The sequence below is a fragment of the Phyllobacterium zundukense genome (genome assembly GCF_025452195.1).
Taxonomy (GTDB): Bacteria; Pseudomonadota; Alphaproteobacteria; order Rhizobiales; family Rhizobiaceae; genus Phyllobacterium; species Phyllobacterium zundukense_A.
Window position 1 is genome coordinate 3,218,822 of sequence record NZ_CP104973.1, and the last position, 55,683, is coordinate 3,274,504.

The following is a 55,683-nucleotide window of genomic DNA, read 5'->3' on the forward strand; positions in this document are numbered from 1 at the left end:
CTGGGCGTGAAGCTCGCGCTTGCCGATCGGTAATGGGCAGTTCGTAAAAATTGAACGGGCTATTAGTCTAAGGACTAATATTTTGATCGCGAAATCTGGCCTACCTTAAGCAAACTGCAGCGGGGGTTCAGATATGGCAATATTGACGTTGGTTCCATATATGATACCATACTCGGGATGATCAAGGTCAGTAAAACCCTTGAACGGATGCGCAATAATCCACGAGATTGGTCCATCAATGATCTTAAGACATTGGCCAAAAGCAAAGGCATCGATTGGCGGCAGCCCGGAACCAGCCACGTTACGTTCAGTTATCCTGGCCTGATGCCATTGACAGTGCCCTCACATAAACCGGTCAAATCAATCTACGTTTTGCGCTTCCTGGATTTGCTGGATCGTATTGAGGAAGAAAATGGCAACTAAGCACGAAACACTACCGCGTTTTGAAATAAGGCCTTTGACAGAAGAAGAAGGCAGCGGCTATCTTGTAGAATTTCCCGACTATCCCGGATGCATCGCCGACGGCGAAACACCTGAAGCTGCCCTCAGAGAAGGGCGGGATGCCCTTAAATCTTATATTGAGACATTGAAGGAACTGGGTCGAGCAGTGCCCGAGGTCGGCGAAGTATACGGTGGCCAATGGCGGCAGCGCGTACCGAGATCGCTGCACGCGGCCCTTGCCCGCCGCGCTGACCGCGAAGGCGTTTCACTCAATATGCTGGCAACAGCACTGCTCGCCGAAGGGCTCGGTAGAAAAGCTACGTCAGACTAGAAGCCTCTTGCTCAAGCAAGCCAATAGAAAAGGGAGCGTGAGCCCCCTTCTCAGTTCTCAATCCCAGGTCGAAGCGTTGCTTACGCTGCTTCGGCTTCGTTCTCGCGTTCGGCTTCAACGCGGGCCAAATCCTTGGAACCCTTGGCGTTGACATCGCGATCGACGAATTCGACAACTGCGAGCGGTGCATTGTCACCGGTGCGGAAGCCTGCCTTCATGATGCGGATGTAGCCGCCATTGCGCTGGCCATAGCGCGGTGCAAGCGTATCGAACAGCTTGGCTACGAGCTTGGCATCGCGGATGGCCGAAATGGCCTGACGACGAGCGTGCAGATCACCGCGCTTGCCGAGTGTGACAAGCTTTTCAACGATGGGACGAATTTCCTTGGCCTTGGGCAGCGTTGTCACGATCTGCTCATGCTCGATCAGTGATGCAGCCATATTGGCAAACATCGCCTTGCGATGGCTGGCAGTCCGGTTAAGCTTGCGGCCTGAATTACCGTGGCGCATGAGCCTTCTCCTTAGTTTCTCTTTTTCGGGCTCATGGCCCGGGCTTTAAATTCGGGCAGAGCCCGGGTGGTTTATCTTGTCGCAATTCCTGACGGAAAACCGGCGTCCACTTTTCCTGGAATTGCTTAGTACTGGTCTTCGTAACGCTTCGCGAGATCTTCGATGTTCTCTGGCGGCCATGAAGGAACTTCCATACCGAGATGGAGACCCATGGAAGCGAGAACTTCCTTGATTTCGTTCAGCGACTTGCGGCCGAAGTTCGGTGTGCGCAGCATTTCTGCTTCTGTCTTCTGAATGAGATCGCCAATGTAGACGATGTTATCATTCTTCAGGCAGTTTGCCGAGCGAACCGAAAGTTCGAGTTCATCGACCTTCTTGAGCAGTGCAGGGTTGAACGCGAGTTCGGTAACCTGTTCCTGCTGAACTTCCTTCTGCGGCTCGTCGAAGTTGACGAAGATCGCGAGCTGGTCCTGGAGAATACGCGCTGCATAGGCAACGGCATCTTCACCGGAGATCGAACCATCGGTCTCGATCGAGAGGATCAGCTTGTCATAATCGAGAACCTGGCCCTCGCGGGTGTTCTCGATCTTGTAGGATACCTTGCGGACCGGCGAATAAAGGCTATCGACCGGGATCAAGCCGATCGGAGCGTCTTCTGCGCGGTTGCGGTCAGCCGGAACGTAGCCCTTGCCGGTGTTGACGGTGAATTCCATGCGGATTTCAGCGCCCTCATCGAGAGTGCAGATAACGTGATCCGGGTTGAGGATCTCGATATCGCCAACAGTCTGGATATCGCCAGCCGTAACGACGCCCGGGCCTTCCTTGCGGACGACCATACGCTTGGGCCCATCGCTCTCCATGTGGATAGCGATTTCCTTGATGTTGAGGACGATGTCCGTCACATCTTCACGCACGCCGGGGATCGACGAGAATTCATGCAGAACGCCGTCGATCTGTACCGCAGTCACGGCAGCGCCGCGAAGCGAGGACAGGAGCACACGGCGCAAGGCGTTGCCGAGCGTCAAGCCATAGCCGCGTTCCAGCGGCTCAGCGACGACCGTTGCCTTGGTCTTCGAGCCGGAGGTCTGGAACTCGACCTTGTTCGGCTTGATCAATTCTTGCCAGTTCTTCTGGATCATCTATTTTTCCTTCATCCTTGCCTTTACCACCATCCAATCGTGGCATTGAGGCGTGGAAACCCCCACTGGGTTTGAAACCGGGGAGCTGAAAGCCAGCTCTTGCGGCCTATGCTTGTCGCAAATAAAACTATACGCGGCGACGCTTGCGCGGACGGCAGCCATTGTGCGGGATCGGCGTCACATCGCGGATCGATGTAATCGTGAAACCGGCAGCCTGCAGTGCGCGCAGAGCCGATTCACGGCCGGAGCCCGGTCCGCAAACCTCGACTTCGAGCGAGCGCATGCCATGTTCCTGTGCCTTCTTGGCACAATCTTCAGCTGCCATCTGGGCAGCGAAAGGCGTGGACTTGCGTGAGCCCTTGAAGCCCTGTGCACCGGCGGAAGACCAGGCAATCGCATTGCCCTGTGCATCCGTGATGGTGATCATCGTATTGTTGAATGTCGAATTGACGTGGGCAACGCCCGACGAAATATTCTTGCGCTCGCGACGGCGAACGCGCGTGGCTTCTTTGGCCATGGTAGTCCTTTCAGTTGATCTCGACGCCTCCGTATTTCCAGAGGCTACACCGCGGTTTCAGTTAAAGTGCGAAACCAGCACTTGCTCGCCCGAAAAGGCGAAACCGGCGCAGCGAACCGCGCCGGAAAATCTTACTTCTTCTTGCCGGCAATTGCCTTGGCAGGACCCTTGCGGGTACGCGCATTGGTATGCGTGCGCTGACCGCGAACCGGCAGCGAGCGGCGATGACGCAGACCGCGGTAGCAGCCCAGATCCATCAGACGCTTGATGTTCATCGAAACTTCACGGCGCAGATCACCTTCAACATGGTAATCGCGATCGATTGTTTCACGAATCTGCAAGACTTCCGCATCGGTCAACTGATTGACGCGACGCTCTGCAGGAATGCCGACTTTCGCGACGATTTCCTGTGCAAACTTTTGACCAATCCCGTGAATGTACTGAAGCGCGATAACAACGCGCTTGTTCGTCGGGATGTTGACGCCAGCAATACGAGCCACGCCTGTTCTCCTTGTTAACCGGCAGAGCTGGATGGCCAATGCGGCAGCCAGATGACGGGATGAAAATTATATTCGGGGACAAACACAAACGATCAGCCCCGAACCTCTCTTACGGGATCGGCGCCGACCGCTTTATATTCCCAAGCGAATTTGCGCCGTACTTGAAGGAATCGCCGTGAAAAGTCAACTCCTTCGATGAAATTATGTCAGACTTATAAATCCGACAGAATTTTTTCGATCGATGCGGTGACATCGTCCATGTCAGCCATGCCATCGACCTTCCTCAACTTGCCCTTGGCATAGTAGTAGCCAATCAGCGGAGAGGTCTGCTTGTAGTAGGCCTCAAGGCGCGTGCGCACCGTTTCGGCATTGTCATCCGGACGGCGCTTGAATTCCGTCGAACCGCATTTGTCGCAGACACCCGCCACATGCGGCTTCTTGTTGGTGTCATGATATCCGGTGCCGCACTTCGCGCAGGAATAGCGGCCGGATATACGCTCGACGAGGACGTTGTCATCGACTTCCAGCTCGATCACGCAATCGAGTTCTAGACCCTTGTCGGCCAGCATTTGCTCGACCGCGTCTGCCTGGATCAACGTCCTCGGATAACCGTCAAGGATGAACCCGTTGACCGCATCCGGCTGATCGATCCGCTCCGAAACGATTGCATTGACGATCTCGTCGGACACCAGCTTGCCGGCATCCATGACAGCCTTGGCACGCAAACCGACATCGGTTCCGGCCCTCACCGCGTCACGCAGCATGTCCCCCGTGGAGAGCTGCGGTACACCAAATTTTTCTACCAAGCGCTGAGACTGAGTTCCCTTACCTGCCCCCGGTGGTCCGAGAAGTATTAATCTCATCTGTTGCGTTTCCCTCCCCGGAGCTTCGACTTCTTGATCAGCCCTTCATACTGGTGCGCAATCAGATGACCCTGGATCTGTGCAACCGTATCGAGTGTAACGCTCACGACAATCAACAGCGATGTACCGCCGAGATAGAATGGAACGCCGGCCCACGAGATGAGGAACTCAGGCAACATGCAGATGACGACCAGGTAGATAGCACCGAGAACTGTGACACGCGTCAGAACGTAGTCGATATACTCGGCCGTACGTTCGCCGGGGCGAATGCCGGGGATGAAACCCGAATGCTTCTTCAACTGGTCGGCCGTGTCCTTCGGATTGAAGACAAGCGCCGTATAGAAGAAGGCGAAGAAAACGATCATCGCTGCATAGAGCGCCATATAGGCAGGCTGACCGTGACCCAGCGACGACAGGATGGTCGTTGCCCAGGCTGGCATCTGATGGCTCTGCGCGAAGCCGGCAATGGTAGCTGGCAGAAGCAGCAGCGAGGAGGCGAAGATCGGCGGAATAACGCCGGCCGTGTTCAGCTTCAGCGGCAGGTGCGAGGTATCGCCCTGGAACATGCGATTGCCGACCTGACGCTTCGGATACTGGATCAGCAGGCGGCGTTGTGCACGCTCGACGAAAACAATGATGCCGATGACGGCGACCGTCAGAACGATGATCGCAAGGATGATGCCGGTCGATAGCGCACCTGTCCGGCCAAGTTCCAAAGTACCGGAGATAGCCTGCGGCAGATTGGCGACGATGCCGGAGAAGATGATCAGCGAGATACCGTTACCAATGCCGCGCGCGGTAATCTGCTCGCCCAGCCACATCAGGAACATCGTGCCGCCGACAAGCGTGATCACCGTCGAGAACATAAAGAACGGTCCGGGATTGGTAACGATACCCTGACTGCCCTGCAGGCCCGCGGCAATCGCGTAGGCCTGAACCGTTGCCAGAAGCACGGTGCCATAGCGCGTATACTGGTTGATGACCTTGCGGCCCTGCTCGCCATCCTTCTTCAGCTGTTCAAGCGCCGGAACGACCGAAGTCATCAGCTGGACGATGATCGAAGCCGAGATATAGGGCATGATGCCGAGCGCAAAGATCGCCATGCGCTCGACTGCGCCCCCAGCGAACATGTTGAACATGCCGAGGATGCCTTGCGCCTGATTGTTGAAGGCCTGCGCATAGGCGGCAAGGTTGATACCCGGTAGCGGGATGTAGGTTCCGAGCCGGTAGACCAGCAATGCGCCAAGCGTAAACCAGATGCGCTTCTTGAGCTCATCGGCCTTCGAGAAAGCAGAGAAATTGAGATTTGACGCGAGCTGTTCAGCGGCTGAAGCCATTATAGTCTCCGGTCTGTGCCCTTTTGGGGCTCCATCTTGCTACCCGCAACGGGAATCGATGGTCCTACCCAGATATGTGCACTACTGCGCCATGCGTCCATTTGGACGCATAAAGGACGCAGTAGCAGTCAAAGCTACGCATCATATCTGACAAAAAAATCGATTAGCTTTTTTTGTTACATATGATACGGGAAGAAAAGGTACAAGCGGCGATCACGAGGAACGCCGCTTGTATCGTCATTTTTACTCGGCAGCTGCAGGAGCAGCTGGAAGCTTGACGGTACCGCCGGCCTTTTCGATCTTTTCGATCGCAGCCTTGGATGCACCGGCGACCTCGAACGTCACAGCAGTCTTGATCTCGCCATCGGACAAGAGACGGACGCCATCCTTGGCGCGGCGGATGATACCGGCAGCCTTGAGGGTGTCGAGCGTGACCGTTGCCTTGGGATCGAGCTTCTTGGCATCGATAGCAATCTGGATGCGGCCAACCGACACAACGTTGAAGTTCTTCGAGAAGATGTTGGTGAAACCGCGCTTCGGCAAGCGGCGGTAGAGTGGCATCTGTCCGCCTTCGAAACCGTTGATGGCAACGCCCGAACGCGACTTCTGTCCCTTCACACCGCGACCGGCAGTCTTGCCGGAACCGGAACCGATACCACGGCCAACACGCTTGCGTGCCTTGGTGGCGCCTGGATTTTCACTCAGATCATTGAGTTTCATTTGTCTAATCTCCGGTATCAAGCCTCGTCCACAACGCGGACGAGATGTTGAACCTTTGCAATCATGCCGCGAATTGAAGGCGTATCTTCAAGCGTACGGCGGCGATGCATCTTATTGAGGCCCAGGCCGATCAGCGTTGCGCGCTGTTCTGCCGGACGGCGGATAGGGCTGCCGATCTGTTCGACCGTAACCGTCTTACCCTTCTTCTTCTCAACCATGACTTTGTCCTTTAGTCTCTACAGTGAGCAGGAGCCAGTGGCCCTGCCCTGCTGCGCCAATTATGGCCTATTCTTCCGAACCGACCACATCGCGGCGGCGAGCCTGCAGTGTCGAATACTTGATACCGCGCTGGGCAGCGATGTCCTTCGGGTGCATCTGATGCTTCAAGGCATCGAATGTCGCGCGAACCATGTTGTAAGGGTTCGACGAACCGAGCGACTTGGCAACAACGTCCTGTACGCCGAGCGTCTCGAAGACGGCGCGCATAGGACCACCGGCGATGATACCTGTACCAGCTGTGGCTGCACGAAGCAGAACCTTGCCGGCGCCATGACGGCCTTCAACATCGTGATGAAGGGTACGGCCCGAACGCAGCGGCACGAAAATCATTTCGCGCTTGGCAGATTCAGTTGCCTTGCGGATAGCTTCCGGCACTTCGCGTGCCTTGCCATGACCAAAACCAACGCGGCCCTTCTGATCGCCGACAACGACGAGAGCAGCAAAGCCAAAACGCCGGCCGCCCTTGACGACCTTGGCGACGCGGTTGATGTGTACGAGCTTGTCAACGAATTCGCTATCGCGCTCTTCGTTGCGGCCGCGATCTTCGCGGCTTCTCTTTTCCTGTGCCATGCTCCTAATTCCTTTTTCTTTTCCGGTAGCACGAATGATTTTACCGTGCCGTGCATCCACTTGGATCCACATAGGCCGCAGTAACGGTCCTTGTTGCGCAGAATTCCCGCAAACCGTCCGGTTCAGGGGGCTTATGCGCTATCGAAGTCCGGCTTGCAAGAGGCGAGCCCCTGCAGTTCCGGACTTCGAAACTTTTACCCTAAAAACCATCTTAGGGTTATGGTAGCGTTCGGGTCAGGGCGAGCCGAAAATGATGGTTTTCGAGAACCGGAGCGCAGCGTACATTTGGTACGTGAGCACCGGATCGCAGAAAAACGCCATTTGCAGGCCGCCTTGGCGCGAACGGACTAGAAACTAAGTCCTGCTTCGCGGGCTGCTTCCGCAAGTGCCTTGACACGGCCGTGGTAAATGTAGGCACCACGATCGAAGACAACTTCCTTGATGCCGGCTTTAACAGCGCGCTCTGCAACGAGCTTGCCGATCAATGCCGCTGCGTCCGAATCGGCACCGGTCTTCAGCTGGCCCTTGAGATCAGCTTCGAGAGTGGATGCGGATGCAATTGTGTGACCACGCGCATCGTCGATGACCTGCGCATAGATATTCTTCGAAGAACGGTGGACGCTGAGCCGCGGACGGTCACCGGCAACCGCCTTGAGCTGGCGGCGAACACGCGAAGCGCGACGCTGAATGATTTCTTTCGGCGATGCCATGACACGAATTCCTTACTTCTTCTTACCTTCTTTACGAACGATCTTCTCGCCCGCATATTTCACACCCTTGCCCTTGTAAGGCTCCGGGCTCCGATATTCGCGAATCTCGGCTGCGACCTGGCCAACCTGCTGCTTGTCGATACCGGTCACGACGATTTCCGTCGGCTTCGGTACGGCAACAGTGATGCCTTCCGGCACCTTGTAGACAACTTCGTGGCTGAAGCCGAGCGACAGCTGCAGGTTCTTGCCCTGCATTGCCGCACGATAGCCGACGCCGCTGATTTCCAGGCGCTTTTCGAAACCGTCCTTAACACCTGTGAAGATGTTGACGACCATGGTGCGGCTCATGCCCCACTTCGAACGAGCAACCTTGGTGTTGTCACGCGGATTGACGCTGACAGCACCGTCTTCGAACTTGACTACAACATCGTCATTGGCGACGAAGCTGAGTTCACCCTTCGGGCCCTTGGCCTTGATGGTCTGGCCGTCTACGCTGGCTGTTACGCCTTGCGGGACTGCCACTGGTTTTTTACCGATACGAGACATTTTTCAAACCTTTTCAAGCCGGTGCTTAGAATATCCGGCAGAGCAGTTCGCCGCCGACATTCTGTTCACGTGCCTCGTGGTCTGCCATGACGCCCTTCGGCGTCGACAGGATCGAAATACCAAGTCCGTTCGCAACCTGCGGGATCGACTTGACCGAAACGTAAACGCGACGGCCAGGCTTCGAAATACGGGTGATCTCGCGGATCACCGGCACGTTCTCAAAATACTTCAATTCGATTTCGATCTCGGACTTGCCGTTGTCGAAATCAACCTGGCTGTATCCGCGGATATAGCCTTCAGCCTGAAGAACATCCAGAACGCGGGCGCGCAGCTTGGAGGCCGGGGTCGAAACCTTGCCCTTCTTGCGCATGGTTGCGTTACGGATACGGGTCAGCATATCGCCGAGAGGATCTGTCATAGACATCTGTCTTCTCCCTTACCAGCTCGACTTCACGATGCCAGGCACCTGGCCGAGCGAACCCAGCTGGCGCAATGCGATACGCGACATTTTGATCTTGCGGTAATAACCGCGTGGACGGCCCGAAACTTCGCAACGGTTGCGAATACGAACCTTGGCGGAATTGCGTGGCAGCTCTGCCAGCTGGATGGTGGCGCGGAAGCGCTCATCCAGAGGAAGCGACTGATTCATCACGACAGCCTTCAGGCGCGAACGCTTTGCAGCGAAACGCTTTACCAGAAGACCGCGGCGCTTGTTCTTTTCGACTGCGCTCGTCTTTGCCATTTCAAATACCTCGCTACGCTTGCCGTTACTGGCGGAAAGGGAAGTTGAAGGCGCGCAGGAGAGCGCGTGCTTCATCATCCGTTTTTGCAGTCGTACAAACGATGATGTCCATGCCCCAGATCTGATCAACCTTGTCGTAGTTGATTTCCGGGAACACAATGTGCTCCTTGATGCCCATGGCGAAGTTGCCACGACCGTCAAAGCTCTTCGGGTTCAGACCGCGGAAATCTCGAACGCGCGGAAGCGCGATGTTGATCAGGCGATCGATGAATTCATACATGCGCTCTTTGCGAAGAGTGACCTTCGTTCCGATCGGCATATTCTCACGAACCTTGAAGGTTGCGATCGAATTGCGCGCACGGGTAATAACCGCCTTCTGGCCGGCAATCAATGCCAGATCTTCAGCTGCGACAGTTGGCTTCTTGGAGTCGGCAGTTGCCTCGCCCACACCCATGTTGAGAACAACTTTGGTGATGCGCGGGATCTGCATCTCGTTGTCGTATTTGAACTCCTCGAGAAGCGCCTTACGTACCACTTCCTGGTACTGCTTCTTCAGACGGGGTTCGATCTTTGCATCAGCCATCGATCAGATCTCCTGAACGCTTTGCTACACGTACCTTCTTGCCATCTTCGAGGATCTTGAAGCCAACGCGGGTCGGCTTTCCATCCTTGTCGGCGATAGCAATGTTCGACAGATGGAGCGGCGCTTCTTTCGAAATGATGCCGGCTTCCTGGGTCTGTGTCTGCTTCTGGTGACGCTTTACAAGATTAACGCCGCGAACGAGCGCCTGCTCGTCCTTCGGCAAAACTTTGATTACTTCGCCGGTACGGCCCTTGTCCTTACCAGCTAGAACGACAACGCGGTCGCCTTTACGGATCTTCTGCATCGTCTGCTCCTTACAATACTTCTGGAGCCAGCGAGATGATCTTCATGTGGCTCTTTGCGCGGAGTTCGCGCGGAACCGGTCCGAAGATACGGGTGCCGATAGGCTCTTTCTTGTTGTCGATCAGGACAGCAGCGTTCTTGTCGAAACGAATAACGCTACCATCTGCGCGACGGATGTCCTTGGCGGTACGAACAACCACCGCCTTCATCACGTCACCCTTTTTCACGCGGCCGCGCGGAATTGCTTCCTTGATCGAAACGACAATAATGTCGCCGACCGAAGCATATTTCCGCTTCGAACCGCCCAGCACCTTGATGCACATGACACGACGTGCGCCGGAATTATCCGCGACGTCGAGGTTTGTTTGCATCTGAATCATGACTAGCCGCCTTCTTCTTGTTCAACCGGACTGGGCTTTCCTTGCCCCTCGCGATTGCTGCGTCTTACATACAGATCGTTAGTATTAACTTGCGGGGGCGTCGGTTACGACAACCCAGCATTTGTCTTTCGAAATCGGCTTGGATTCCTCGATGGAAACCATATCGCCGACCTTGAACTGGTTGCTCTCATCGTGCGCCTTGTACTTCTTGGACTGGCGCACAGTCTTCTGGAGGAGCGGGTGCGAATAGCGCCGCTCGACCTTGACCACAACGGTCTTGTCGTTTTTGTCGCTCACGACAACGCCCTGCAGAATGCGTTTAGGCATGGTTTTCTTCCTTAAGCCTTGCTCTCGACCGCTTTTTGGCGGGCGACAGTCTTGATGCGCGCAATATCACGGCGGATCTGCCGGACGCGAGCGGTTTTTTCCAACTGGCCGGTTGCCTTCTGGAAGCGCAGGTTGAACTGCTCTTTCTTCAGGGAACCCAACTCTTCATTCAACTGATCGAGGCTCAAGGCCCGAACTTCTGCGGATTTCATGACATCCACCCCTTATTCTGCGATGCGCTGAATAAAGCGCGTCTTGACCGAAAGCTTGGCCGCTCCGAGACGGAGGGCTTCACGAGCAGTTTCTTCCGAAACGCCGTCGAGCTCGAACATGACACGGCCTGGTGCGACACGGGATGCCCAATAGTCAACCGAACCCTTACCTTTACCCATGCGGACTTCAGTAGGCTTCGATGTGACCGGCACATCCGGGAAAATCCGGATCCACACACGACCGGCACGTTTCATGTGACGGGTAATTGCACGGCGAGCGGCTTCGATCTCACGCGCGGTAACGCGGTTCGGCTCGAGGGCCTTCAGGCCGAAAGCACCAAAATTAAGGTCCGTGCCGCCTTTCGATGCGCCGTGGATACGGCCCTTGAACTGCTTGCGGAACTTTGTGCGCTTAGGCTGCAGCATTGTTCTCTACTCCAAAATTCTCGTTTCCGAAAGACGCTATTTAAGCGTTTTCGCGGCGACGGCCCGAACCCTGATGGCTGGCATCACCTTCAACAGCGCGGCGTTCGGAAGCCATTGGATCATGCTCAAGGATTTCGCCCTTGAAGACCCAGACCTTGACGCCGCAAATGCCGTAGGCAGTGTGTGCTTCAGCAGTTCCGTAATCGATATCGGCACGAAGGGTATGCAAAGGCACGCGGCCTTCACGGTACCATTCCATACGCGCAATTTCCGCGCCGCCGAGACGGCCCGAGCAATTGATACGAATGCCTTCTGCACCAAGACGCATTGCCGACTGAACGGCACGCTTCATGGCACGGCGGAAAGCAACACGACGTTCCAGCTGCTGCGCGATCGACTGCGCAACGAGAACTGCGTCTGTTTCCGGCTTGCGGACTTCAACGATATTGAGCGTTGTGTCGCCATTGGTCATTTCTGACAGCTTGCGGCGCAACTTCTCGATATCGGCGCCCTTCTTGCCGATGATCAGACCCGGACGTGCAGCATGGATCGTGACGCGGCACTTCTTGTGCGGACGCTCGATAACCACCTTGGAGATGGCTGCCTGCTTCAGTTCGTCCATCAGATACTTGCGGATCTTCAGGTCTTCATGCAGCAGCTTGCCGTATTCACCGGTGTTCGCGTACCAACGCGAGTCCCAGGTGCGGTTGATGCCGAGGCGGAAGCCAATCGGATTAATCTTCTGGCCCATTATGCGGCCTCCCCTTTTTCCTCAGCTTCGCGAACGACGATCGTGAGATGCGAGAATGGCTTCTCGATCCGGCTCGCACGACCGCGACCACGAACATGGAAGCGCTTCATCACGACTGACTTGCCTACATAGGCTTCAGCAACAACCAGCGTATCAACATCCAGGTCGTGGTTGTTTTCTGCGTTGGCGATAGCCGATTCGAGAGTCTTTTTCACCGTGCCTGCAATGCGCTTGCGCGAAAATTCCAGGTCGGCAAGAGCGGCGTTGACCTTCTTGCCACGGATAAGAGCAGCCACCAGATTAAGCTTCTGAGGGCTGATGCGGAGCGTGCGGGCAACGGCTTTCGCCTCGTTGTCCTTAAGCTGGCGCGGAGCCTTAGCCTTGCCCATCGTTATTTCCTCTTCGCTTTCTTGTCCGCGCCGTGCCCGTAATAGGTACGCGTCGGAGCGAATTCACCAAACTTGTGTCCGATCATCTCTTCGTTGACCGAAACCGGAACATGCTTGTTACCGTTGTACACGCCGAAGGTCAGACCGACGAACTGCGGCAGGATCGTGGAGCGACGGCTCCAGATCTTGATAACTTCACTGCGACCGCCCTCACGTACCTTCTCAGCCTTCTTGAGAAGATAGCCATCGATGAACGGGCCTTTCCAAACTGAACGAGCCATTTCAGACTACCTCTCTTACTTCTTGCGCTGATGACGCGAACGAGCGATGAACTTGTCCGTCGACTTATTGGAGCGCGTCTTCTTGCCCTTCGTGGGTTTGCCCCACGGAGTAACCGGATGACGTCCGCCTGACGTACGGCCTTCACCACCACCGTGGGGGTGATCGACCGGGTTCATGGTAACACCACGATTGTGCGGGCGCTGACCGAGCCAACGGCTGCGACCTGCCTTACCAAGGTTGATGTTGCCATGGTCAGGGTTCGATACCGCACCGACCGTGGCAAAGCACGAACCGTGGACGAGGCGCTGTTCACCTGAGTTCAGGCGAAGGATTGCCATGCCCTGGTCGCGGCCGACGAGCTGTGCATAGGTACCGGCGGAGCGAGCGATCTGACCGCCCTTGCCCGGCTTCATCTCCACATTGTGGATGATGGTGCCGACCGGCATAGCCTGCAGAGGCATCGCATTGCCCGGCTTCACGTCCGTCTGTGCGCCAGCGATAACGCTGTCGCCAACGGCCAGACGCTGCGGCGCCAGGATGTAGCTCAGCTCGCCGTCTTCGTAGCGGATGAGCGCGATGAATGCGGTCCGGTTCGGATCGTATTCAAGCCGCTCGACCTTGGCAGCCACGTCATGCTTGCGACGCTTGAAGTCAACGAAGCGGTATGTGCGCTTGTGCCCGCCACCCTGGAAACGCACGGTAATGCGACCGGTGTTGTTACGACCACCCTTTGACGACAGACCTTCGGTCAAGGCCTTGACAGGCTTGCCCTTGTAAAGCTCCGAACGGTCCACGATGACCAGCTGACGCTGGCTTGGTGTGGTTGGATTATAATGTTTGAGTGCCATTGTCTTTACTCCACGGCCCCTCAGAGACCAGTCGAAACATCGATCGACTGCCCTTCGGCAAGCGTCACGACTGCTTTCTTGACATCACTCTGGCGCCCGACGATGCCGCGGAACCGCTTCACCTTGCCTTTGCGCACAGCTGTATTGACTGCAGTAACCTTCACGCGGAACAGCGCTTCGACTGCGGCCTTGATTTCCGGCTTCGTTGCCGTCTTGGCTACGTTGAAGACGACCTGGTTATGTTCGGAAACCAGGGTCGACTTCTCGGTGATGACCGGGCTGACGATCACGTCGTAGTGGCGAAGATCAGTCATTTGAAACGCTCCTCGAGAGCTTCGACTGCTGCCTTGGAAAGCACGAGCTTGCCACGACGCAGGATGTCGTAAACATTGATGCCCTGAATTGGCAGAACATCGATGTTCGGGATGTTCGAAGCGGCACGGCGGAAATTCGCATCGATCTCGGCACCGCCGATGAGAAGCGCATTTTCGAGGCCAAGCTTGGCGAACTGCGAAACAAGTACCTTGGTCTTGGCTTCGGTCGACAGAAGATCATCGACGATGATCAGGTCGGAAGCCTTTACCTTGGCGGACAGGGCATGACGAAGTGCAAGTGCGCGCACCTTCTTCGGCAGGTCATGATCGTGGCTGTGAACAACCGGACCGTGAGCCTTGCCACCACCGCGGAACTGCGGAGCACGTGCCGAATGGTGACGGGCGCGGCCCGTACCCTTCTGCTTGTACATCTTGGCGCCGGTCCGTGCGATTTCCGAACGGCCCTTTGCCTTGTGCGTGCCCTGCTGCTTGCGAGCAAGCTGGTAACGGACCATGCGCTGAAGGATATCGTCGCGCGGCTCAAGACCGAAAATCTCCTCGGAGAGTTTCACCTTGCCGGCTTCTTTGCCTTCAAGTGTTGTGATCGAAAGGTCCATTATTCGGCTCCCTCGGTTGCCTGTGCGACTTCTGCATCAGACACGGCTGCTTCAATGTTTGCGGCCTCGTCGACTGCAAGCGCCCGGAGACCAGCTGGCTTGGGAGCATTGTCCGGCAGCGCTTCCTTGACGGCATCGCGTACCAGTATCCATGCACCCTTCGAACCAGGAACAGCACCACGAACCAGAATAAGGCCACGATCGAGGTCCGTCGAAACGACTTCGATGTTCTGTGTGGTGATACGGGTCGAACCCATATGACCGGCCATCTTCTTGCCCTTGAACACCTTGCCCGGATCCTGACGCTGGCCGGTAGAACCGTGAGCGCGGTGGGTGACCGAGTTACCGTGCGTTGCGCGGTGACCGCCGAAGTTGTGGCGCTTCATGGAACCGGCAAAACCCTTACCGATAGAAGTACCAGTCACATCGACCTTCTGGCCGGCAACGTAATGTTCGGCTGTGATCTCAACGCCGACATCGAGAAGATTGTCGACAGAGACGCGGAATTCCGCGACTTTAGCCTTTGGCTCGACTGAAGCCGTCGCGAAATGACCGCGCAAGCTCTTCGTCGTATTCTTTACCTTGGCCAGACCTACGCCGAGCTGAACGGCAGTGTAGCCATTCTTCTCGACTGTACGCTGAGCCACAACCTGACAATTCTCCATCCGGAGTACTGTCACCGGCACATGCTCACCTGCGTCGTTGTAGACGCGAGTCATGCCCAGCTTCTGTGCAATTACACCTGAACGCATCGGTTCGTCCTTCCGTCCTCAAGCCTTACAGCTTGATCTCGACATCAACACCAGCGGAAAGATCGAGCTTCATCAGCGCGTCAACTGTCTGCGGGGTTGGGTCTACGATATCGAGAAGACGCTTATGAGTGCGCATCTCGAACTGTTCGCGGCTTTTCTTGTCGATATGCGGCGAGCGGTTAACCGTGAACTTCTCGATCCGCGTAGGAAGCGGGATCGGTCCGCGCACATTGGCACCGGTACGCTTGGCAGTCGACACGATCTCCCGCGTCGAATCGTCAAGGATCCGATGATCAAACGCCTTGAGGCGAATGCGGATGTTTTGACCGTTCATTTCATCTTTTCCTTGTTTAGCAGAGACGCCCAATAGCAGGCGCCGTCCGCATAAAACCTTAAATTACTCAATGATCGACGAGACGATGCCAGCACCGACGGTGCGGCCACCTTCACGGATAGCGAAGCGCAGCTTCTCTTCCATGGCGATCGGCACGATCAGCGTCACATCGACTGCGATGTTGTCGCCAGGCATAACCATTTCCGTGCCTTCCGGCAAAGTCACAACACCCGTCACGTCGGTCGTGCGGAAGTAGAACTGCGGACGGTAGTTGGAGAAGAATGGCGTGTGACGGCCACCTTCGTCCTTCGTCAGGATATAGGCTTCTGCCTTGAACTTGGTGTGCGGCTTGACCGAACCGGGCTTGGCAAGGATCTGGCCGCGCTCGACGTCTTCACGGCCAACGCCGCGGATCAGCGCACCGATATTGTCGCCGGCCTGGCCCTGGTCGAGCAGCTTGCGGAACATCTCGACACCGGTCACCGTCGTCTTCGTCGTCGGCTTGATGCCGATGATCTCGACTTCTTCACCCACCTTGACGATACCGCGTTCAACGCGGCCCGTCACAACCGTACCACGGCCGGAGATCGAGAAAACGTCTTCGATCGGCATCAGGAACGGCAGGTTGATCGGACGCTCCGGCGTCGGAATGTACTTGTCGACTTCCGCCATCAGGGCACGTACGGCGTCTTCGCCGATTTCCTTGTTTGAGTCTTCAAGCGCAGCCAGAGCCGAACCCTTGACGATCGGAATGTCGTCGCCGGGGAAATCGTACTTCGACAGAAGCTCGCGTACTTCGAGCTCGACGAGTTCGAGAAGCTCGGCATCGTCAACCTGGTCGACCTTGTTCAGGAACACGACGATCGCCGGAACGCCAACCTGACGGGCAAGCAGGATGTGCTCGCGGGTCTGTGGCATCGGGCCGTCGGCAGCCGAAACAACCAGGATCGCGCCATCCATCTGCGCCGCGCCGGTGATCATGTTCTTCACATAGTCGGCGTGGCCGGGGCAATCGACGTGCGCATAGTGACGGGCGGGCGTCTCATACTCGACGTGTGCCGTCGAAATGGTGATGCCGCGCGCCTTTTCTTCCGGCGCTGCGTCAATCTGGTCGTACGGCTTGTACTCACCGAAATACTTCGTAATCGCGGCCGTCAACGACGTCTTGCCATGGTCAACGTGACCAATCGTGCCAATGTTGACGTGCGGCTTGTTACGTTCAAACTTGCTCTTAGCCATCTGAGCTCTCCGTTATATGTTCGCCTGCTCAGGCTTTACTTCAACTGTCACGCGCAACCTTATGGTTACGCAAACTTCTTCTGAATTTCCTGTGCGACTGCTGCCGGTACAGGTTCATAGTGATCGAACTGCATGGTGTACTGTGCACGACCCTGGCTCATCGAACGCAGGTTGCTCACATAACCGAACATGTTGGCCAGCGGCACCTGTGCATTGATGACGGTCGCAATACCACGCGCTTCCGTACCGAGGATCTGACCACGACGTGAGTTCAGATCACCGATCACGTCACCGACGTAATCTTCAGGCGTAACAACCTCGACCTTCATGATCGGCTCGAGCAGCTGGGCACCTGCCTTCTGCGCACCTTCGCGGAACGCAGCGCGAGCTGCGATTTCGAAGGCAAGAACCGAGGAGTCCACATCATGGTAAGCACCGTCGATCAGCGTGGCTTTCACGCCGAGCATCGGGAAGCCTGCGAGCGGACCCGCACCCATGACGCTCTGGATACCCTTTTCAACACCAGGGATGTATTCCTTCGGAACATTACCGCCGACGATCTTCGATTCGAAGATGAAATCGTCGCCGTCATGCGGCTCGAAGATAACCTTGATACGGGCGAACTGACCCGAACCACCGGACTGCTTCTTGTGGGTGTAGTCGATCTCGGCCTTGCGGGTGATCGATTCACGGTAGGCAACCTGGGGGCTACCTGTATTTGCCTCGACCTTGAACTCGCGACGCATACGATCAACGAGAATGTCAAGATGAAGTTCGCCCATGCCCGAGATGATGGTCTGGCCGGATTCTTCGTCAGTGCGGACGCGGAACGAAGGATCTTCAGCAGCAAGACGATTGAGCGCGAGGCCCATCTTTTCCTGGTCGGCTTTGGTCTTTGGTTCGACCGAGATCGAGATAACCGGCTCGGGGAATACCATGCGCTCGAGGATAACCGGCTTCAACGGATCGCAGAGCGTGTCACCCGTTGTGGTTTCCTTGAGACCTGCGAGAGCAACGATGTCGCCGGCGAAGGCTTCCTCGATGTCTTCACGCGAGTTGGAGTGCATCTGCAGCATGCGGCCGATACGTTCGCGCTTTTCCTTGACCGTGTTGTCGAGCGAAATGCCCTTGGTCAGCTTGCCGGAATAGATGCGGCAGAAAGTCAGCGAACCAACGAACGGATCGTTCATGATCTTGAAGGCGAGCATGGAAAGCGGCTCGTCGTCGGACGACTTGCGGGTCGTTTCCGCATCGGTCTTCGGATCGATGCCCTTGATGGCGGGAACGTCTACCGGCGAAGGCAGATATTCAACAACACCGTCAAGCAAAGGCTGTACGCCCTTGTTCTTGAATGCCGATCCGCAGAATACCGGATGGAAGTCAACGCGGCATGTGCCGATGCGGATCAGAGCGCGCAGAGCGTCATTGTCCGGCATGTTGCCTTCGAGATAAGCCTCGGTGGCAGCTTCGTCGACTTCGACAGCAGTCTCGATCAGCTTTTCGCGATATTCTTCAGCCTGGGCCTTGAGGTTATCAGGGATTTCAACAACGTCCCACTGTGCGCCGAGCTGTTCGTCGCGCCAGACGAGTGCCTTCATTTCGATCAGATCGACAACGCCCTTGAACTCTGTCTCGGCGCCGATCGGCAGCTGCATGACGAGAGCCTTGGCACCAAGACGGGTCTTGACCATGTCGACGCAGCGATAGAAATCGGCGCCGGTCTTGTCCATCTTGTTAACGAAGATCATGCGCGGAACATGATACTTCTCGGCCTGACGCCAGACCGTTTCCGTCTGCGGCTCAACACCGGCATTCGCATCGAGAAGCGCAATCGCGCCATCGAGAACGCGCAGCGAACGCTCTACTTCAATGGTGAAGTCGACGTGGCCAGGCGTATCGATGATGTTGAAACGGCGCATCTTGCCGTCACGGCCCTTCCAGAAGGTCGTGGTGGCAGCGGACGTGATCGTGATGCCACGCTCCTGCTCCTGCTCCATCCAGTCCATGGTTGCGGCGCCATCGTGGACTTCACCGATCTTGTGCGACTTGCCGGTGTAATAAAGAATACGCTCGGTGGTCGTGGTCTTGCCGGCGTCGATGTGCGCCATGATACCGAAATTCCGGTAGTCTTCGATTTTATATTCGCGAGCCATGATATGGTGCCTCTAGGACTAATGTTTTCGCAATTACCAGCGGTAATGCGAGAATGCGCGGTTGGCTTCTGCCATGCGATGCGTGTCTTCACGCTTCTTCACAGCCGAGCCGCGGTTGTTTGCAGCATCGAGAAGTTCACCGGACAGGCGATCGATCATCGTCGTCTCATTGCGGCCGCGTGCTGCATTGATCAGCCAGCGGATGGCAAGAGCCTGACGGCGCTCCGGACGAACGTCGACCGGAACCTGATACGTTGCACCGCCGACGCGGCGCGAACGAACTTCAACGTGCGGCGCTACATTGTCGAGAGCCTGATGGAACAGGGCAACCGGCTCCTGCTTGCTCTTGCTCTCAACTGACTCAAGCGCACCGTAAACGATACGCTCGGCAATCGACTTCTTGCCATGATGCATGACTGCATTCATGAACTTGGTCAGAACGAGATCGCCGAACTTAGGATCCGGATTGATCTCACGCTTTTCTGCACTATGGCGTCTGGACATATTCTTTGTCTCTTATCTGCATCGGGTTGACCTACCTGGTGGCCAAAGTCCCGGAAAATCTTACTTCGGACGCTTCGCACCGTACTTGGAACGGCGCTGCTTGCGGTTCTTGACGCCCTGGGTATCCAGAACACCACGGATGATGTGGTAACGAACACCCGGCAAATCCTTTACACGGCCGCCGCGGATCATCACGACAGAGTGTTCCTGAAGGTTATGCCCCTCACCCGGAATATATCCGATGACTTCAAATCCGTTCGTCAGACGCACCTTGGCGACCTTACGCAGAGCCGAGTTCGGCTTCTTCGGGGTCGTCGTGTAGACGCGAGTGCAAACGCCGCGCTTCTGCGGGTTTTCCTGCAGAGCAGGGACTTTATTGCGCTTGACCGGCGCAGTGCGCGGCTTGCGGATCAACTGGTTTACGGTAGGCATTCAACCTTCCCTCTTTGTAATGCGTATCAAAGCGCTAGGCACTTCGGCACAAATCTCGTATCTTCGCCCGTCAGGGCCGTTTCAGCGCCATGCTCATGCACGAATTCGGGCAAATAAACCACCGAATGGGTGGTTGCCCGAATAAAAGCAGAGGAAGCCCCAAAGGCTTCATGCGAGCGGCAAATTGCATTTCGATCGTAAAACGAACCCTGTTTGAGATGATCTCCAGAGCGTGTCGCTCCGAAACGGCCAATCTCACATCGGCTCAGATGGGCAGCTGATACTGTGTCCCCGGGCTTTCGTCAAGCCTGAAGCCACAATATTATTAAGCTTTGCAGCGATTGCAGGCTCTTGCGGGCCTGAATGTAAGATAGTTTCGCCGGACGCGCATTATTTCAAGCAATATTTCGTATCTTGCACAGGGATTGCACGGCGTTCGGTGACTTGGCGCACCCATTTGTCTATTCTGGACGTCAAATCGCAGAATCAGGAACATTTCAATGTCTTCATCACCAGCCGAGTCGAAAACTGTTCATCTCATCGTTGCCGATGTCTGGAAAGACAAGGACAACGAGCCGCGCCAGGTTCACCTGCTGCTGATGAACGACGATGCCGACGGGTTGGTGGAACTGGCGCTGAAGATCCTCGCCAATTCCGGCTATGAGGAAGCCGAGCTTCTGGAGATCGGTACCTTGACCGAAGAGCCCGAAGAAGAACCCCACCTTTCCGCCTGGAAGACCGCCCTCACCGGCCAGGCGGCGCTAATCGAGTTCAACGAGTAGGGATTGGCTTTCTCGTCATACGTTCAATCATATCTACCCGCAGTCTACGGTTGAGCTGATGGCATGCCGTACCAGCTCTGTGCGCCTCGGCGGATGACGCACATTTGAGCTCTGCACCAAAGGGTTTGATTTTTGGCTAACTCAAATCGATCCCTGCACGGCTTTCACACGAAAAGACTCAAATCCCATACAAGAACGGCCAAAACCGACACAAGAAATGCCGATTCTGGCGCGAGAAACTCTATCGTAAGTAGCACTTTAGTTGTGCTCGATTGAGACCGGCATAAGAAAAGGCCGCCGCGGATTGCTCCGCGGCGGCCTTTTGGTTTGGTGTTGGCGACCCGCTTATTCGGCCGGCTGGCCTGTCATGTCCGTCAGCATCGGGCCGGCTTTCGCGGCGCTTGCTCCGGCTTCCTTGCGGCGCTCGTCGATGATCAACTCGTCGCGGGCTCCGGCAATGCGGCGGATCTGCTTGACCGTTCCGCCGGTACCTGCCGGGATCAGACGTCCAACGATGACGTTCTCCTTCAGGCCCTGCAGAGCATCCATCTTGCCGGCAACAGCGGCTTCCGTGAGGACGCGCGTTGTTTCCTGGAAGGACGCTGCCGAGATGAACGACGGGGTCTGAAGCGAGGCCTTGGTGATGCCGAGCAGCACCGGAGTGCCGTAGCCTGGCTTCTTGCCATCCTCTTCCAAACGCTCGTTAATTTCGTCCAGTTCGATCCGGTCGACGTGATCGCCAGGAATGAAGCCGGTGTCGCCTGACTCGGTGATCTCGACCTTCTGCAGCATCTGACGAACAATCACTTCGATGTGCTTGTCGTTGATCAGAACGCCCTGCAGACGATAGACTTCCTGGATTTCGTTGACGAGGTAGGAAGCCAAAGCCTCCACGCCCTTGATCGCCAGGATGTCGTGCGGTGCAGGATTGCCGTCGAGAATATAGTCACCCTTTTCAATGGCATCGCCGTCCTGAAGATGGAAAGGCTTGCCCTTGGGGATCAGATACTCGACTGGCTCCACGGTTTCGTCGTTGGGCTCGATGACGATGCGGCGCTTGTTCTTGTAGTCGCGGCCGAAACGAACCGTACCATCGATTTCGGCGATGATAGCGTGGTCCTTTGGACGACGGGCTTCGAACAGTTCCGCAACGCGCGGCAGACCACCGGTGATGTCCTTGGTCTTGGCGCTTTCCATCGGAATACGGGCTAGAACGTCGCCCGCCTTCACATGCGAACCGGGCTCGACCGACAAGATCGATTCCACTGACAGCTGGAAGCGGGCATCGCCGCCCTTTGCCAGTTTCAGAACCTTGCCGTTCTTGTCCTTGACGACGATCGCAGGCTTCAGATCTGAACCGCGCGGTGTCGAGCGCCAGTCGATAACCACGCGCTTGGTGATACCGGTGGACTCGTCCGTCGTTTCCGTAACCGAAAGACCATCGACCATGTCTTCGAATTCGACATGACCTTCCACTTCCGTCATGACCGGGCGGGTATAGGGGTCCCACTCTGCAACACGCTGGCCGCGCTTAACATTGTCGCCATCATCGACATAGATGCGCGAACCGTAGGTGACGCGGTGTGTTGCGCGTTCCTTGCCGGTCGCATCGACAATGACAACAGCCATGTTGCGGCCCATGACGACCAGATGGCCATCCGAGTTGCGCACCACGTTGCGGTTGCGGATCTGCACCGTGCCTTCATAGCTGGCTTCGAGGAACGACTGATCGACAACCTGCGCAGTACCACCAAGGTGGAACGTACGCATCGTCAACTGCGTGCCTGGCTCGCCGATGGACTGAGCAGCGATAACGCCGACAGCCTCACCCTGGTTGACCGGGGTACCACGGGCCAGATCGCGGCCGTAGCACTTGGCGCAGATGCCGCCACGGGTCTCACAGGTGAGCGCCGAACGGATGCGGATCGACTGAACACCGGCCTTTTCAATGGCATCGATATCGAACTCGTCGATGATGTTGCCACCCTTGACAAGCACGTCACCCGAAACCGGATGCAGGATGTCTTCGAGTGCCGTACGGCCGAGGACGCGCTGGCCGATGGTCGCAACAACCTGACCGGCATCGACGATCGGCTGCATTGTGAGGCCCGTTGTCGTGCCGCAATCAACCGAGATGACGATGCAATCCTGCGCCACGTCAACGAGACGGCGTGTCAGATAGCCGGAGTTGGCCGTCTTCAAGGCGGTGTCGGCAAGACCCTTACGGGCACCGTGGGTCGAGTTGAAGTACTCGTTCACGGTCAGGCCTTCCTTGAAGTTCGAAATGATCGGCGTTTCGATGATCTCGCCCGAAGGCTTGGCCATCAGACCGCGCATACCGCCCAGCTGGCGCATCTGGTTCGGCGAACCACGAGCACCCGAGTGCGACATCATGTAGATCGAGTTCATCTGCTTCTGGCGGCCAGTAACAGGATCGAACTCGACGGCCTTGATGCGCGCCATCATTTCGTCGGCGACCTTCTCGGTGCACTTGCCCCAAGCATCGACGACCTTGTTGTACTTCTCGCCCTGAGTGATCAGGCCATCATTGTACTGCTGTTCATATTCCGTTGCCAAAGCTTCGGTTTCAGCAACCAGCTTCGCCTTGGTTTCCGGAATGACCATGTCGTCCTTGCCGAACGAGATACCGGCACGGCAAGCATGACCGAAGCCAAGCTGCATGATGCGATCGCAGAAAATGACCGTCTCTTTCTGTCCGCAATGGCGATAGACCGTGTCGATCATCTTGGAGATGTTCTTCTTGGTCATTTCCTGGTTGCAGATGTCGAAAGGCACGTTGTGGTGCTTCGGCAAAAGCTCACCGATGATCATGCGGCCAGGAGTGGTCTCATAGATCTTCGACGTCGGCTTGCCGTCAGCATCGATGCTCTTGAAGCGGCCCTTGATCTTGGTATGCAGGGTCACTGCACCGCTGCCGATAGCATGGTGAAGTTCGCCCATATCGGCAAAGGCCATGCCCTCGCCCGGCTCCTTCGCCGCAACGATCGACAGATAGTACAGGCCGAGGACCATGTCCTGCGACGGAACGATGACCGGCAGACCGTTTGCAGGGTGCAGGATGTTGTTCGTCGACATCATCAGAACGCGGGCTTCAAGCTGCGCTTCCAGAGAAAGCGGAACGTGGACAGCCATCTGGTCGCCGTCGAAATCCGCATTGAAAGCGGTACAGACGAGCGGATGCAGCTGGATTGCCTTGCCTTCGATAAGGATGGGTTCGAACGCCTGGATGCCAAGACGGTGCAGCGTCGGAGCACGGTTCAACAGGACCGGATGCTCGCGGATGACTTCATCGAGAATATCCCAGACTTCCGGCTTTTCCTTCTCAACCAGCTTCTTCGCCTGCTTGACGGTCGAGGAATAACCCTTTGCGTCGAGACGGGCATAGATGAACGGCTTGAACAGCTCGAGCGCCATCTTCTTTGGCAGACCGCACTGATGCAGCTTCAGCTCCGGACCGGTCACGATAACCGAACGGCCGGAATAGTCGACGCGCTTGCCGAGCAGGTTCTGACGGAAGCGGCCCTGCTTGCCCTTGAGCATGTCGGACAGCGACTTCAGCGGGCGCTTGTTGGCACCGGTGATGACACGGCCACGACGACCGTTGTCAAACAACGCATCAACCGATTCCTGAAGCATGCGCTTCTCGTTACGGATGATGATGCCAGGAGCGCGCAGTTCGATCAGGCGCTTCAGACGGTTGTTGCGGTTGATAACGCGGCGATAAAGGTCGTTGAGGTCGGACGTCGCAAAACGCCCGCCATCCAGCGGAACCAGCGGGCGCAGGTCCGGCGGGATCACAGGAACGATCTTCATGATCATCCATTCCGGACGGTTACCCGATTCCAGGAAGTTCTCGACGATCTTCAGACGCTTCATGAGCTTCTTCTGCTTCAGATCGGACGTCGTTGTTGCGAGTTCCTCGCGCAGGTCGCCGGCGATCTTTTCCAGATCCATCGAAGCCAGAAGTTCATGAATAGCCTCGGCACCGATCAGTGCGGTGAAGGAATCCTCACCATACTCATCGACCGCGATCATGTATTCTTCTTCCGAAAGAAGCTGATGCTCCTTCAGGGCAGTCAGGCCCGGCTCGGTCACGATATAGTTCTCGAAATAGAGAACGCGCTCAATGCCCTTCAAGGTCATGTCGAGCAAAGTGCCGATACGGCTAGGCAGAGACTTCAGGAACCAGATGTGCGCAACCGGAGCTGCGAGTTCGATATGGCCCATACGCTCACGGCGAACACGTGACAGCGTGACTTCCACACCGCACTTTTCGCAGATGATGCCCTTGTATTTCATGCGCTTGTACTTGCCGCACAAGCATTCATAGTCCTTGATCGGCCCGAAGATCCGAGCACAGAAAAGACCATCCCGCTCAGGCTTGAAAGTGCGGTAGTTGATCGTCTCCGGCTTCTTGATCTCACCGTATGACCAGGACAGAATCTTCTCAGGGCTGGCGATCGATATCCGGATGGAATCGAATGCCTGCACAGGCACCTGAGGATTGAAAAGATTCATGACCTCTTGGTTCATGCCGTTTCTCCATGGGGCAAAGAGTGCCCTCTACTTGCGATGGATATCCGCCGCCGCGGGTCCATCTAGATCAAATGCCGCTTCCTCAGCGGCCCGAACTGGTCGGGTGCGCGAGCATTGCCGCGCACCCTTCCCATTTTACTCTGCAGCGTCAGGCAATGCCTGCTGTTGCTGTTCTTGGGCACGAGTATCGTCCAGCTCGACATTGAGACCGAGCGAGCGCATTTCCTTGACGAGAACGTTGAAGCTCTCCGGAATGCCGGCTTCGAAAGTATCGTCGCCACGGACGATTGCTTCGTAAACCTTCGTGCGACCGGCGACGTCGTCGGACTTGACCGTAAGCATTTCCTGCAGCGTGTAAGCTGCACCGTATGCTTCCAGGGCCCAGACCTCCATTTCACCGAAGCGCTGACCGCCGAACTGGGCTTTACCACCCAGTGGCTGCTGCGTAACGAGTGAGTAAGGTCCGATCGAACGGGCGTGGATCTTGTCATCGACCAGATGGTGCAGCTTCAGCATATAGATGTAGCCGACAGTCACCTGACGATCGAAAGTCTCACCCGTACGTCCGTCATAAAGCGTCGACTGACCCGAAGAATGCAGGCCCGCCTGTTCCAGCATCACATTGATGTCCGGTTCATGCGCACCGTCAAACACCGGCGTTGCAATCGAAACGCCACGCTTCATCTGTTCGCCAAGACGAATGATGCTCTCATCGTCATAGTTGCGAACCGGCTCGTTGCGGTCATTGTCCGGAATGATCGATTCAATCGTCATTCTCAGCGGTGCAATGTCGCCCTGTTCACCCTGTGCGTGCTGTGCCTTGTAGGCCTCGATCAGTTCCCCGATCTTCCTGCCCATACCGGCGCAAGCCCAGCCCAGATGCGTTTCGAGGATCTGCCCGACATTCATGCGGCTTGGCACGCCAAGCGGGTTGAGCACGATGTCGACATGCGTTCCGTCTTCAAGGAACGGCATATCCTCAACAGCGGCGATACGCGAAACAACGCCCTTGTTGCCGTGACGGCCAGCCATCTTGTCGCCTGGCTGGATCTTGCGCTTCACAGCGACAAAGACCTTGACCATCTTCATGACGCCTGGAGGCATCTCGTCGCCGCGCTGAACCTTTTCGACCTTGTCCATGAAACGCTGCTCGAGCAATTTCTTGGAGTCATCGTACTGGTTGCGCAGAGCTTCGATTTCGCCCTGGATCTTCTCGTCCTCGACAGCAAACTGCCACCACTGGGAACGCGGGTATTCGCCCATGACGTCCTGTGTAACGACAGTGCCCTTCTTGAACGCCTTCGGTCCGGCAACAGCAGACTTGCCATCGAGAACGTCGGCCAGACGGCCATAGACGTTGCGGTCAAGGATCGCCTGTTCGTCGTCGCGGTCCTTGGCCAAACGCTCGATTTCCTCGCGTTCGATCGCCATCGCGCGTTCGTCCTTCTCAACGCCGTGGCGATTGAAAACGCGAACTTCCACAACGGTACCGTAGGTCCCGGGCGGCATGCGCATCGAGGTATCACGTACGTCCGAAGCCTTCTCACCGAAGATGGCTCGCAGAAGCTTCTCTTCCGGGGTCATCGGGCTTTCGCCCTTCGGTGTGATCTTGCCGACGAGGATATCACCCGGCTGAACTTCGGCGCCGATATACACAATGCCGGCTTCGTCCAGGTTCTTCAGCGCTTCTTCCGAAACGTTCGGAATGTCGCGCGTGATTTCTTCCGGTCCGAGCTTCGTGTCGCGAGCCATGACTTCGAACTCCTCGATATGGATCGAGGTGAAGACGTCATCCGAAACGATCTTTTCAGAAAGAAGGATGGAATCTTCGTAGTTGTAGCCATTCCACGGCATGAACGCGACGAGCACGTTGCGGCCGAGCGCCAGATCGCCCAGATCCGTCGAAGGACCATCAGCGATGATATCACCCTTCTCGATCCGGTCGCCAACACGAACCAGCGGACGCTGATTGATGCAGGTGTTCTGGTTCGAACGCTGGAACTTCATCAGGCGATAGATGTCGACGCCCGACTTGCCCGGCACCAGATCTTCCGTGGCACGGATAACAATACGGGTCGCATCGACCTGATCGACGATACCAGTACGGCGCGCACCGATCGCGGCGCCGGAGTCGCGAGCAACGACCGGCTCCATGCCCGTTCCAACGAACGGCGCTTCGGCACGAACCAGAGGCACTGCCTGACGCTGCATGTTCGAGCCCATCAGAGCGCGGTTGGCGTCATCGTTCTCAAGGAACGGAATGAGCGCCGCTGCAACCGAAACAAGCTGCTTTGGCGAAACGTCCATCAGATCCACGTTTTCACGCGGCGCCATCAGAACTTCACCCGCATGACGGCAGACAACGAATTCATCCGTGAATGCACCGGAAGCGTCCAGTTCCACATTGGCCTGTGCCACGTGATACTTGGCTTCTTCCATCGCCGACAGATAAACGACATCGTCCGTAACCTTGCCGTCGATGATCTTGCGGTACGGGCTTTCAATAAAGCCGTACTTGTTGACCCGGGCAAAGGTTGCGAGCGAGTTGATCAGACCGATATTCGGACCTTCCGGCGTTTCAATCGGGCAGATACGGCCGTAATGCGTTGGATGAACGTCGCGGACTTCGAAGCCGGCGCGCTCGCGGGTCAAACCGCCAGGTCCCAATGCCGAAAGACGACGCTTGTGCGTGATCTCGGACAGCGGGTTGGTCTGATCCATGAACTGCGAAAGCTGCGAGGAACCGAAGAACTCACGAACGGCAGCAGCTGCCGGCTTCGCGTTGATCAGGTCCTGCGGCATTACCGTGTCGATTTCGATGGACGACATGCGTTCCTTGATGGCGCGCTCCATGCGGAGCAGGCCAACACGGTACTGGTTTTCCATCAATTCGCCGACCGAACGCACACGGCGGTTGCCGAGATTGTCGATGTCGTCGATTTCGCCGCGGCCATCGCGCAGGTCAACCAGCATCTTGACCACAGCCAGGATGTCTTCCTTGCGCAGGATGCGAACAGTGTCTTCCGCATCGAGATCGAGACGCATGTTCATCTTGACGCGGCCAACAGCCGAAAGATCGTAACGCTCACTGTCGAAGAACAACGACTTGAACATTGCTTCGGCGGAGTCGATCGTTGGCGGTTCACCCGGACGCATGACGCGGTAGATGTCGAACAGCGCGTCCTGGCGATTCTCGTTCTTGTCCACGGCAAGGGTGTTGCGAATATACGGTCCGATATTGACATGATCGATATCGAGAATGTTGATCTCGGAAACGCCCGTGTCGAGCAGAACCTTGAGTGTCTTCTCGTCGAGCTCATCGCCGGCTTCGAGATAGACTTCACCCGTCTCCATATTGACGATATCTTCGGCGAGATAAGTGCCGAGCAGATCGTCTTCTGTCGCCTTGATGAACTTCAGGCCTTTTTCAGCAAGCTGCTTGGCACTGCGTGCCGTCAGCTTCTTGCCTGTTTCAAGAACAACCTCGCCCGTGTCGGCATCCACGACGTCCGTAGTAGCCTTGAACCCGCGGAACCGATCCACTGAGAACGGAATACGCCAGGTATCGCCATCGCGGTTGAAGGTGAGCATGTTGTAGAAAGTCGACAGAATCTCTTCCGAATCCATGCCAAGCGCCATCAACAGCGACGTCGCAGGGATCTTGCGGCGGCGGTCTATACGCGCATAGACAACGTCCTTGGCGTCGAATTCGATGTCGAGCCAGGAACCGCGATAAGGGATGACACGCGCGGCAAACAGCAGCTTGCCGGACGAATGCGTCTTGCCTTTGTCGTGGTCGAAGAAGACGCCCGGCGAGCGGTGCATCTGCGATACGATCACGCGTTCCGTGCCGTTTACAATGAACGTGCCGTTATCGGTCATGAGCGGCATATCGCCCATGTAAACGTCTTGTTCCTTGATGTCCTTGATCGACTTCGCGCCTGTATCCTCATCGATATCGAACACGATGAGACGCAGCGTCACCTTCAGTGGCGCAGCATAAGTCAGGTCGCGCTGACGGCATTCGTCAACGTCGAACTTTGGAGCTTCGAACTCGTACTTGACGAATTCGAGCATGGAAGCACCCGAGAAATCCTGGATCGGGAAAACAGACTTGAATACAGCCTGCAGACCTTCATCCAAACGCCCGCCCTTGGGCTCTTCCACCATCAGAAACTGATCGTAGGAAGCTTTCTGAACCTCGATGAGGTTCGGCATCTCTGCGACTTCCGGGATCTTACCGAAAAACTTGCGTACGCGCCTACGACCATTGAAAGAATGGGTCTGAGCCATCGTCGCTCCTCGTCTTTATGCCAGAAACTGGCCTGTTTCTTAAAACCGCTCATGCGGCCCCGTGAACGGGACAAAACCCGTTTCCTGAAAGCATCGAATTGCCATCAGGAAAAGGGTTGAGTACCGGGCCCTCCGTGGAGGGTAGTTGGCGGACAGGTCGCCCTGCCCGCCAATCAGTGCAAGGCTTACTTGAGTTCGACCTTGGCGCCAGCTGCTTCGAGCTGCGCCTTGATCTTGTCAGATTCTTCCTTGTTAACGCCTTCCTTGACTGCCTTGGGAGCAGCTTCAACGAGGTCCTTGGCTTCCTTGAGGCCGAGACCGGTGATAGCGCGGACTTCCTTGATCACGTTGATCTTGTTAGGTCCGGCTTCGGTCAGAACGACGTCGAATTCAGTCTTCTCTTCAACTGCAGCAGCAACTGCACCACCGCCGGCAGCGGCAGCAGCAGCAACCGGAGCAGCAGCAGAAACGCCCCACTTCTCTTCAAGAAGCTTCGAAAGTTCAGCAGCTTCGAGAACAGTCAGGTTGGACAGGTCATCTACGATCTTTGCGAGATCAGTCATTTTGGTATTCCTTTACAAGGTTCGATATATTGACAGCGAGAACGGCCTTATGCCGCTTCGTCCTTCCGGGCATAGGCGCCAAAAACGCGGGCAAGCTGAGCTGCCGGTGCGTTGACGACCTGAGCAATGCGAGAAGCCGGTGTCTGGATCATACCAACCAGCTTTGCGCGCAACTCGTCGAGAGATGGAAGTGCGGCAAGTGCCTTTACCCCATCCGGATCGAGAGTTGTTGCTCCCATCGAACCACCGAGGATGACGAGCTTTTCGTTACCCTTGGCAAATTCAATGGCGATCTTTGGTGCCGCTATCGGATCGTTGGAATAAGCAACGAGTGTCTGACCTGTGAACAGGTCAGCGATGCCTTCCGAATCCGTGCCCTGAAGAGCGATCTTGGCAAGGCGGTTCTTCGCGACTTTAACGGTGCCACCAGCATCACGCATCTTCGAGCGAAGATCGCTCAGTTGCGCAACGGTGAGACCGGTATAGTGGGCCACGACAACTGAACCAGAGTCCTTGAAGACCCCATTCAGCCACGCGACGAATTCGCGCTTTTCCGCTTTTTCCACTGTCTCTCTCCATTTGGCAGAAACGCGAGATTGCGTCACTGCCGGGTTGCCTTTTGCCGCAAGTTTTCAGTCCGAAGACCGAAACCACACAGCACTTGAGGATCCTGTCCCCCCTGCTTCGCCGAGATCGGCTGCAAGCGAAAGGCAACTACGGTTCGAACCTTGTTCATCGGGCCAAGCCCTTTAACCAAAGTTTTTCCACGTCTCATGCGGGTTCTGACGAATTAAGGCGAACCACCCGCAATCTCGGACAGGATAACCGGACTTGCATCCGGTTATCCAGGCCCCGAAGGGCCTGGAATTCTTTTCGTTTCAAACAGCTAAGCTTGAAACTTCAATCAACACTTACGCAATGCGTACTGTTGCTGGATCGATCTTTACGCCAGCACCCATCGTCGATGAAATCGCGACGCGCTTGACGTAGTCACCCTTGGCGCCAGTCGGCTTTGCCTTGGTGACGGCATCGGCGAATGCCTTGATGTTCTCTTCCAGCGCCTTGGCATCGAAGGATGCCTTACCCACGCCGGCGTGAATGATACCGGCCTTCTCGACGCGGAACTCAACTGCACCGCCCTTGGAAGCCTTCACGGCAGCGGCAACATCGGTCGTAACCGTGCCGACCTTCGGGTTCGGCATCATGCCGCGCGGGCCGAGAACCTTACCGAGACGGCCGACGAGCGGCATCATGTCCGGTGTGGCAATGCAGCGATCGAAATCGATCTTGCCGCCATTGACGATCTCGAACAGGTCTTCCGCACCGACGATATCTGCACCGGCAGCCTTGGCTTCATCAGCCTTCGGACCACGAGCAAACACGGCGACGCGAACTGTACGGCCGGTGCCATTCGGCAGATTGACGACACCGCGAACCATCTGGTCCGCATGGCGAGGATCAACGCCGAGGTTCATTGCAACTTCGATCGTCTCGTCGAATTTGGCAACAGCACGTTCCTTGACCATGGCAATTGCCGAGGTCAGGTCATACAGCTTGTTACGGTCAACGCCTTCACGAACTTTCGCTACACGCTTTGATAGTTTTGCCATCGTCTTAGCCCACCACTTCCAGGCCCATCGAACGGGCAGAACCTTCAACCATGCGCATGGCGGCTTCAACGTCCGCTGCGTTCAGGTCTTTCATCTTCGCCTGAGCGATTTCACGCACCTTGTCGCGCGAAATCTTGCCGGCAACGACCTTGCCTGGCTCTTTCGAACCGGACTTCAGGTTTGCGGCCTTCTTGAGGAAGTAAGACACCGGCGGCGTCTTCATCGCAAATGTGAAGGACTTGTCCTGATAATATGTAATCACGACCGGAATGGGCGAACCCTTTTCCAGTTCCTGCGTGGCCGCATTGAAGGCCTTGCAGAATTCCATGATGTTGATGCCACGCTGACCAAGTGCCGGTCCGATCGGCGGGGACGGTGTTGCCGATCCTGCCGAAACCTGCAGCTTGAGCTGGCCTGCTACTTTCTTAGCCATAACTTCCTGCCTTTAATCAAAGTGCCGGATAACCGGCGGTTGCAGTTTGGTGGTGCGGATCGAACGCCCGGCTAAAGGCTGCCTTACCTCCCACCATTTTGCCGCTGACGCAGCAGGCGACTTCAGAAAGCCGCCGATTGATCAGACTTTTTCAACCTGACCAAATTCCAGATCGACCGGCGTAGCCCGGCCAAAAATCGAAACCTCTACCTTGAGGCGCGAACGCTCTTCGTCGACTTCCTGCACAGTGCCGTTGAACGATGCGAACGGACCATCGGCAACACGAACACTTTCGCCAATCTCGAACGAGATCGAAGCTTTTGGACGCTCGACACCCTCCTGAACCTGCATCAGGATGCGGTCGGCTTCCTTATCGGAAATCGCAATCGGCTTGTTGTCCGAACCAAGGAACCCTGTCACCTTCGGCGTGTTCTTGATCAGATGATAAGCATCATCCGTCAGATCGGCACGAACCAGGACATAACCCGGAAAGAACTTGCGCTCGGCATCGACCTTGCGGCCACGGCGCACTTCGACCACCTTTTCGGTCGGCACGAGAATCTTCTCAAAAAGATGCGACAGACCCTTCTGTCTTGCCTTTTCTTCGATCGACTCGGCGACCTTCTTTTCAAAGTTCGAATAGGCGTGAACGATATACCAGCGCGCGGTCATTGCTATTTCCCAATCCCGATTTTCTTGTCAGCCTGCGTTAACGACCAAGACCGAGAATCATATCGATTCCGTATGCCATCAACTGATCAGCTGCGAAAAAGAAAATCGCAGCAAAAAACGCCATTACCATCACCATCGCGGTGGAAATGAGCGTTTCGCGACGCGAAGGCCATGTGACCTTTGCGGTTTCAGCGCGCACTTGCTGAAAAAAAGTTATTGGATCTCGTTTTGGATGCCATTTACCGCTCGTGCATGTCATGTTGCTGTAAACATGCTGTGCTGCAACTTAAACAACACCATCTGTCCACACCATTGCGGCCCGTAAAGCTGATCGTTCAGCTCCACGCACCGCGTGTCTGTTAAGCCTACATAGAACCGATTCCGGTAAAACACAAGGCCCCCGGATTCGTTTCTTTCCAAACATCCGCCCGTTGCACCATCCAATCGTGCACCGGCAGACTATGTGTTGGCAGGGGAGACAGGATTCGAACCTGCGACCTACGGTTTTGGAGACCGCCGCTCTACCAACTGAGCTACTCCCCTATGTTCGGGGCGTACATTCCACAAAGCGGAGAGCTTTTCAAGTCCCAAAGGTATGATCAAGGTGTCATTGACAAACTTCTCGGACTGATCCCACTGCCGAGACGCTCCATTGCACTCAATTCAATGCAGTTTGCAGGTTTTGGCTCTTGTGCGCAGGTGCTCGCGCTGGAGAAATCACCCACATCGCCGGGACCGGTTATCATTCGAAAATTTGACAATTCATCACGGTCCAGAATGGAAATATCGCTTGCCGGAATTGAAAGCATTTTAGCGACAATGCCAGCGTCGACACCCATTTCATTGAAGTAACCATTGAGTCGTTTGCGATAACCTTTGGATAATTCGGTTGTCTTGTACGTTCCGGTCGATCGACGTCCAATAATTTTCGTATCGACGATTTTCTTTTTGCCTTTTACGATCCGGTAGCGTGTCTGATATTTTACCATCGTTTTGGTAACTGTGGTGGTGATCTGGTGGACACCGAGCTCTGCCCACAAACCGACAAAACGCTTCGTGCCGCCGGCAACGATAAACGGGCAAGCTGACATGCAAGCCGCCCAACCGGGATAGGCAAAGCCGGCATAGGCGCCATCGGAATATTTTGGCTTGCACCCCTTCTGATCAGGATCACATTCATAGAAACTGGTTTTCCCCACCGCAATGTCGAGTCCTCGCTTTCGGATCAAACGCCCTATTTCCATGGCCGCGTCCACCACACCGCCATTCGATCTCGATCACAATGGGCAATCGCCGCTTGCCTAGCTGTCGCAGGACCTTGCGCAATCTTGAGGGGCTATCCGCTGTAATCGTACCTGAGGCCGCTATCCACTCGGGACAGGCTGGTTCGCAGCTTGCGGAAGCGTTCCGCACGATAGCAAATCGCATCGTCTGATCGGTAAGCTTGAAGGGCTTGGGAGCCTTGTCCGGGGTCGAAAGCTTTGCTGGAGCATATGGCTCAGAAGGTGCAGCACTTTTTGCGGGGAGATCGGGTAATCGAACCGGCGCGTAGGGTACAGAAGAAGCACCGCTACTCTTGGGGAGATCCGGAAGCCGGACGGGCGTATAGGGCTCAAAAAGCACTACGCCATTTTTTGGAGGCCGAACCTGCTTATGGGGACGATTGGTCTCGGAGGGTACGAAGGAGCGTCCCAAGAGACCGCCAGGCGTATAAGGGCGGCTGATATTTCCTGGTGTGGTAAAGCCCGGCTGATCCTCCGCCACGGCAGCACCCGCCGGCGCCGTGGCAATGTATTGCAGAACAGGGATCATCAGGAAGACGAGGCAGAACAACGCGTAGCGATATTTAACGGGTACTATCTGGAACACTCTAACTCCGCGAAATATCTGGACTGGCTTTGCGCCAATTAGATACCAGAAGTTGTAACGGAGTGAAGTTAGACTTTGGTGCTAAGTCCAGGATGAAAAAGGGCGGCCCGATGGACCGCCCTTCCCGATTCTAAAGATCAGAAAGTCTTATTCAATAATCGACGAGACGATGCCAGCACCGACGGTGCGGCCACCTTCACGGATAGCGAAGCGCAGCTTCTCTTCCATGGCGATCGGCACGATCAGCGTCACATCGACTGCGATGTTGTCGCCGGGCATGACCATTTCCGTGCCTTCCGGCAAAGTCACAACACCCGTCACGTCGGTCGTGCGGAAGTAGAACTGCGGACGGTAGTTGGAGAAGAATGGCGTGTGACGGCCACCTTCATCCTTCGTCAGGATATAGGCTTCTGCCTTGAACTTGGTGTGCGGCTTGACCGAACCGGGCTTGGCAAGGATCTGGCCGCGCTCGACGTCTTCACGGCCAACGCCGCGGATCAGCGCACCGATATTGTCGCCGGCCTGGCCCTGGTCGAGCAGCTTGCGGAACATCTCGACACCGGTCACCGTCGTCTTCGTCGTCGGCTTGATGCCGATGATCTCGACTTCTTCACCCACCTTGACGATACCGCGTTCAACGCGGCCCGTCACAACCGTACCACGGCCGGAGATCGAGAAAACGTCTTCGATCGGCATCAGGAACGGCAGGTTGATCGGACGCTCTGGCGTCGGAATGTACTTGTCGACTTCCGCCATCAGGGCACGTACGGCGTCTTCGCCGATTTCCTTGTTCGAATCTTCGAGTGCAGCCAAAGCCGAACCCTTGACGATCGGAATATCGTCGCCGGGGAAATCATACTTCGACAAAAGCTCGCGCACTTCGAGCTCGACGAGTTCCAGAAGCTCGGCATCGTCAACCTGGTCGACCTTGTTCAGGAACACGACGATCGCCGGAACGCCAACCTGACGGGCAAGCAGGATGTGCTCGCGGGTCTGCGGCATCGGGCCGTCGGCAGCCGAAACAACCAGGATCGCGCCATCCATCTGCGCCGCGCCGGTGATCATGTTCTTCACATAGTCGGCGTGGCCGGGGCAATCGACGTGCGCATAGTGACGGGCTGGCGTCTCATATTCGACGTGTGCCGTCGAAATGGTGATGCCGCGCGCCTTTTCTTCCGGCGCTGCGTCAATCTGGTCGTACGGCTTGTACTCACCGAAATACTTCGTAATCGCGGCCGTCAACGACGTCTTGCCATGGTCAACGTGACCAATCGTGCCAATGTTGACGTGCGGCTTGTTACGTTCAAACTTGCTCTTAGCCATAACTGTCGTTCTCTCGTCATCACAACCGGTCTAGGGCCGGCACCATGTTTGTAGCTCAGACGAGACAGCGCGCCGTCCGTCAGCAAATCTGGAGCGGGTAGCGGGAATCGAACCCGCATATTCAGCTTGGAAGGCTGCTGCTCTACCACTGAGCTATACCCGCATATCTCGCTGATCCGTGCCTCCTTCTGGACGGGGCAGAATACAGCAACACATAGATAGCGCATAACTGTTCCAAAACCGAATCGGGCTTTGGCCTATGCGCCAGGCGGTCGGTTCCGGCAGTGGTGGAGGAGGTTGGATTCGAACCAACGTAAGCCAAGCTAACGGATTTACAGTCCGTCCCCTTTAACCACTCGGGCACTCCTCCGGTCACTGCCGATGGAACCGCGCCATTTGGCACTCTGCAGACAACTTTCCGGACGTTGTATCCAGGCCGCTGCTTGCGGAGGGCCTTATGCCGACTAGCCTCCGTGGTGTCAACACTTCCCTGCAGAAAATGAACGGCTTGTGGAAATAGACTAAAGAAATATGACGGCGGAGCAACCGGTGCGCGCATTTTCCGCCAAAAGCATATATCGCCCGGCGCCATGAAAGGTTATATGTCGCGCCATGGCCGATCAAAAACCCACCCATACACAAAAAGATTCACACTACGCGACGCTACGTCGTCAGTTCCGCGATCAAAAGGCCGGGGGACCGCCGCAGCAGGCCGAACGCGCCTCACGACCAGCTGTCAGCGGCACGCCTGCGCCGGAAGGACTCGTACGGCTTTACGGCCTGCATACGGTGCGTGCAGCGCTGGACAATCCCGCCCGCAAGATCAAGCGGATGCTCGTTACCAAAAACGCGCTGGACCGGCTGGAGATCACCGATACCGACGCCCTGCCCTTCGACGTTGACATCGTCGAGCCTCGCGCCATCGACAGGGAGACCGGCTCCGACGCGGTGCATCAGGGCGTGATGATCGAAGCTCAACCGTTGAAGCCGCAATCGCTAAAGGCGCTGCAGGCCAGCTCGCTGCTGCTCATTCTTGATCAGGTGACCGATCCGCACAATGTCGGCGCTATCATGCGCTCGGCTGTCGCCTTCGGTGCCGGTGCCATTATCACGACGGCTCGCCACAGCCCGCAAGAATCGGGTGTTCTGGCCAAAGCCGCGTCTGGCGCCCTCGAACTCATCCCGCATGTCGAGGTACGAAATCTCGCTGACGCCATCGCCGAGTTGCATGAAATCGGCTTCACGACCATCGGCCTTGATTCGGAAGGCCCGCTGGAGCTGGAAAACACGATGTCCAATGGCCGGATCGCCCTGGTGCTTGGCGCCGAAGGCAGAGGCCTGCGGCAGAAAACACGTGAAACCGTCACGCACCTTGCGCGGCTTGATATGCCCGGCGCGATCAAATCGCTGAATGTATCGAACGCAGCGGCCATTTCGCTTTATGCAGCGCAACGCTTCTTGACCAGCAAAGATTGAAGGGACGTGGATAACGGGGCCAGGTATTTATTTCTGGCAAATGATATTTTTCATTTTACAGACGGAAGGTTTGTGCTAATCGGACGCCGCTGCCCTTGTAGCTCAGTTGGTAGAGCATCTGATTTGTAATCAGAGGGTCGGGAGTTCGAGTCTCTCCGGGGGCACCATATTCTTTCTACGTATTATTGTTTTTGTTGCCTTTTCGAAAAATCGTCAAGTTGCATCCTCCTATCAATTTACCAGAATAAGATCGGATGAGTGTTCGACACCGCTAGATCACCGTCGTATTTCCAGCAGAAAAGCAGGACCACAATGGCCATCTGGCACCATCGCGACTAACCGGCTCGCCCCCGTATGTAGCTGTGTCCGCAGTCGGAGCTCTCACCATCACTGGCTACGGAGGAATCGGCACTGCATTTGCGCCTTGCGGAAATCATTCCACTTCGAGCAGCTGGCACGTCGAGTAAAGTTCAAGCTCTACTGCTGCAATCCCATCTGAAGGTCCATTCTTATCTCCCGATCGACCGACTGGAGCCTTTTAAAGATGCTGTAGCGTATTTCGTGGACCCTCTTGAGTGTGCCTTGGACGGGCTCGAAGACTCGCGAGATCCTTGACATGGTAGCCATCGCATCGGCCAGGTTCGCGCGATGACCAGAAGCCACCGCGGCCAGCATGGCCGAGCCGAGCAGAACAGGTTCAGGGTTGTCAATTGCCGCCACCCGGACACCTGTAGCGTCAGCCAACAACTGCCTGACGAGGTCGCTTTGCGCCGCGCCGCCGCTTGCCATGATCAGGTCGATCGGAATTCCATCTTCGCCCAATTTGACCAGAAGCTGTTTGAGCCCGTAGCAGATTCCGCAGAGCCCGGCGATGTACAAAGCGACGAGGTCGGGTATTCCCGCATCAAGGCTCAAACCAGCTAGGACTGCGCGTGCATCCGGATCGGCGTTTGGCGATCTGTTTCCCAGAAATTCCGGAACGACATGGATCCGATGTGCCAGAGCCATAACGTCCTCTGGTTTGCTGCACATTTTGGACGCCTCTGCGTCGAGCCAACCGACAAGCGATGTCCCGGCCGCTTCGGCAAGCTCGGTAACCGATGCCGACGCTGGATGCATCGCCACGAGGTGGTCGATCGCAGCGCCGGCGGCCGATTGTCCGCCTTCGTTGAGCCAAAGACCCGGGATCATGGCGGAGAAGTATGGCCCCCATACGCCATCTACGAACACGGGCTCTTGGCTGGAAGCCATGGAACAAGCCGAGGTGCCGAAGATGTAGGCAAGACGGCGTTCGATGTCCGAGGTTACCCCCTCGCCGGCTGCCCCTAAAGTCCCGAGGCCGCCGGCATGCGCATCGATCAGAGATGCGGCGACGGCGGTCCCCGGATGCAATCCCAATTCAACAGCGGCCGTTTCAGTCAAACCGGAAGCCAGCGCTGCACCCGGCTGCGCGATCTCGGTTCCAATTCTGGCGAAATTCTCCGCAACCAGTTCCTCCAAACCGATCTTGTTGAAATAGTCCGGGTCCCAGCGATTTTCGTGGGCAAGATAGGTCCATTTGCACGTGACTGTGCAGGTGGAGCGCGTCAACGAGCCGGTTGCCCGCCATGTCAGATAATCGGCGAGGTCGAAAAAGTGCTCGGCTGCAGCAAACGAGTCCGGAAGATTGCGCTTCAACCACAAAAGTTTCGGCGTCTCCATTTCGGGTGAAATACGACCACCTACGTATTTCAGGACTTCGTGCCCGCCGGCGTTGATCTCTTCTGCTTCGCCAGCGGCACGGTGGTCCATCCAGACAATGATGTTTCGCGTCGGATCGCCTGAACTTCCGACCGCAACCGGGGAGCCATCCGCCGCGACGGCGACGAGCGAGCATGTGGCGTCGAAACCCACACCTCTGACGTCGGCCGGATTGACGCCAGAAGCCGCCACTGCCTCCCTCACGCTTGCCGACACTGCATTCCAGATATCTTCGCTCGATTGCTCGACGACGTCGCCTGCCTCTTGCCAGATGTTGATCGGGCGCTTCGCCACGGCCAGCAGAGTCCCGTCCTGGTCAAAGACCCCCGCGCGAGCGCTGCCGGTTCCGACGTCGACACCGATAAAGTGTGCGGCCATCTTCACAAGTCCGAACTGAAGGGCAGAATGACCAAATCGCGTATGGTGACGTTGCGCGGTCTGGACAACATGAACAGCACTGCCTCCGCCACTTCGCTCGCTTCCATCAGCCCTCCCGCCGCAATCGCGTCGTCGAGCTTCTCCTTGGGCCAGTCGCTAATCAAAGCGGTAATTACCGGGCCTGGCGCTACCGCACCGACCCGGATGCCGTGCTTTGTAACTTGGCGTCGCACCGTATGGACGAATGCTTGCACCGCATATTTTGAGGCAGTGTAGATCGGCTCCCCTACCACCGGAACCAGGCCGGCAATGGAGCTGGTCATGATGATATCGCCGGTTTTGCGCTCCACCATATGAGGCAGCACGGCTTGGACCGAACGGAATGCAGCATTGATATTGAGGTTGAGCATTCGGTCCCAGGCGTCCGGGTCTCCCTCCACAACTTCCCCGCCCACGTAAGAGCCGGCATTGGCGTGGAAGATATCGAGATGCCCGAACTTCTCCAGGATACGTGGCAGCATTGTCGAAACTTCGGCCGGCTTCGTCAGGTCGACGACCACGGGATAGGCTTGTGGCCCCAATTCGGAACATAATTTGTTCAAGGTGTCCTCTGCCCTGTCAACGAGGGCGACATTGACTCCTTCGCGCAGCAAATATTTGGCACATTCGAGGCCGATTCCAGAGGCTGCCCCGGTAATGGCTGCGACCTTTCCTGACAGTTCCTGTTTCATGGCAAACCTTACTTGTTAGAATGTTGCATCAAGCGCGACCGTGGGAAACTCTCGACCGGCGCGCCAAAGAGTCGACGATGACGGCGATTGCAAGGACACCGCCTGTGATCATGTACCGAAGAGAAGATGACAGATCGAGAAGCGTCAGGCCGTTGGCGATCGACTGGATCACGATGATGCCTAGCAGCGCCGAGTAGGCATTACCGCGGCCGCCGAACAAACTTGTTCCACCGATGACAGCCGCTGCTATCGCATTCAGATTGACGTCGCCGGTGCCGGCTTGCTGGCTTGCAGACGCCAGACGGGAGGCCGAAAGCACGCCGCCGAGTGCCGCCAACATCGAGCAGAGCACGAAGGCGCTGGCGTAGATGCGCCGGACGTTGATGCCGGCACGGCGAGCAGCCTCGCGGTTTCCGCCAACCGCTGTCATAGAGCGGCCCCACTGTGTCCGCGTCAACGCATAGTTCATCAGCATCACCAGTCCCACGAAAAGACCGAACATCCAGGGAATACCGCGATCCTGATTCAAGTAGAGGACGATGATTTCCAGCACCAATGTTGTGGCGGCAGCGCGAAGGACAATGCTTCCCAGCGACGGTGCTGATAGATTGGCTTCGCGGCGACGAGAAATCGTGCGAACGCCCGTCCAGAGCATCACCACGCCGGGGACCACAGCCAGGACATGGGCCAAAAGGCGGGGCATCACCAACATCTGCCCGAAATTCACCATGGCTGACCCATACGGCAGGTTGATCGAGCCGGTGGAGCCGAGAATATAAAGCTGCATCCCCAGGACCGCCAGCAAACCGGAAAGCGTCGCCACGAAGCTTGGCATGCCCAAGCGATTGTATAAGAGCGCATAAAGCGACCCGATGAGGCCCCCGACGGCAACGGCGGCGAGGATGGCCAGGGCAACCGGCCAACCCTGGTTGACCCACAGCGTGCCAACAATGGCCGAGGCAAAGCCGCTGATCGATCCTACAGACAGATCGATCTCTCCTACCATAAGGACGCACACGATACCGAGTGCGATGACGCCGACTGTGGAGCAGTCGAACAGCAGGTTCACGAGATTGTTGCTCGACAGAAATATCGGATTGAGGCTTGCAAATACGGTCCATATCAACGCCAGTCCGACCACGACCGGGAGCGAACCAAGGTCACCCGACCGCACGCGGTCGATGAAGCCGCGGACGGCACCGCCGATACCCGCTTCGTGCTTCAGACGCTCGTCGCTGCGATCCAACATTGTGGCTGGGAGCGCATTGTCTTTGACGTTGCCCGTCATGGCCGTCCCCCTTCAGAAAGCTGCTGCCCGGCGTGACGCCGCTCTTCCCTTCGCGTGACGGAATTGTCGACGGCGCCGGTGATAGCACCGACCAGTTCCTGGTTCGTCGCATCAGGATAGAACACGCCATTGTTGCGCCCAAGCCTCAGGACGACGATCCGGTCGGCAACGGCACGGACATCTTCCATGTTGTGGCTGATCATGATGACGGCGAGGCCGCGATCCCGTACTCTTTCGATCAAGTTCAGTACTTCGGCGGTCTGCGCTACGCCCAAGGCCGCGGTTGGTTCGTCAAGAAGAATAAGTTTCGGTTCGAGCAGTAGCGACCTGGCGATTGCAACGGTTTGGCGCTGTCCCCCGGAGAGCGACGCGATTGGAATGCGGACGCTCGGGATTCGCGCGGAAAGTTCGTTCAGCAACGTCCACGACCTGACTTCCATCGCCGTTTCGTCAAGCTGCATCGGTTTAAGCTCGCGTCCCAGAAAAATGTTGGCGACGACGTCCAGGTTCTCGCACAGCGCGAGGTCCTGGAACACGGTGGCGATGCCGAGATTGAGCGCTGCGCTCGGGTCGGTCATCGTGACGGGCCGGCCGCGGAACGTGATCGTTCCGGCTGTCGGTTGATGCACGCCAGCGAGTATCTTTACCAAGGTTGATTTCCCGGCCCCGTTGTCGCCGACGAGGGCAACAACCTCGCCCGCATGGACATCGAGATCAATGTCGGTAAGAGCCGAAACAGCGCCAAAACTCTTGGAGATGCCTCGCAGGCTAAGCACCATTTCGCCCGCAGGCGTTTTACGGTCAGTGGTTTCGGTCATTCGTGCCATGCCTTTCCGATAGGGCTGGACAAGGGAAGTTCCGGCCGCGTGTACCGCGGCCAGAACTTCCGTTTCATCAATTGATCTTATCCACCAATGCCCAACTTCTTGCATCCCTCGGCATAGCGATCGACGCAAAGCTGTTCGGCTTTCATGATGTTCTTGTCGATGATCTCCGCTTTCAGGTTCTCGGCCGTAACGACGGCGGGAGTGAACAGCTGTGAGGGTGTATCGTACAAAGTGACGTCCGCCTTTGGCGTCTCGCCTGCCAGCAATTTCACTGCAGCGTTGGCTGCTGCAGCCGCGACGATTTCGCTGGGCTTGGAGATCGTGTTGTACTGGTCCCCCGAGATGATCAGCTGGAGCGCTGCAATCGTCGCGTCGTTGCCGGTCACCGGCGGAACCGGATCTACACCAGCTGCCTTCAAAGCTGCTATGGCCCCACCGCCTGTGCCGTCATTCGCGGCGACAATGCCCACGATTTTCTTTCCGAAGCGTGTGACTTGCCCGCTCGTCCATTGCTGCGCTTTTGGCGGAGCCCATTCAGGCGTGTCGTATTCGGCCAGTATCTTATAGCCGCTGTTGTCCAGACCTGCATGAATACCTTTTTTGATCAGTCCCGCCGCAGCGTCGGTCGGGGAGCCGTTGATCTGCAGCACGCCACCGTCCGCAGCAGCCACCCCCTTTGCCTTCAAATGCTCGATCAGTGAATCGGCGATCGCCTTGCCGATGGCTTCATTGTTGAACGAAACGTAGAAGTCGGCCTTTGCGTCCGGAATGGGCCGGTCGTAAGCAATGACCTTGATGCCCTGCGCCTGGGCCTGCTTGACCAGCGACGCCGCCGCCGTTGAGTCGACGGGATCGAGCACAATGACTTTCGCGCCTTGCGAGACGACGGAATTAAATTGCTGTTGCTGACGTGAAGCGTCCGCATCGGCGTTCTGGTAAATTACCTTGCAGTCAGCGCATAGTTTTTTCATTTCGGCCATGAATCCGGGGGCGTCGTGCTCCTCATATCGTGTCGAAGCTTGGTCCGGCATGAGAAAAGCCACTGTAGAGCCGGACTGGGCAAATGCCGACGTTCCCATGAGAAGACCAAGCGCGGCGGCTACGGTCATTTTAATTGCGATTCTCGTCATAGAATTTCTCCCTTATCGTTTGATGATGGTTTTTGCGTTCCCGCTTTCATTCTGAAGCACGTTGATCTTGTGCCATGCCAGCGAACAGGCAAAGCAATCCCGACGGAGTGCAGCTGCGCTCCGTAATTCTCACTGATTTGTTCCTCCCTTTTCCTCCTCCTATGCGGCCTCCACCGCTCTGACGTTCTGTGCCAACAATGTTTTAAAGCGCGAAGGGGCCATCCCCTTTTGCGCCAGGAAATGGCGATTGAAGTTGGAAATATTATTGAAGCCAGCCGCGAAACAAATGTCGGTGATAGTCATCGCGGGCTCGCTCATCAGCAGATGGCATGCGAAATTAATGCGCAGCCGGTTGACGTACTGGACCAGCGCCATGCCGGTGTGGCGGCGAAAACTGCGCGAAAAAGCACTGGCGCTTTGTCCCGTCAGGCCAGCAAGATCCCCTTCGCTAAAGGGTTCAGTCAAGTGGCTGTTGATATACAAGAGAGCCTGGTTGACGCCAGCCGACATGAATCCAGACGGATCGGGCATATATCGCGAGCTTGCCAGCGAACGCGTTCCCGCTGCGGAACTCATCGCATTCAACACCCCGATAAAGAGTTCGATGCGCCGTAAGCCTTTGGCTGCTACTAGTTCCTTCAGCATTGGTCCGACTACGCCCGCGGTCGCTGCAGAAAACAGCGCTCCGCGCCGACTGAGCTCCAACATCGGCAGGCATGCCGCCAGTTCGGGGAATACGTTGGTGGCGTCAGTTATGAACGCTTCGTTGAATTGCACCACCCTGCCCCGCAACGGTATGCAGGTGCCGGCAGGAATGTTGCTCACCCAGTTATGCGGCAGATTGGGGCCTGTGAGAACCAGGTTGCCCGGTTCGAATTCCCCGATGAAGTCGCCTACGAAATATCGCCCGCTTGTCGCGACGACGTGATGTATTTCGTATTCCGGATGAAAGTGCCAGCGCACGGTGTGGAAGGGATAGCCGTGCTCCCAAGCCTTGAACGACTCGCCGCGGCCGATCTGGACTACTTCCAAATCTGGATTCACCTGAATCTCCTCCCTCTGGCCCTTCAATCTTGTGGTCCTATTCGGACGCCTCCTCCCAGAAGCGTTTGCACAAGCAACTTGAAATCTAGTCGTCATATGGCCCGAAGGCTACTACAGTAGCGCCACGCCACTGATACTTTTTTGACATTTTGCATCGGAAGAAGCGCCATTTCGCACATGCGAACATGCCATCAAGCCAGGGGCGCTACCCTGGTGCACTCCTTCGGGCAGTCGGCTCGTCTGCGCAGGATGTTGATTGGATAAAGACGACTCCCGGCGCTTGAAATCAGCGCGTGCGGAGGACACCACGACCGGCGGAAGGCCCCGAATCATACATCCGCAGCGCGTTTTTTTCGGCAAGTGCGAGGCACGCACGATGCCTCATGAGCTTCAGCAAGGGACTCAAGCCAGGCTCCTACCTCTACAGGAATTTTTTCTTTTTCGTTTGCCCAAGCTTCAACCAACGAAATGTCACATTCGAGCACTTCGGCAATCTGGGTCGGCGTCCAGTGCACGCATTCGAGTGCCTCTACAAAGCGTTGCGGCGTCATTGCGTCATTCTACTTAAAACAATGAAAGTTTCAAATCGCCCACAAGGCCGACCTTATCAGATCACCGAGGAGAACCGTTGTGAACCGCAATCGTTGAGGCTCGATGCGGCGCAGGATTTCTGCATTTCAGGGTTTGCTCATATGGGTTGGTTATTGGTCGGGTCAGCGCGGATAATTTTTGCGATCAGTCTTTGCGTTGCCAGCGCCTCTTCGCCTGTGACGACAGGATCGCGGCTCTCGGCAACAGCCGTCAAAAAGTCGGCAATGAGGGCGCGGTGTGCATCATGCGAAAAATCCATGATGTTGGCGCCGCTACCGGACTTGCCTTCGGATTCGACGATCTCTTCACGGCCATCAAGCCATGAAAGTCGTAATGCACCGCCGGTCAAATAAGCGGAACCGAGTGAACCGGTGATCTCCAAGGTCTCCGGAAAGCCTGGAAACGCAGCCGTAGTGGCAAGCAGCGCGGCCGGTGCGCCGTTGCCGAGAGTCATCAATGCCGTCACGTGATCTTCCGCTTCCATCCGGTGAAGCGAAGTAGTGCGGATTTGAGATGCTATGACCTCTTTCACGTCAAGAAGCGAACGAAATAAATCGAGCGCGTGGATTGCTTGTGACAATAGAACGCCGCCGCCATCTCGGGCGAAGCTGCCTCGTCCACCGACATCATAATAGGTCTGCGGCCGCCACCAAGGCACCCGCAACGATGCCGCCTCGATTGCTCCGAGACGGTTGTCTTCAAGCGCTTCGCGCAGGCGCAGGCTTGCCGGGCGAAACCGATGCTGCAGCACCACACCGAATGTCCTGTCATGATCGCGGCCAAGCGTGACAATCCGCTCAGCCCGTTTCAACGTTATATCGAGTGGCTTTTCCAGAAGTACATGCTTGCCAGCAGCAAAGCTCTTTTCAGCGATTTCCAGATGCGCATTGGCCGGCGTCAGCACCAGCACGATATCGACGGCAGGATCGTTGATAGCCGCATCGATACTGTTTGTCACTGGAAACGGGAAGGACTGCGCGAATTCGTTCGTGCGGTCCTTCGTGCGACTGGCGGCCCAGATTACATCCACCCGATCTTTCAAGTCGACAAGACTCCTGGCATGAGGCAATGCGGCTGGACCAAGTCCGATAATTGCAAGGCCGGGCTTTTTCATGATGGGTTGGTTCCCTCCGCTGACCGCGATGATGGACGCTGGGTCAGCACCGTCGCGCGTTCCTGGGCTTCAAGCGCAAGCCTGCTGACCGTAAAAACATGCTGCTGTTTCATCGCTGTTTCGGTGCGATCACGCACATCAGCGAGGAAGCTTTTGAAATAGGTAATTGGTTCCTTGCTCATATATCAGGGCTAAGTTTCAGCTACAACCGATGTGATCAGAAGTTCCTTTGCAGGAGAAGGCATATGAGCCGAGATCAATTGCAGCAATTCAATGTTCTATAAGGCGAGCTCCCGTCGCAACGTCTCCAGCCGTTCCATGGCTATCACCCCATCATGAATTGTCGGGGCAGCAGTCGGCGCACCGCCGAGGGCCGGGACCACATCGGCCAAGAGTGAATAATAGCCCTTCGGATCTTCGTTTGCCGCTGCCGTAAAATTTGGCTTCCATGTCAGAGTGTCGACATCGTCCGCGAGTGTTGCTTCGGGGTCGTCTACCTTGAAGGGCGGGTTGCGGTTCCACCGCACCTCAATAACGTCATCCACCTCGAGACGTTGGTGGTCACTCATCAACTCGATGCGCTCGACCGGGGTGCCCCGCGACTGGATCGTACCCATCGCGATATTTCCAATGGCGCCGCACTCGAACTCGAATCCGACGTGGAAAAGGACCCTGCCCGGTGTCTTTTCCACCTTTCGCGCTGAAATGGTTTGCACCGGCGACACGAAGAATGACACCAGATCCATATAGTGCACGCAGTGATGCAGGAAGAAGCCGGTGTAATCGACATTGCCGGTAAAGTAGCCCGGTGCGGTCATATAGTATCCCGTAAGGCCAAGCACCGGCCCGAACCGCCCGGACTTGATGATGTTGTGGGCAATCTTGTTGCCGACCGAATACCGTTTCATGAAACCGACAAGCAACGGCTTTCCAGCGCGCTCGGACGCAGCACGAAGCTCGCGCGCGCCAGCCGCTGTTCCCGATGGCGGCTTTTCCATAAACACAGGCAGACCCCGATCGAGCGCAAGCTTGCCGAAATCCAGATGCTGATCCGGTCCCACGGCCATGCCGATGGCATCGATACCGGGCATACGGATCAACTCCTCGGCGTCGCTGGTCAGGCGCGCAACGCCAAACTGCCGGCCCGCATCGGCAAGACGCTTGCCATCGATATCGCACAGCGCGACGATTTCGACGTCGTGGCGGACCAATTGGGGAAGTAGCATCTGGGTTGCGTGGATGCCACAACCGATCCAGCCGATTTTCAATGTCATCGCCGATATTCCGTCAGTGTGAGATGGGATTTGATAAAGGCTGCGCTTGCCGCCAGGCGCTCGCCTTCGTCCTCATGCGGCGGGCGCCACTGCGCGAATGGAACGCCGAAGCGATCATCGTTGCGCCGAAAGGGCTCAAGCGATACCGGGCCTTTGTAGTTCACCTCGTGCAGCGCACGACAAACTGCAACCCAGTCGGTCGAGCCGGTGCCAGGGAAGCCGCGATGATTTTCGTTGGCCTGGAAATGTACGAGATGATCGCCGCCAAGCCGGATGGCCTCGGGGATCGACGCTTCCTCCATGTGCATGTGAAATGTGTCGAGCATCAATTTGACTGCCGGATGGTCCACCGCATCAAGCAGCTCGATGGCTTGTTGTGTCGTGCACAACACATCGCTTTCGAAGCGATTGAGCGGTTCGACGGCGAGCAGAATACCGGCTTTTGCAGCGTGATCGCCCGCTTCCTTCAGTCCCGCGATGCAGCGGTCCTTACGCGCCAGCCGTTCTTCTTCGGTTACCGGTACTGGTGCGCGCCCGGCAAACACCAGCGGATTGCCGGTCAGAGGACCGCCAACAACGGTCGCACCGAGTTCAGCCGCGCAGTCCGCCGTATAGCGCAGGTAATCGATGCCGGCGCGGTGGGCATCTTTCTCGTGCGATGAAAGGTTGCGTTGCATATTGACGCGCGCGGCGAGGACGACGCCAAGTCCGGCATCGTCCAAAGCGCGCCGGGCTTCGGCAAGGTCGATTTCGCCCGGCTCGGGCACCAGCAGTTCGACGAAGTCAAAGCCAAGCTCGCGCATTTTCTTGAAGAGGTGGAAATGCTCGGCGGTGAATGGCCTTGCATATTGCATGGAGATCAATCCGATGGGATTCATCATGGGTCCTTCTTTGATATTAAAAAGAGTCATCCCTTCACTGCGCCTTGGGTGAGGCCGCCGATAAGCCGGCGTTGAACGAGAAGGAAAAGCAGAGTGGCGGGAAGTGCGCCGACGACACCGCCGGCAGCGAGCAGACCCCATTCGATCTGGTATTCACCTATCAGCGTCTGGATTGCGACGGTAACGGGGCGAACGTTGCGGCCGCCAAGCGTCAGGGCGTAGAGATATTCGTTCCAGGCGGTAATGAAGATATAGATGCCTGTCGAAATAATGCCGGGCATGGCCAGTGGCAGAACAACGCGACGTAACGCTTGCAGCCGGGAACAGCCATCGATCATTGCCGCTTCGTCGAGGCTGCGCGGAATAGCGCCGATGTAACTCCGGAGCATCCAGACCGCGAACGGAATGGCGACAGTTGAGTTGGCGAGGATCAGCGCAAGATGCGTATCGAGAAGGCCAATCTTCCGCATAAGGATAAAGAGCGGCAGGATCAGCAGCACGATCGGAAACATGTTGACCAGCAGAAATTGCAGCATGACCAGCTTGCGGCCCGGAAAGCGGAACCGTGACAGCGCGTAGGCCGCAGTGACTGAAACTGCAAGGCCGAGGACGACAGTACCAGCGGCAATAATCAGACTGTCCAGCATATTGCCGAGAAACGAGGTCTGTTCCAGCAGGCGGATATAATTGTCCATGCTCCACCCCGCCGGCGACAGGGATACGCCGGACGCAGATAACTGCGCGGTCGGAGTCAAAGACGTCAGGATCATCCAGACGAATGGCCCCATGGCGAGCATTATGATGAAGACGACAGGAATATCCGTCGTGAGAATCCGGCGGAGCGTCGAAGGCTTGTTCATCGTTCCACCTCGCGCATGGTGCGGACGATATAGGCGGCCACGATGGCGCCGAGAAGGATCGTGAACGTAACGGCGATGGCAGTGCCATAGCCGAAGTCGAGATTTTGCCGGGCTTTGATAAACGCGTAAAGCGGCAGTGTGTGCGTGGCATAACCCGGGCCGCCACCTGTCATGACGAAGATGACGTCCATGGAATTTGCAACCCAGATAATTCGCAGCAGGCCCGCCGTCGCCAGCACGGGTGCTATTCCCGGAAGTGTAATATGGACGAACTGACGCCACGTGCTGGCCCCGTCGATAGAGGCGGCTTCATACTGGCTTTGGGGTATCCCCTGCAAACCGGCAAGGATCATCACCGCGAAAAACGGAAAGCCCTGCCAGGTGAGCGTCGCGATCACTGCATAGAGCGCGAGATGCGGATCGGCCAGCCAAGGCACGGTTGAATGGATAATCGACAGGTAAAGCAGGATGTCATTGAGCACCCCGGTGGTCGGATCATAAATCCAGCGCCACATCAGCGCGATGACGACGCTCGGCAAGGCCCACGGAATTATGACGAGGGCACGCGCCAGACCGCGCCATGGGAACTCGCGATTGAGCAGGAGCGCCGCGACCAGGCCAAGACCCATCTGCAAGGGCACCGTCAAGCCGATCCATATGGCAGTATGGCCGAGCGAAGTCCAGAATACCGGGTCATGCAAGAGCTTGATGTAGTTGCCGAAGCCCACGAACCGGCTGGCATTGGGCTTCCACAGGACCAGGTCGTAAAAGCTGGTGACGACCGCCTGAACCATCGGGAAGAACACGATGAACAATGTCACGAGCACTGCCGGTGCCAGCAGGGCGTACGGCATCAGCCGGCTGCGAAGCGGGCGGACCTGCGTGGGTTCGTGAGGCGCTGATGGTGCAAGCGTTGACATGGACAATCTACTTTCGGCGGACGTCGACCAGTACTAGGAAACCCCTCCGCGCTACTGCGCGAAGAGGCTTTCAAGCTGCTGCATCATCTGTTGCGAGGTGATTTGGCCGGTGAGCGCTTGCTGCATCGACGTCTGCCACGCAGTATTGACGAACTCCGCTGTCGCCGTGCTTTGCGGCAGCACGTGGGCAAATGGCAGAGACTGGACTGTAGCGTCAACGAAACGGCGTTCATGCAGGGTCCAATGTTCGGAACCGCTCTTGGTTACAGTCATCTGGCCCGTCGCCTTGTTGAAGGCTACGTTGTTTTCACCCTCGGCGAGAAAGGATATCCACTTCCAGGCAGCATCCTTCACCTGTGACGACGAGAAAATCGCCAGCGATTCATCGCCATAGGATGTCCATTGCTTGCCGCCGCATTTGGGGGCTGGGACGGCGGAAACCTTATCTCCCAGCGCTTTGACCAAATCATTGGATGAGCCAATATGATGAATGGTCATGGCCGTCTTGCCAGCCTTGAATGCTGCGACAATTTCCTGGAAGCCGTCATTAGGAGCCGATGGCGGGATAACCTTGTCTTTCTGGAACAGATCGATCACCCACTGATTAGCCGCGACAGCTTCAGGACTGGTAAGGCCGCCCGGCTTGAGTTCCGCGCCTTGCGAAAAGACGAATGTCCCCCACTGGTCCCAGCCGCCCTTGCCGCCGCGAAGGCCAAAACCATAGGTGTCAGGGGCTTTCGTCAATTTCTGCGCTGCCGTGCGGAAGTCTTCGCATGTCACCGGTGGATTGAGGCCCGCCTCCTTGAAGAGATCGGTGCGGTAATAAAGATACAGCACGACGTACTGGATCGGCAGGTAATATTGCTGCCCATCCGGCCCCTTGTTCAATTCCAGCAGATTATCGAGAAGATCGGCTTTGCCCGGCCACGCGTTGATACGGTCGCCAATCGGCTCCAGCGCGCCCATTTCAGCCAGTCGCGGCTGCGCAAAAAGCTTGACCATCCCGGCGTCCGGCGCATTGCCGCCAACCAGGGAGGTATACAGATTGTCGTAGTAACTGTTCCACGGAACATTTTCCGCTTCAATTTTGATATCGGGGTTTTTCGCCTCGAACTTCGCCACGAGATCCGACATCGGATTTTCCGGATTGTCGAAATGATACCAGAACCGCACCGTTTCGGCCGCATTGGCGGCGCTCACCGCTAGGCCGGCCACGAACGCGCAACTGATACCCAGTTTCTTGAGAATGTTCATCGCTTCCTCCACCTTTGTTATGGGTCGTCAACTGCCGCGGATCATTCCTCGAGCAGCCTCCCCGGCCGCCAACAGCGCCTCCCGCGCAGCAGCCAGTTCATTCGTATTTTGCAGAAATCCATGCGTTACCCCCGGCACAACAGTGAGGGGATCGTTGCGGCCGACGGCCTTCAGCCGATCAGCGAAGAGAAGCGTGTCCGATAATAGGGGATCAATGCCAGCGGCCAACAGATAGAGCGGCGGCAATGCGCGCAGTACAAGGTCGTCGGCGTGTAACGGTGCCACCAGCGGATTGCGGCGGGTATCCTCATTCGCGCAATACCAGTTCCAGTACCGCTGCATCTTGCCACGCGTCAGACCGGGGCCTTCAGCAAACTGGCCATACGACTCCGTGGTGAAGTCGGCACCAAACGCGCCGTAGAACAGAAGCATGCCTGACGGTAGCGAACGCCCTGCTCTCTCTTCGTGCATGACGGCTGCAAGCGCGAGATTGGCTCCCGCTGAATCGCCTGCGATGATAAGCGGTCCCCTAGACACGCCTGCTTCTGCAGTCGCCGTGAATGCAGCACGCAGGCAGGCGACAACGTCATGCAGACCCGCTGGAAACGGATTTTCCGGGGCAAGCCGATAATCGGGAACGAGCACGGGCAATCCGATTTCGTTGGCGAGAACCCGGGCACAACGCTCATGCGTTTCAGGACTGCAGAACGCGAACCCTCCGCCGTGAACGAAAAGCACTGCGCCAATGCCTGCACCATGCGGAACAAGCACGCGCATGCGGCAATCCTGGGAACCGAGTTCTGTGTTGGCGGCAACGATGATGTCTCGCGTCTGAGCAAGCGGCGGCAGGTTTACATTGTTCCGCTGGTTTGAGCGTTCGGATTGCGCCCTGCCCTCTTCCGCTGGCAGCAATGTGGGATCAGCTAGCGGCCCCAGCTCCTCTTCGACGCGCAGCAACAAAGCGCGCATCTCCGCTGAAAGTTCATTGGAAAAACCAGCGCCGTTCATTGATCAGCGTCCGGAAACACAGTTGGCCCGAAGTCGACAATCGTCGCGATATGGTGATGTAAGGCTTGCGTTGCAGCGGCCACATCGCCCTGCTCTATAGCTTCAATTATGACGCGGTGCCGTAGTGCTGTCGCCATCAGATCGCGGGAACCGATACTTCTCGATATTTTGAAGCGATGGTTGTGCACGAGACACCGGTGCAAGATCGGATCGAGCGCCGGCAGGTCTGCATCGCGAAAAATCCGCCGATGGAAATCCCGGTCCAGTGCCGCGAGTTGGAGCTCGTCGCCGTGGTTTGCAGACTCTGCCATATCGTCCGCAAGTTCCTGAAGGTCGGAAACGAGAGTCCGGCTCTTATGGCGCAGTGCGCGAACGATGCCATTGCATTCGATCTGCTGGCGCACGCGGAACATTTCAACGGCTTCATCGACCGTGCAGGCAGATACCTGGGTGCCCCGGTGCCCCTGGCGTCGCACCAATCCTTCTTCCTGCAACTGCAGCAGGGCTTCACGAATGGTACCCTGACTGCACTGGAACCGCGCCGCCAGATCAAGCTCCGTCAACGGCTCGCCGGCGCGCAACTCTCCCAGCATGATATCCCGCTTCAATTGATCGAACGCCACCGCCGCCTTTGCTGGAAGCGGACTATAGGATGGGCGATTTGATCTGCGCGTGATGGAGTCGTCGGGCACTGCAAGCTCTCCTCTTGGTTGCAGATGACGCTAATTATCATTATTGATATTGATATCGATAATGAAAGTCAATAACGTATCGGCCGGAGGAACAATCGAATGACAGCGATCAGTCTGAAGCAGATCAGAAAACTCTACGGGACAGTTCCCGTGATCCACGGGGTAAATATCGATGTCGCGAGCGGCGAGTTTCTCGTTCTTGTTGGCCCGTCCGGTTGCGGGAAATCCACCCTGCTCCGAATGATCGCCGGGCTGGAGGAAATCAGCGCGGGTGAATTGAGGATTGGCGACAAGGTCGTCAATGCCCTGCCGCCCTCCGATCGCGATATTGCCATGGTCTTTCAGGACTACGCGCTCTACCCCCATATGAGCGTTGAAGAAAACATGGCGTTTGGCCTGAAAATGCGCGGCGAGACCACCAATGAAATCGACACGCGCGTGACAGGCGCGGCCGATATCCTCAAGCTTCAGGATTATCTTGAGCGTCGGCCGGCACAACTTTCGGGCGGCCAGCGCCAGCGGGTTGCGATGGGCCGCGCCATCGTTCGCCGACCGAAGGCATTCCTGTTCGACGAACCGCTGTCGAATCTCGATGCCGCACTTCGCGTCGAGATGCGGCTTGAAATTGCCAAACTGCATCGCCGCATGCAGGCGACGACCGTCTACGTCACGCACGATCAGGTGGAGGCTATGACACTCGCTGATCGGATTGTCGTTATGAACGCGGGTAACGTCGAACAGATCGGGCATCCACTTGACCTTTACCGCAAGCCGGCAAGTCTCTTCGTGGCACGCTTTATCGGCAGTCCGACCATGAATACCTTGCAGGTGAATGTCGTTGAATCCACCCGGAACAATTTCGTCCTGCAATTGCCCGCAGGCAAAGCCGTTATAGATGCTGGGGACGGCCCAGTTGCAGCTAAAACGGTTACCTTCGGCATCCGGCCGGAAGACCTGACCGTCTGCGACACCACCGAGGGCTGGTTCAGCGGCGAATTGGCGGTGGTCGAACGGCTTGGCAGCCAGACCTTCGGTTATCTCGATGCCGGAACCGAAAAACTTGTCACCATCGAATTCCCAAGATCAGCTGAAATCCGGGTCGGCGAGCGGCTCTCGGTAAAGGGTGATATTGCCAATGCTCACCTCTTCGAGACGGATAGCGGCCAGCGGATCAATTGAAATACGATATGTTGCCGACCGCATTTATTGTCCGTATCATCGCCCTTAAGCGGTAAGGTTGTCGCCGGCCGGTCCATGTTGCTATGATGTTTCGACCAGCCGATTGGCTATTGGAGGTTGCCATGACACCCGCAAGCAGCAAGACCGACAGCGAAGCTTACGAGTTGGCTAGCACGACAGCCGATGCACAGCGGGCCAAGCTTCCCGACTGGCAGCGCAAGCAAATCAGCGATGCTGATATGCAAACTGGAGAAACATGGTTTGTCTGGGGTTTTTACGGCGCGATGACCGATGACATCGAGCGGCGGAAGCGGCTGCTGGCTGCTTACGTGAACACCAAGTTTGTCGACAGGAAAAATAGTCAGCAGGTCTTCGACGAAATCTCCAAAGCAACGCAAGAAGGAAACCGTCTTTTCGATGCGATATCGGCAGCGGGCGGTCAGGCGTACCGGGAAGGCGGTGATGGCCATCTGGCGAACATCGCAACAATCTTTCTGAACGTCAGCAGAAACCACTAGGCGGGCGCACGCTGAGGAAAAAAACAGCGAGACCCGCCATATGGTGCTTCTGCAAAAATCGGGAGGAAAAAGACGTAACGTTTGCGCCTCTTCTCCTCCCAGCTAGGCTAACCGTTAAATCGGGGTGCAATCGAGGTCGAAAGGTCGGTCAGTACGGCGAGAATACACCCGTTGCAGGTCGCCGTATGTGTAGCCCTATGGCTATCCACCGAAAGGCGTATTTCCGCCTCCCTGAATGACTTTCACAGAAAAAAGGGAGGAGAGAGACAAACGCATGGCGGGGGGATGCTGTGCGTTCGTAGATCTCTATCTCCTCCCAGTCCGACCGATCAGTGGCACGACTTGCGTGTCCTCCCGATCGACCGGAGGAATAATACAATGCTGCATTGAGAACGTATGTGTGACAAAGCAACTCCCTATCTCAAGTTGCATTAATCCTAATGCTGCAACTTGCCGGACGGGCGCCATAAAGTCGTTTGGATGAAATGGTGCTGCGCGGGCACAAAAATCTCCGACGCTTGCAAAAATATAGTGGCCATCCGCCTTCTCTACCCACTATGGGTTGATTTCGGACAGCCGAATCAGGTCAAATCCTGCAATGACGCGGTAATTGCGGCTGGAAGGAT

64 protein-coding genes and 4 tRNA genes (1 of these 68 running past the window's edge) are annotated in these 55,683 nt (G+C 56.6%); 8 read left to right on the forward strand and 60 right to left on the reverse strand.

Features of this window, described 5'->3' with window-relative positions:
• The 3 genes from N8E88_RS28085 to N8E88_RS28095 form a co-directional block, all read left to right on the forward strand.
• On the forward strand, nt 1-33 hold the 3' portion of the coding sequence (locus tag N8E88_RS28085; RefSeq protein WP_262293434.1) for a LysE family translocator. Its footprint begins 579 nt before the window's first position; only the last 33 of its 612 coding nucleotides appear in the window; its start codon lies off the left edge, out of view; its stop codon occupies nt 31-33.
• A 144-nt stretch (nt 34-177) separates the two neighbouring features.
• The gene (locus N8E88_RS28090) at nt 178-423 is read left to right on the forward strand and encodes a hypothetical protein (protein ID WP_262293435.1); all 246 of its coding nucleotides are present in this window, start codon (nt 178-180) and stop codon (nt 421-423) included.
• Entirely contained in the window at nt 413-772 is a 360-nt protein-coding gene (locus tag N8E88_RS28095) for a type II toxin-antitoxin system HicB family antitoxin (RefSeq protein ID WP_262293436.1), read from the forward strand. Before N8E88_RS28090 ends, N8E88_RS28095 begins: the two co-directional genes overlap by 11 nt.
• A gap of 80 nt (nt 773-852) precedes the next feature.
• Here N8E88_RS28095 and rplQ read toward each other — a convergent pair whose 3' ends face one another.
• The 31 genes from rplQ to rpsL form a co-directional block, all read right to left on the reverse strand.
• On the reverse strand, nt 853-1,281 hold the full coding sequence (gene rplQ / locus N8E88_RS28100) for a 50S ribosomal protein L17 (protein ID WP_262293437.1): 429 nt from the start codon (nt 1,279-1,281) through the stop codon (nt 853-855).
• A 125-nt stretch (nt 1,282-1,406) separates the two neighbouring features.
• Nucleotides 1,407-2,420, reverse strand: a complete 1,014-nt coding sequence (locus N8E88_RS28105; protein WP_106716793.1) for a DNA-directed RNA polymerase subunit alpha — start codon at nt 2,418-2,420, stop codon at nt 1,407-1,409.
• A gap of 127 nt (nt 2,421-2,547) precedes the next feature.
• Nucleotides 2,548-2,937, reverse strand: coding sequence for a 30S ribosomal protein S11 (rpsK, locus tag N8E88_RS28110; RefSeq protein WP_008124952.1), 390 nt, complete (start codon nt 2,935-2,937; stop codon nt 2,548-2,550).
• A 131-nt stretch (nt 2,938-3,068) separates the two neighbouring features.
• Nucleotides 3,069-3,437, reverse strand: coding sequence for a 30S ribosomal protein S13 (rpsM, locus tag N8E88_RS28115; protein WP_091876975.1), 369 nt, complete (start codon nt 3,435-3,437; stop codon nt 3,069-3,071).
• Nucleotides 3,438-3,649: 212 nt separating this feature from the next.
• On the reverse strand, nt 3,650-4,300 hold the full coding sequence (locus N8E88_RS28120; RefSeq protein ID WP_262293438.1) for an adenylate kinase: 651 nt from the start codon (nt 4,298-4,300) through the stop codon (nt 3,650-3,652).
• Entirely contained in the window at nt 4,297-5,637 is a 1,341-nt protein-coding gene (secY, locus tag N8E88_RS28125; RefSeq protein ID WP_262293439.1) for a preprotein translocase subunit SecY, read from the reverse strand. The genes N8E88_RS28120 and secY overlap by 4 nt, the downstream gene beginning before the upstream one ends.
• A gap of 243 nt (nt 5,638-5,880) precedes the next feature.
• The gene (gene rplO, locus N8E88_RS28130) at nt 5,881-6,357 is read right to left on the reverse strand and encodes a 50S ribosomal protein L15 (RefSeq protein WP_262293440.1); all 477 of its coding nucleotides are present in this window, start codon (nt 6,355-6,357) and stop codon (nt 5,881-5,883) included.
• Nucleotides 6,358-6,374: 17 nt separating this feature from the next.
• Nucleotides 6,375-6,575 carry a 50S ribosomal protein L30 gene (gene rpmD, locus N8E88_RS28135; RefSeq protein ID WP_106663217.1) on the reverse strand — a complete coding sequence of 67 codons (201 nt, stop codon included), beginning with the start codon at nt 6,573-6,575 and terminating at the stop codon, nt 6,375-6,377.
• A gap of 67 nt (nt 6,576-6,642) precedes the next feature.
• On the reverse strand, nt 6,643-7,206 hold the full coding sequence (gene rpsE / locus N8E88_RS28140) for a 30S ribosomal protein S5 (protein ID WP_091922984.1): 564 nt from the start codon (nt 7,204-7,206) through the stop codon (nt 6,643-6,645).
• Nucleotides 7,207-7,553: 347 nt separating this feature from the next.
• Nucleotides 7,554-7,916, reverse strand: a complete 363-nt coding sequence (gene rplR / locus N8E88_RS28145; protein WP_106716799.1) for a 50S ribosomal protein L18 — start codon at nt 7,914-7,916, stop codon at nt 7,554-7,556.
• Between the two features lie 12 nt (nt 7,917-7,928).
• Nucleotides 7,929-8,462 (reverse strand): 50S ribosomal protein L6, encoded by a 534-nt coding sequence (gene rplF / locus N8E88_RS28150; RefSeq protein WP_112526911.1) that lies wholly within the window; start codon nt 8,460-8,462, stop codon nt 7,929-7,931.
• A 25-nt stretch (nt 8,463-8,487) separates the two neighbouring features.
• Nucleotides 8,488-8,886, reverse strand: a complete 399-nt coding sequence (gene rpsH, locus N8E88_RS28155) for a 30S ribosomal protein S8 (RefSeq protein WP_106716801.1) — start codon at nt 8,884-8,886, stop codon at nt 8,488-8,490.
• A gap of 12 nt (nt 8,887-8,898) precedes the next feature.
• Complete coding sequence (rpsN, locus tag N8E88_RS28160; protein WP_106716802.1) at nt 8,899-9,204, reverse strand: 30S ribosomal protein S14; 306 nt, start codon at nt 9,202-9,204, stop codon at nt 8,899-8,901.
• 25 nt (nt 9,205-9,229) lie between these two features.
• Nucleotides 9,230-9,787, reverse strand: a complete 558-nt coding sequence (gene rplE / locus N8E88_RS28165) for a 50S ribosomal protein L5 (RefSeq protein WP_106716803.1) — start codon at nt 9,785-9,787, stop codon at nt 9,230-9,232.
• The gene (rplX, locus tag N8E88_RS28170) at nt 9,780-10,091 is read right to left on the reverse strand and encodes a 50S ribosomal protein L24 (protein ID WP_106716804.1); all 312 of its coding nucleotides are present in this window, start codon (nt 10,089-10,091) and stop codon (nt 9,780-9,782) included. Before rplX ends, rplE begins: the two co-directional genes overlap by 8 nt.
• 10 nt (nt 10,092-10,101) lie before the next feature.
• Nucleotides 10,102-10,470: a 50S ribosomal protein L14 gene (rplN, locus tag N8E88_RS28175; protein ID WP_008124924.1), complete on the reverse strand. Its 369-nt coding sequence runs from the start codon at nt 10,468-10,470 to the stop codon at nt 10,102-10,104.
• A gap of 84 nt (nt 10,471-10,554) precedes the next feature.
• Nucleotides 10,555-10,797: a 30S ribosomal protein S17 gene (gene rpsQ / locus N8E88_RS28180; protein ID WP_106716805.1), complete on the reverse strand. Its 243-nt coding sequence runs from the start codon at nt 10,795-10,797 to the stop codon at nt 10,555-10,557.
• 11 nt (nt 10,798-10,808) lie between these two features.
• Complete coding sequence (gene rpmC, locus N8E88_RS28185; RefSeq protein ID WP_008124920.1) at nt 10,809-11,009, reverse strand: 50S ribosomal protein L29; 201 nt, start codon at nt 11,007-11,009, stop codon at nt 10,809-10,811.
• A 12-nt stretch (nt 11,010-11,021) separates the two neighbouring features.
• On the reverse strand, nt 11,022-11,435 hold the full coding sequence (gene rplP / locus N8E88_RS28190; RefSeq protein WP_106716806.1) for a 50S ribosomal protein L16: 414 nt from the start codon (nt 11,433-11,435) through the stop codon (nt 11,022-11,024).
• A 40-nt stretch (nt 11,436-11,475) separates the two neighbouring features.
• Complete coding sequence (gene rpsC, locus N8E88_RS28195) at nt 11,476-12,186, reverse strand: 30S ribosomal protein S3 (RefSeq protein ID WP_112526905.1); 711 nt, start codon at nt 12,184-12,186, stop codon at nt 11,476-11,478.
• Nucleotides 12,186-12,575: a 50S ribosomal protein L22 gene (gene rplV / locus N8E88_RS28200; protein ID WP_112526903.1), complete on the reverse strand. Its 390-nt coding sequence runs from the start codon at nt 12,573-12,575 to the stop codon at nt 12,186-12,188. Before rplV ends, rpsC begins: the two co-directional genes overlap by 1 nt.
• Before the next feature lie 2 nt (nt 12,576-12,577).
• On the reverse strand, nt 12,578-12,856 hold the full coding sequence (gene rpsS / locus N8E88_RS28205) for a 30S ribosomal protein S19 (protein ID WP_008124912.1): 279 nt from the start codon (nt 12,854-12,856) through the stop codon (nt 12,578-12,580).
• Between the two features lie 15 nt (nt 12,857-12,871).
• A complete protein-coding gene (gene rplB, locus N8E88_RS28210) occupies nt 12,872-13,705 on the reverse strand; it encodes a 50S ribosomal protein L2 (RefSeq protein WP_106716809.1) in 834 nt (277 codons plus the stop codon).
• A 20-nt stretch (nt 13,706-13,725) separates the two neighbouring features.
• The gene (locus N8E88_RS28215; RefSeq protein ID WP_262293441.1) at nt 13,726-14,019 is read right to left on the reverse strand and encodes a 50S ribosomal protein L23; all 294 of its coding nucleotides are present in this window, start codon (nt 14,017-14,019) and stop codon (nt 13,726-13,728) included.
• Nucleotides 14,016-14,636 (reverse strand): 50S ribosomal protein L4, encoded by a 621-nt coding sequence (gene rplD / locus N8E88_RS28220; protein WP_262293442.1) that lies wholly within the window; start codon nt 14,634-14,636, stop codon nt 14,016-14,018. The genes N8E88_RS28215 and rplD overlap by 4 nt, the downstream gene beginning before the upstream one ends.
• A complete protein-coding gene (gene rplC, locus N8E88_RS28225) occupies nt 14,636-15,388 on the reverse strand; it encodes a 50S ribosomal protein L3 (RefSeq protein ID WP_114429382.1) in 753 nt (250 codons plus the stop codon). Before rplC ends, rplD begins: the two co-directional genes overlap by 1 nt.
• A gap of 25 nt (nt 15,389-15,413) precedes the next feature.
• Entirely contained in the window at nt 15,414-15,722 is a 309-nt protein-coding gene (gene rpsJ / locus N8E88_RS28230; protein ID WP_008124902.1) for a 30S ribosomal protein S10, read from the reverse strand.
• A 63-nt stretch (nt 15,723-15,785) separates the two neighbouring features.
• Nucleotides 15,786-16,961, reverse strand: a complete 1,176-nt coding sequence (gene tuf, locus N8E88_RS28235; protein ID WP_114429373.1) for an elongation factor Tu — start codon at nt 16,959-16,961, stop codon at nt 15,786-15,788.
• 65 nt (nt 16,962-17,026) lie between these two features.
• Nucleotides 17,027-19,114 (reverse strand): elongation factor G, encoded by a 2,088-nt coding sequence (gene fusA, locus N8E88_RS28240; RefSeq protein ID WP_262293443.1) that lies wholly within the window; start codon nt 19,112-19,114, stop codon nt 17,027-17,029.
• Between the two features lie 33 nt (nt 19,115-19,147).
• Nucleotides 19,148-19,618 carry a 30S ribosomal protein S7 gene (gene rpsG, locus N8E88_RS28245; protein WP_099999168.1) on the reverse strand — a complete coding sequence of 157 codons (471 nt, stop codon included), beginning with the start codon at nt 19,616-19,618 and terminating at the stop codon, nt 19,148-19,150.
• A 60-nt stretch (nt 19,619-19,678) separates the two neighbouring features.
• Nucleotides 19,679-20,050: a 30S ribosomal protein S12 gene (rpsL, locus tag N8E88_RS28250; RefSeq protein WP_008121760.1), complete on the reverse strand. Its 372-nt coding sequence runs from the start codon at nt 20,048-20,050 to the stop codon at nt 19,679-19,681.
• A gap of 500 nt (nt 20,051-20,550) precedes the next feature.
• Here rpsL and N8E88_RS28255 point away from each other — a divergent pair, with 500 nt between their 5' ends.
• Nucleotides 20,551-20,832 carry a hypothetical protein gene (locus N8E88_RS28255; protein WP_262293444.1) on the forward strand — a complete coding sequence of 94 codons (282 nt, stop codon included), beginning with the start codon at nt 20,551-20,553 and terminating at the stop codon, nt 20,830-20,832.
• 345 nt (nt 20,833-21,177) lie between these two features.
• On the opposite strand, the gene rpoC is transcribed toward N8E88_RS28255, so the two are convergent.
• The 13 genes from rpoC to N8E88_RS28320 form a co-directional block, all read right to left on the reverse strand.
• Nucleotides 21,178-25,386, reverse strand: a complete 4,209-nt coding sequence (gene rpoC / locus N8E88_RS28260; protein ID WP_262293445.1) for a DNA-directed RNA polymerase subunit beta' — start codon at nt 25,384-25,386, stop codon at nt 21,178-21,180.
• 138 nt (nt 25,387-25,524) lie between these two features.
• The gene (rpoB, locus tag N8E88_RS28265) at nt 25,525-29,682 is read right to left on the reverse strand and encodes a DNA-directed RNA polymerase subunit beta (RefSeq protein WP_114429376.1); all 4,158 of its coding nucleotides are present in this window, start codon (nt 29,680-29,682) and stop codon (nt 25,525-25,527) included.
• 185 nt (nt 29,683-29,867) lie between these two features.
• On the reverse strand, nt 29,868-30,245 hold the full coding sequence (gene rplL / locus N8E88_RS28270; protein ID WP_112531268.1) for a 50S ribosomal protein L7/L12: 378 nt from the start codon (nt 30,243-30,245) through the stop codon (nt 29,868-29,870).
• 47 nt (nt 30,246-30,292) lie between these two features.
• The gene (gene rplJ, locus N8E88_RS28275) at nt 30,293-30,811 is read right to left on the reverse strand and encodes a 50S ribosomal protein L10 (protein ID WP_112531269.1); all 519 of its coding nucleotides are present in this window, start codon (nt 30,809-30,811) and stop codon (nt 30,293-30,295) included.
• Between the two features lie 345 nt (nt 30,812-31,156).
• Nucleotides 31,157-31,855: a 50S ribosomal protein L1 gene (gene rplA / locus N8E88_RS28280; protein WP_224515642.1), complete on the reverse strand. Its 699-nt coding sequence runs from the start codon at nt 31,853-31,855 to the stop codon at nt 31,157-31,159.
• 4 nt (nt 31,856-31,859) lie between these two features.
• Nucleotides 31,860-32,288 carry a 50S ribosomal protein L11 gene (gene rplK / locus N8E88_RS28285; RefSeq protein ID WP_112531271.1) on the reverse strand — a complete coding sequence of 143 codons (429 nt, stop codon included), beginning with the start codon at nt 32,286-32,288 and terminating at the stop codon, nt 31,860-31,862.
• A 141-nt stretch (nt 32,289-32,429) separates the two neighbouring features.
• Nucleotides 32,430-32,960: a transcription termination/antitermination protein NusG gene (gene nusG, locus N8E88_RS28290; protein WP_112531272.1), complete on the reverse strand. Its 531-nt coding sequence runs from the start codon at nt 32,958-32,960 to the stop codon at nt 32,430-32,432.
• A gap of 37 nt (nt 32,961-32,997) precedes the next feature.
• Nucleotides 32,998-33,219, reverse strand: coding sequence for a preprotein translocase subunit SecE (gene secE / locus N8E88_RS28295; RefSeq protein WP_262293446.1), 222 nt, complete (start codon nt 33,217-33,219; stop codon nt 32,998-33,000).
• 208 nt (nt 33,220-33,427) lie between these two features.
• Nucleotides 33,428-33,503: transfer RNA gene (locus N8E88_RS28300), tRNA-Trp, on the reverse strand.
• Between the two features lie 56 nt (nt 33,504-33,559).
• A complete protein-coding gene (locus N8E88_RS28305) occupies nt 33,560-34,204 on the reverse strand; it encodes a hypothetical protein (RefSeq protein ID WP_262293447.1) in 645 nt (214 codons plus the stop codon).
• Nucleotides 34,205-34,976: 772 nt separating this feature from the next.
• The gene (gene tuf / locus N8E88_RS28310) at nt 34,977-36,152 is read right to left on the reverse strand and encodes an elongation factor Tu (RefSeq protein WP_114429373.1); all 1,176 of its coding nucleotides are present in this window, start codon (nt 36,150-36,152) and stop codon (nt 34,977-34,979) included.
• A gap of 89 nt (nt 36,153-36,241) precedes the next feature.
• Nucleotides 36,242-36,315 (reverse strand) — tRNA-Gly (locus N8E88_RS28315).
• Between the two features lie 122 nt (nt 36,316-36,437).
• Nucleotides 36,438-36,522 (reverse strand) — tRNA-Tyr (locus tag N8E88_RS28320).
• A gap of 242 nt (nt 36,523-36,764) precedes the next feature.
• Here N8E88_RS28320 and rlmB point away from each other — a divergent pair.
• Both rlmB and N8E88_RS28330 read left to right on the forward strand, forming a co-directional pair.
• Nucleotides 36,765-37,628 carry a 23S rRNA (guanosine(2251)-2'-O)-methyltransferase RlmB gene (gene rlmB, locus N8E88_RS28325; RefSeq protein ID WP_262293448.1) on the forward strand — a complete coding sequence of 288 codons (864 nt, stop codon included), beginning with the start codon at nt 36,765-36,767 and terminating at the stop codon, nt 37,626-37,628.
• A 91-nt stretch (nt 37,629-37,719) separates the two neighbouring features.
• Nucleotides 37,720-37,795, forward strand: a tRNA-Thr gene (locus N8E88_RS28330).
• Between the two features lie 310 nt (nt 37,796-38,105).
• Here N8E88_RS28330 and N8E88_RS28335 read toward each other — a convergent pair.
• The 16 genes from N8E88_RS28335 to N8E88_RS28410 all read right to left on the reverse strand — a co-directional run bounded on the left by N8E88_RS28335 (nt 38,106) and on the right by N8E88_RS28410 (nt 53,360).
• A complete protein-coding gene (locus N8E88_RS28335; RefSeq protein ID WP_262293449.1) occupies nt 38,106-39,746 on the reverse strand; it encodes an FGGY-family carbohydrate kinase in 1,641 nt (546 codons plus the stop codon).
• 2 nt (nt 39,747-39,748) lie between these two features.
• Nucleotides 39,749-40,477 (reverse strand): SDR family oxidoreductase, encoded by a 729-nt coding sequence (locus N8E88_RS28340; RefSeq protein WP_262293450.1) that lies wholly within the window; start codon nt 40,475-40,477, stop codon nt 39,749-39,751.
• A gap of 28 nt (nt 40,478-40,505) precedes the next feature.
• On the reverse strand, nt 40,506-41,765 hold the full coding sequence (locus tag N8E88_RS28345) for a sugar ABC transporter permease (protein ID WP_262293451.1): 1,260 nt from the start codon (nt 41,763-41,765) through the stop codon (nt 40,506-40,508).
• Entirely contained in the window at nt 41,762-42,583 is an 822-nt protein-coding gene (locus tag N8E88_RS28350; RefSeq protein ID WP_262293452.1) for an ATP-binding cassette domain-containing protein, read from the reverse strand. Before N8E88_RS28350 ends, N8E88_RS28345 begins: the two co-directional genes overlap by 4 nt.
• Before the next feature lie 86 nt (nt 42,584-42,669).
• Nucleotides 42,670-43,722 (reverse strand): ABC transporter substrate-binding protein, encoded by a 1,053-nt coding sequence (locus N8E88_RS28355; protein WP_262293453.1) that lies wholly within the window; start codon nt 43,720-43,722, stop codon nt 42,670-42,672.
• A gap of 159 nt (nt 43,723-43,881) precedes the next feature.
• Nucleotides 43,882-44,766 carry an AraC family transcriptional regulator gene (locus tag N8E88_RS28360; protein WP_262295672.1) on the reverse strand — a complete coding sequence of 295 codons (885 nt, stop codon included), beginning with the start codon at nt 44,764-44,766 and terminating at the stop codon, nt 43,882-43,884.
• Between the two features lie 329 nt (nt 44,767-45,095).
• A complete protein-coding gene (locus tag N8E88_RS28365; RefSeq protein WP_262293454.1) occupies nt 45,096-45,317 on the reverse strand; it encodes a hypothetical protein in 222 nt (73 codons plus the stop codon).
• A 137-nt stretch (nt 45,318-45,454) separates the two neighbouring features.
• Entirely contained in the window at nt 45,455-46,471 is a 1,017-nt protein-coding gene (locus N8E88_RS28370) for a Gfo/Idh/MocA family protein (RefSeq protein ID WP_262293455.1), read from the reverse strand.
• Nucleotides 46,468-46,653 (reverse strand): hypothetical protein, encoded by a 186-nt coding sequence (locus N8E88_RS28375; RefSeq protein ID WP_262293456.1) that lies wholly within the window; start codon nt 46,651-46,653, stop codon nt 46,468-46,470. The genes N8E88_RS28370 and N8E88_RS28375 overlap by 4 nt, the downstream gene beginning before the upstream one ends.
• Before the next feature lie 96 nt (nt 46,654-46,749).
• On the reverse strand, nt 46,750-47,745 hold the full coding sequence (locus tag N8E88_RS28380) for a Gfo/Idh/MocA family protein (RefSeq protein WP_262293457.1): 996 nt from the start codon (nt 47,743-47,745) through the stop codon (nt 46,750-46,752).
• Complete coding sequence (locus N8E88_RS28385; protein ID WP_315975320.1) at nt 47,742-48,623, reverse strand: sugar phosphate isomerase/epimerase family protein; 882 nt, start codon at nt 48,621-48,623, stop codon at nt 47,742-47,744. Before N8E88_RS28385 ends, N8E88_RS28380 begins: the two co-directional genes overlap by 4 nt.
• A gap of 29 nt (nt 48,624-48,652) precedes the next feature.
• Nucleotides 48,653-49,486, reverse strand: coding sequence for a carbohydrate ABC transporter permease (locus tag N8E88_RS28390; protein ID WP_114429364.1), 834 nt, complete (start codon nt 49,484-49,486; stop codon nt 48,653-48,655).
• Complete coding sequence (locus tag N8E88_RS28395) at nt 49,483-50,406, reverse strand: carbohydrate ABC transporter permease (protein ID WP_262293459.1); 924 nt, start codon at nt 50,404-50,406, stop codon at nt 49,483-49,485. The genes N8E88_RS28390 and N8E88_RS28395 overlap by 4 nt, the downstream gene beginning before the upstream one ends.
• Before the next feature lie 51 nt (nt 50,407-50,457).
• Nucleotides 50,458-51,660: an ABC transporter substrate-binding protein gene (locus N8E88_RS28400; protein WP_262293460.1), complete on the reverse strand. Its 1,203-nt coding sequence runs from the start codon at nt 51,658-51,660 to the stop codon at nt 50,458-50,460.
• Between the two features lie 27 nt (nt 51,661-51,687).
• Complete coding sequence (locus N8E88_RS28405) at nt 51,688-52,668, reverse strand: alpha/beta hydrolase (RefSeq protein ID WP_262293461.1); 981 nt, start codon at nt 52,666-52,668, stop codon at nt 51,688-51,690.
• A complete protein-coding gene (locus N8E88_RS28410; protein ID WP_262293462.1) occupies nt 52,665-53,360 on the reverse strand; it encodes a GntR family transcriptional regulator in 696 nt (231 codons plus the stop codon). Before N8E88_RS28410 ends, N8E88_RS28405 begins: the two co-directional genes overlap by 4 nt.
• A gap of 99 nt (nt 53,361-53,459) precedes the next feature.
• On the opposite strand from N8E88_RS28410, the gene N8E88_RS28415 reads away from it, so the two are divergent.
• Nucleotides 53,460-54,539, forward strand: coding sequence for an ABC transporter ATP-binding protein (locus N8E88_RS28415; protein WP_262293463.1), 1,080 nt, complete (start codon nt 53,460-53,462; stop codon nt 54,537-54,539).
• 110 nt (nt 54,540-54,649) lie between these two features.
• Nucleotides 54,650-55,057 carry a hypothetical protein gene (locus N8E88_RS28420; protein ID WP_262293464.1) on the forward strand — a complete coding sequence of 136 codons (408 nt, stop codon included), beginning with the start codon at nt 54,650-54,652 and terminating at the stop codon, nt 55,055-55,057.
• Nucleotides 55,058-55,683: the final 626 nt, after the last annotated feature.

Coding starts and splice junctions, on each gene's coding strand:
- N8E88_RS28090 (WP_262293435.1), top strand. CDS start 178: ATGATCAAGGTCAGTAAAACCCTTGAACGGATGCGCAATAATCCACGA.
- N8E88_RS28095 (WP_262293436.1), top strand. CDS start 413: ATGGCAACTAAGCACGAAACACTACCGCGTTTTGAAATAAGGCCTTTG.
- rplQ (WP_262293437.1), bottom strand. CDS start 1,281: ATGCGCCACGGTAATTCAGGCCGCAAGCTTAACCGGACTGCCAGCCAT.
- N8E88_RS28105 (WP_106716793.1), bottom strand. CDS start 2,420: ATGATCCAGAAGAACTGGCAAGAATTGATCAAGCCGAACAAGGTCGAG.
- rpsK (WP_008124952.1), bottom strand. CDS start 2,937: ATGGCCAAAGAAGCCACGCGCGTTCGCCGTCGCGAGCGCAAGAATATT.
- N8E88_RS28120 (WP_262293438.1), bottom strand. CDS start 4,300: ATGAGATTAATACTTCTCGGACCACCGGGGGCAGGTAAGGGAACTCAG.
- secY (WP_262293439.1), bottom strand. CDS start 5,637: ATGGCTTCAGCCGCTGAACAGCTCGCGTCAAATCTCAATTTCTCTGCT.
- rplO (WP_262293440.1), bottom strand. CDS start 6,357: ATGAAACTCAATGATCTGAGTGAAAATCCAGGCGCCACCAAGGCACGC.
- rpmD (WP_106663217.1), bottom strand. CDS start 6,575: ATGGTTGAGAAGAAGAAGGGTAAGACGGTTACGGTCGAACAGATCGGC.
- rpsE (WP_091922984.1), bottom strand. CDS start 7,206: ATGGCACAGGAAAAGAGAAGCCGCGAAGATCGCGGCCGCAACGAAGAG.
- rplR (WP_106716799.1), bottom strand. CDS start 7,916: ATGGCATCGCCGAAAGAAATCATTCAGCGTCGCGCTTCGCGTGTTCGC.
- rplF (WP_112526911.1), bottom strand. CDS start 8,462: ATGTCTCGTATCGGTAAAAAACCAGTGGCAGTCCCGCAAGGCGTAACA.
- rpsH (WP_106716801.1), bottom strand. CDS start 8,886: ATGTCTATGACAGATCCTCTCGGCGATATGCTGACCCGTATCCGTAAC.
- rpsN (WP_106716802.1), bottom strand. CDS start 9,204: ATGGCAAAGACGAGCGCAGTCGAAAAGAACAAGCGCCGCGGTCTTCTG.
- rplE (WP_106716803.1), bottom strand. CDS start 9,787: ATGGCTGATGCAAAGATCGAACCCCGTCTGAAGAAGCAGTACCAGGAA.
- rplX (WP_106716804.1), bottom strand. CDS start 10,091: ATGCAGAAGATCCGTAAAGGCGACCGCGTTGTCGTTCTAGCTGGTAAG.
- rplN (WP_008124924.1), bottom strand. CDS start 10,470: ATGATTCAGATGCAAACAAACCTCGACGTCGCGGATAATTCCGGCGCA.
- rpsQ (WP_106716805.1), bottom strand. CDS start 10,797: ATGCCTAAACGCATTCTGCAGGGCGTTGTCGTGAGCGACAAAAACGAC.
- rpmC (WP_008124920.1), bottom strand. CDS start 11,009: ATGAAATCCGCAGAAGTTCGGGCCTTGAGCCTCGATCAGTTGAATGAA.
- rplP (WP_106716806.1), bottom strand. CDS start 11,435: ATGCTGCAGCCTAAGCGCACAAAGTTCCGCAAGCAGTTCAAGGGCCGT.
- rpsC (WP_112526905.1), bottom strand. CDS start 12,186: ATGGGCCAGAAGATTAATCCGATTGGCTTCCGCCTCGGCATCAACCGC.
- rplV (WP_112526903.1), bottom strand. CDS start 12,575: ATGGGCAAGGCTAAGGCTCCGCGCCAGCTTAAGGACAACGAGGCGAAA.
- rpsS (WP_008124912.1), bottom strand. CDS start 12,856: ATGGCTCGTTCAGTTTGGAAAGGCCCGTTCATCGATGGCTATCTTCTC.
- rplB (WP_106716809.1), bottom strand. CDS start 13,705: ATGGCACTCAAACATTATAATCCAACCACACCAAGCCAGCGTCAGCTG.
- N8E88_RS28215 (WP_262293441.1), bottom strand. CDS start 14,019: ATGACTGATCTTCGCCACTACGACGTGATCGTCAGCCCGGTCATCACC.
- rplD (WP_262293442.1), bottom strand. CDS start 14,636: ATGGACCTTTCGATCACAACACTTGAAGGCAAAGAAGCCGGCAAGGTG.
- rplC (WP_114429382.1), bottom strand. CDS start 15,388: ATGCGTTCAGGTGTAATTGCACAGAAGCTGGGCATGACTCGCGTCTAC.
- rpsJ (WP_008124902.1), bottom strand. CDS start 15,722: ATGAACGGTCAAAACATCCGCATTCGCCTCAAGGCGTTTGATCATCGG.
- tuf (WP_114429373.1), bottom strand. CDS start 16,961: ATGGCTAAGAGCAAGTTTGAACGTAACAAGCCGCACGTCAACATTGGC.
- fusA (WP_262293443.1), bottom strand. CDS start 19,114: ATGGCTCGCGAATATAAAATCGAAGACTACCGGAATTTCGGTATCATG.
- rpsG (WP_099999168.1), bottom strand. CDS start 19,618: ATGTCCAGACGCCATAGTGCAGAAAAGCGTGAGATCAATCCGGATCCT.
- rpsL (WP_008121760.1), bottom strand. CDS start 20,050: ATGCCTACCGTAAACCAGTTGATCCGCAAGCCGCGCACTGCGCCGGTC.
- N8E88_RS28255 (WP_262293444.1), top strand. CDS start 20,551: ATGTCTTCATCACCAGCCGAGTCGAAAACTGTTCATCTCATCGTTGCC.
- rpoC (WP_262293445.1), bottom strand. CDS start 25,386: ATGAACCAAGAGGTCATGAATCTTTTCAATCCTCAGGTGCCTGTGCAG.
- rpoB (WP_114429376.1), bottom strand. CDS start 29,682: ATGGCTCAGACCCATTCTTTCAATGGTCGTAGGCGCGTACGCAAGTTT.
- rplL (WP_112531268.1), bottom strand. CDS start 30,245: ATGACTGATCTCGCAAAGATCGTAGATGACCTGTCCAACCTGACTGTT.
- rplA (WP_224515642.1), bottom strand. CDS start 31,855: ATGGCAAAACTATCAAAGCGTGTAGCGAAAGTTCGTGAAGGCGTTGAC.
- rplK (WP_112531271.1), bottom strand. CDS start 32,288: ATGGCTAAGAAAGTAGCAGGCCAGCTCAAGCTGCAGGTTTCGGCAGGA.
- nusG (WP_112531272.1), bottom strand. CDS start 32,960: ATGACCGCGCGCTGGTATATCGTTCACGCCTATTCGAACTTTGAAAAG.
- secE (WP_262293446.1), bottom strand. CDS start 33,219: ATGACATGCACGAGCGGTAAATGGCATCCAAAACGAGATCCAATAACT.
- N8E88_RS28305 (WP_262293447.1), bottom strand. CDS start 34,204: ATGGAAATAGGGCGTTTGATCCGAAAGCGAGGACTCGACATTGCGGTG.
- tuf (WP_114429373.1), bottom strand. CDS start 36,152: ATGGCTAAGAGCAAGTTTGAACGTAACAAGCCGCACGTCAACATTGGC.
- rlmB (WP_262293448.1), top strand. CDS start 36,765: ATGGCCGATCAAAAACCCACCCATACACAAAAAGATTCACACTACGCG.
- N8E88_RS28335 (WP_262293449.1), bottom strand. CDS start 39,746: ATGGCCGCACACTTTATCGGTGTCGACGTCGGAACCGGCAGCGCTCGC.
- N8E88_RS28340 (WP_262293450.1), bottom strand. CDS start 40,477: ATGAAACAGGAACTGTCAGGAAAGGTCGCAGCCATTACCGGGGCAGCC.
- N8E88_RS28345 (WP_262293451.1), bottom strand. CDS start 41,765: ATGACGGGCAACGTCAAAGACAATGCGCTCCCAGCCACAATGTTGGAT.
- N8E88_RS28350 (WP_262293452.1), bottom strand. CDS start 42,583: ATGACCGAAACCACTGACCGTAAAACGCCTGCGGGCGAAATGGTGCTT.
- N8E88_RS28355 (WP_262293453.1), bottom strand. CDS start 43,722: ATGACGAGAATCGCAATTAAAATGACCGTAGCCGCCGCGCTTGGTCTT.
- N8E88_RS28365 (WP_262293454.1), bottom strand. CDS start 45,317: ATGACGCCGCAACGCTTTGTAGAGGCACTCGAATGCGTGCACTGGACG.
- N8E88_RS28370 (WP_262293455.1), bottom strand. CDS start 46,471: ATGAAAAAGCCCGGCCTTGCAATTATCGGACTTGGTCCAGCCGCATTG.
- N8E88_RS28375 (WP_262293456.1), bottom strand. CDS start 46,653: ATGAGCAAGGAACCAATTACCTATTTCAAAAGCTTCCTCGCTGATGTG.
- N8E88_RS28380 (WP_262293457.1), bottom strand. CDS start 47,745: ATGACATTGAAAATCGGCTGGATCGGTTGTGGCATCCACGCAACCCAG.
- N8E88_RS28385 (WP_315975320.1), bottom strand. CDS start 48,623: ATGAATCCCATCGGATTGATCTCCATGCAATATGCAAGGCCATTCACC.
- N8E88_RS28390 (WP_114429364.1), bottom strand. CDS start 49,486: ATGAACAAGCCTTCGACGCTCCGCCGGATTCTCACGACGGATATTCCT.
- N8E88_RS28395 (WP_262293459.1), bottom strand. CDS start 50,406: ATGTCAACGCTTGCACCATCAGCGCCTCACGAACCCACGCAGGTCCGC.
- N8E88_RS28400 (WP_262293460.1), bottom strand. CDS start 51,660: ATGAACATTCTCAAGAAACTGGGTATCAGTTGCGCGTTCGTGGCCGGC.
- N8E88_RS28405 (WP_262293461.1), bottom strand. CDS start 52,668: ATGAACGGCGCTGGTTTTTCCAATGAACTTTCAGCGGAGATGCGCGCT.
- N8E88_RS28415 (WP_262293463.1), top strand. CDS start 53,460: ATGACAGCGATCAGTCTGAAGCAGATCAGAAAACTCTACGGGACAGTT.